The organism is Allobosea sp. NPDC055332 (assembly GCF_053645455.1).
On sequence record NZ_JBSHMO010000002.1, the window covers coordinates 381,216 to 434,948 of the forward strand.

At 66.8% G+C, this 53,733-nt stretch carries 59 protein-coding genes (2 of these 59 running past the window's edge); 22 read left to right on the forward strand and 37 right to left on the reverse strand.

All coding sequences use genetic code 11. The features are described from left to right. The 3 genes in view from ACWIGM_RS10435 to ACWIGM_RS10445 are tightly spaced (each overlapping or abutting the next) and all read left to right on the forward strand, a layout consistent with a single transcriptional unit that may run on beyond the window. Window positions 1-90: the end of an NAD(P)/FAD-dependent oxidoreductase gene (locus ACWIGM_RS10435; RefSeq protein ID WP_454025874.1), read on the forward strand. Its footprint begins 1,188 nt before the window's first position; only the last 90 of its 1,278 coding nucleotides appear in the window; its start codon lies off the left edge, out of view; its stop codon occupies window positions 88-90. After that, window positions 87-1,055, forward strand: a complete 969-nt coding sequence (locus ACWIGM_RS10440) for an ornithine cyclodeaminase family protein (protein WP_454025875.1) — start codon at window positions 87-89, stop codon at window positions 1,053-1,055. The genes ACWIGM_RS10435 and ACWIGM_RS10440 overlap by 4 nt, the downstream gene beginning before the upstream one ends. Continuing rightward, complete coding sequence (locus tag ACWIGM_RS10445) at window positions 1,052-2,221, forward strand: alpha-hydroxy acid oxidase (RefSeq protein WP_454025876.1); 1,170 nt, start codon at window positions 1,052-1,054, stop codon at window positions 2,219-2,221. Before ACWIGM_RS10440 ends, ACWIGM_RS10445 begins: the two co-directional genes overlap by 4 nt. Window positions 2,222-2,257: 36 nt before the next feature. Here the strand turns inward: ACWIGM_RS10445 and ACWIGM_RS10450 are convergent, their stop codons facing one another. The 4 genes from ACWIGM_RS10450 to ACWIGM_RS10465 form a co-directional block, all read right to left on the reverse strand. Beyond that, window positions 2,258-3,412: an NAD(P)/FAD-dependent oxidoreductase gene (locus ACWIGM_RS10450; protein ID WP_454025877.1), complete on the reverse strand. Its 1,155-nt coding sequence runs from the start codon at window positions 3,410-3,412 to the stop codon at window positions 2,258-2,260. Continuing rightward, a complete protein-coding gene (locus tag ACWIGM_RS10455; RefSeq protein ID WP_454025878.1) occupies window positions 3,409-4,773 on the reverse strand; it encodes an FAD/NAD(P)-dependent oxidoreductase in 1,365 nt (454 codons plus the stop codon). The genes ACWIGM_RS10450 and ACWIGM_RS10455 overlap by 4 nt, the downstream gene beginning before the upstream one ends. Then, window positions 4,766-5,080 (reverse strand): (2Fe-2S)-binding protein, encoded by a 315-nt coding sequence (locus ACWIGM_RS10460; RefSeq protein WP_454025879.1) that lies wholly within the window; start codon window positions 5,078-5,080, stop codon window positions 4,766-4,768. Before ACWIGM_RS10460 ends, ACWIGM_RS10455 begins: the two co-directional genes overlap by 8 nt. Before the next feature lie 90 nt (window positions 5,081-5,170). Beyond that, a complete protein-coding gene (locus tag ACWIGM_RS10465; protein ID WP_454025880.1) occupies window positions 5,171-5,995 on the reverse strand; it encodes an IclR family transcriptional regulator in 825 nt (274 codons plus the stop codon). Between the two features lie 121 nt (window positions 5,996-6,116). Between ACWIGM_RS10465 and ACWIGM_RS10470 the strand changes: the two genes are divergently transcribed. The 6 genes from ACWIGM_RS10470 (at window position 6,117) to ACWIGM_RS10495 (ending at window position 13,495) form a co-directional block, all read left to right on the forward strand. Next, window positions 6,117-6,890 (forward strand): enoyl-CoA hydratase/isomerase family protein, encoded by a 774-nt coding sequence (locus ACWIGM_RS10470; RefSeq protein ID WP_454025881.1) that lies wholly within the window; start codon window positions 6,117-6,119, stop codon window positions 6,888-6,890. Window positions 6,891-6,963: 73 nt separating this feature from the next. Further along, complete coding sequence (locus ACWIGM_RS10475) at window positions 6,964-8,031, forward strand: ABC transporter substrate-binding protein (RefSeq protein WP_454025882.1); 1,068 nt, start codon at window positions 6,964-6,966, stop codon at window positions 8,029-8,031. A 22-nt stretch (window positions 8,032-8,053) separates the two neighbouring features. After that, complete coding sequence (locus ACWIGM_RS10480; protein ID WP_454025883.1) at window positions 8,054-9,112, forward strand: ABC transporter ATP-binding protein; 1,059 nt, start codon at window positions 8,054-8,056, stop codon at window positions 9,110-9,112. Continuing rightward, entirely contained in the window at window positions 9,109-10,863 is a 1,755-nt protein-coding gene (locus ACWIGM_RS10485) for an ABC transporter permease subunit (protein ID WP_454025884.1), read from the forward strand. The genes ACWIGM_RS10480 and ACWIGM_RS10485 overlap by 4 nt, the downstream gene beginning before the upstream one ends. Before the next feature lie 12 nt (window positions 10,864-10,875). Then, window positions 10,876-12,411, forward strand: a complete 1,536-nt coding sequence (locus ACWIGM_RS10490) for a class I adenylate-forming enzyme family protein (RefSeq protein WP_454025885.1) — start codon at window positions 10,876-10,878, stop codon at window positions 12,409-12,411. A gap of 1 nt (window position 12,412) precedes the next feature. Then, entirely contained in the window at window positions 12,413-13,495 is a 1,083-nt protein-coding gene (locus ACWIGM_RS10495; protein WP_454025886.1) for a hypothetical protein, read from the forward strand. Window positions 13,496-13,605: 110 nt separating this feature from the next. Here the strand turns inward: ACWIGM_RS10495 and ACWIGM_RS10500 are convergent, their stop codons facing one another. Continuing rightward, window positions 13,606-14,622, reverse strand: a complete 1,017-nt coding sequence (locus ACWIGM_RS10500) for a cupin domain-containing protein (RefSeq protein ID WP_454025887.1) — start codon at window positions 14,620-14,622, stop codon at window positions 13,606-13,608. 199 nt (window positions 14,623-14,821) lie between these two features. Between ACWIGM_RS10500 and ACWIGM_RS10505 the strand changes: the two genes are divergently transcribed. The 3 genes from ACWIGM_RS10505 to ACWIGM_RS10515 all read left to right on the forward strand — a co-directional run bounded on the left by ACWIGM_RS10505 (window position 14,822) and on the right by ACWIGM_RS10515 (window position 17,765). Then, entirely contained in the window at window positions 14,822-17,188 is a 2,367-nt protein-coding gene (locus ACWIGM_RS10505; protein ID WP_454026970.1) for a xanthine dehydrogenase family protein molybdopterin-binding subunit, read from the forward strand. Window positions 17,189-17,272: 84 nt separating this feature from the next. After that, on the forward strand, window positions 17,273-17,482 hold the full coding sequence (locus tag ACWIGM_RS10510) for a hypothetical protein (protein ID WP_454025888.1): 210 nt from the start codon (window positions 17,273-17,275) through the stop codon (window positions 17,480-17,482). 151 nt (window positions 17,483-17,633) lie between these two features. Then, complete coding sequence (locus ACWIGM_RS10515; RefSeq protein WP_454025889.1) at window positions 17,634-17,765, forward strand: hypothetical protein; 132 nt, start codon at window positions 17,634-17,636, stop codon at window positions 17,763-17,765. A gap of 114 nt (window positions 17,766-17,879) precedes the next feature. Here the strand turns inward: ACWIGM_RS10515 and ACWIGM_RS10520 are convergent, their stop codons facing one another. After that, on the reverse strand, window positions 17,880-18,335 hold the full coding sequence (locus ACWIGM_RS10520) for a hypothetical protein (protein WP_454025890.1): 456 nt from the start codon (window positions 18,333-18,335) through the stop codon (window positions 17,880-17,882). 48 nt (window positions 18,336-18,383) lie between these two features. Here ACWIGM_RS10520 and ACWIGM_RS10525 point away from each other — a divergent pair, with 48 nt between their 5' ends. Beyond that, entirely contained in the window at window positions 18,384-18,848 is a 465-nt protein-coding gene (locus ACWIGM_RS10525) for a MarR family winged helix-turn-helix transcriptional regulator (RefSeq protein WP_454025891.1), read from the forward strand. Window positions 18,849-18,878: 30 nt separating this feature from the next. Here ACWIGM_RS10525 and ACWIGM_RS10530 read toward each other — a convergent pair whose 3' ends face one another. Then, complete coding sequence (locus ACWIGM_RS10530; RefSeq protein ID WP_454025892.1) at window positions 18,879-19,271, reverse strand: DoxX family protein; 393 nt, start codon at window positions 19,269-19,271, stop codon at window positions 18,879-18,881. A gap of 223 nt (window positions 19,272-19,494) precedes the next feature. On the opposite strand from ACWIGM_RS10530, the gene ACWIGM_RS10535 reads away from it, so the two are divergent. Beyond that, entirely contained in the window at window positions 19,495-19,884 is a 390-nt protein-coding gene (locus tag ACWIGM_RS10535) for an iron chaperone (RefSeq protein ID WP_454025893.1), read from the forward strand. Window positions 19,885-19,926: 42 nt separating this feature from the next. On the opposite strand, the gene ACWIGM_RS10540 is transcribed toward ACWIGM_RS10535, so the two are convergent. The 6 genes from ACWIGM_RS10540 to ACWIGM_RS10565 form a co-directional block, all read right to left on the reverse strand. After that, entirely contained in the window at window positions 19,927-22,095 is a 2,169-nt protein-coding gene (locus tag ACWIGM_RS10540; RefSeq protein ID WP_454025894.1) for a methyl-accepting chemotaxis protein, read from the reverse strand. Window positions 22,096-22,238: 143 nt separating this feature from the next. Further along, window positions 22,239-23,033, reverse strand: a complete 795-nt coding sequence (locus ACWIGM_RS10545; RefSeq protein WP_454025895.1) for an amino acid ABC transporter ATP-binding protein — start codon at window positions 23,031-23,033, stop codon at window positions 22,239-22,241. Then, window positions 23,030-23,941: an amino acid ABC transporter permease gene (locus ACWIGM_RS10550; protein ID WP_454025896.1), complete on the reverse strand. Its 912-nt coding sequence runs from the start codon at window positions 23,939-23,941 to the stop codon at window positions 23,030-23,032. The genes ACWIGM_RS10545 and ACWIGM_RS10550 overlap by 4 nt, the downstream gene beginning before the upstream one ends. Window positions 23,942-24,105: 164 nt before the next feature. After that, on the reverse strand, window positions 24,106-24,996 hold the full coding sequence (locus ACWIGM_RS10555; RefSeq protein ID WP_454026971.1) for an ABC transporter substrate-binding protein: 891 nt from the start codon (window positions 24,994-24,996) through the stop codon (window positions 24,106-24,108). A gap of 53 nt (window positions 24,997-25,049) precedes the next feature. Continuing rightward, window positions 25,050-25,841, reverse strand: coding sequence for a deaminated glutathione amidase (locus tag ACWIGM_RS10560; RefSeq protein WP_454025897.1), 792 nt, complete (start codon window positions 25,839-25,841; stop codon window positions 25,050-25,052). Then, window positions 25,841-26,803: a substrate-binding domain-containing protein gene (locus ACWIGM_RS10565; protein ID WP_454026972.1), complete on the reverse strand. Its 963-nt coding sequence runs from the start codon at window positions 26,801-26,803 to the stop codon at window positions 25,841-25,843. Before ACWIGM_RS10565 ends, ACWIGM_RS10560 begins: the two co-directional genes overlap by 1 nt. Window positions 26,804-26,915: 112 nt before the next feature. Between ACWIGM_RS10565 and ACWIGM_RS10570 the strand changes: the two genes are divergently transcribed. Next, window positions 26,916-28,253, forward strand: a complete 1,338-nt coding sequence (locus tag ACWIGM_RS10570; RefSeq protein ID WP_454025898.1) for an aminotransferase-like domain-containing protein — start codon at window positions 26,916-26,918, stop codon at window positions 28,251-28,253. On the opposite strand, the gene ACWIGM_RS10575 is transcribed toward ACWIGM_RS10570, so the two are convergent. From ACWIGM_RS10575 to ACWIGM_RS10610, 8 genes are all read right to left on the reverse strand, one after another. After that, window positions 28,244-28,960 carry a GntR family transcriptional regulator gene (locus tag ACWIGM_RS10575; protein ID WP_454025899.1) on the reverse strand — a complete coding sequence of 239 codons (717 nt, stop codon included), beginning with the start codon at window positions 28,958-28,960 and terminating at the stop codon, window positions 28,244-28,246. The genes ACWIGM_RS10570 and ACWIGM_RS10575 overlap by 10 nt on opposite strands. A 68-nt stretch (window positions 28,961-29,028) precedes the next feature. Beyond that, window positions 29,029-29,790 (reverse strand): precorrin-6A synthase (deacetylating), encoded by a 762-nt coding sequence (cobF, locus tag ACWIGM_RS10580; protein ID WP_454025900.1) that lies wholly within the window; start codon window positions 29,788-29,790, stop codon window positions 29,029-29,031. Between the two features lie 53 nt (window positions 29,791-29,843). Continuing rightward, the gene (locus ACWIGM_RS10585; protein WP_454025901.1) at window positions 29,844-30,989 is read right to left on the reverse strand and encodes an amidohydrolase; all 1,146 of its coding nucleotides are present in this window, start codon (window positions 30,987-30,989) and stop codon (window positions 29,844-29,846) included. A 101-nt stretch (window positions 30,990-31,090) separates the two neighbouring features. Further along, the gene (locus tag ACWIGM_RS10590; RefSeq protein ID WP_454025902.1) at window positions 31,091-32,113 is read right to left on the reverse strand and encodes a DNA topoisomerase IB; all 1,023 of its coding nucleotides are present in this window, start codon (window positions 32,111-32,113) and stop codon (window positions 31,091-31,093) included. Window positions 32,114-32,171: 58 nt separating this feature from the next. Beyond that, window positions 32,172-33,002: an ABC transporter permease gene (locus ACWIGM_RS10595; RefSeq protein WP_454025903.1), complete on the reverse strand. Its 831-nt coding sequence runs from the start codon at window positions 33,000-33,002 to the stop codon at window positions 32,172-32,174. Window positions 33,003-33,006: 4 nt separating this feature from the next. Beyond that, window positions 33,007-33,903, reverse strand: a complete 897-nt coding sequence (locus tag ACWIGM_RS10600) for an ABC transporter permease (RefSeq protein WP_454025904.1) — start codon at window positions 33,901-33,903, stop codon at window positions 33,007-33,009. After that, window positions 33,900-34,973 carry an ABC transporter ATP-binding protein gene (locus tag ACWIGM_RS10605; protein ID WP_454025905.1) on the reverse strand — a complete coding sequence of 358 codons (1,074 nt, stop codon included), beginning with the start codon at window positions 34,971-34,973 and terminating at the stop codon, window positions 33,900-33,902. Before ACWIGM_RS10605 ends, ACWIGM_RS10600 begins: the two co-directional genes overlap by 4 nt. A 100-nt stretch (window positions 34,974-35,073) precedes the next feature. After that, window positions 35,074-36,264 (reverse strand): extracellular solute-binding protein, encoded by a 1,191-nt coding sequence (locus ACWIGM_RS10610; protein WP_454025906.1) that lies wholly within the window; start codon window positions 36,262-36,264, stop codon window positions 35,074-35,076. 163 nt (window positions 36,265-36,427) lie between these two features. Here ACWIGM_RS10610 and ACWIGM_RS10615 point away from each other — a divergent pair, with 163 nt between their 5' ends. The 3 genes from ACWIGM_RS10615 to ACWIGM_RS10625 all read left to right on the forward strand — a co-directional run bounded on the left by ACWIGM_RS10615 (window position 36,428) and on the right by ACWIGM_RS10625 (window position 39,101). Continuing rightward, window positions 36,428-37,123, forward strand: a complete 696-nt coding sequence (locus ACWIGM_RS10615) for a GntR family transcriptional regulator (RefSeq protein ID WP_454025907.1) — start codon at window positions 36,428-36,430, stop codon at window positions 37,121-37,123. A gap of 41 nt (window positions 37,124-37,164) precedes the next feature. Further along, window positions 37,165-38,361 (forward strand): mannonate dehydratase, encoded by a 1,197-nt coding sequence (gene uxuA, locus ACWIGM_RS10620; RefSeq protein WP_454025908.1) that lies wholly within the window; start codon window positions 37,165-37,167, stop codon window positions 38,359-38,361. Between the two features lie 101 nt (window positions 38,362-38,462). Beyond that, window positions 38,463-39,101, forward strand: a complete 639-nt coding sequence (locus ACWIGM_RS10625; RefSeq protein WP_454025909.1) for an LbetaH domain-containing protein — start codon at window positions 38,463-38,465, stop codon at window positions 39,099-39,101. On the opposite strand, the gene ACWIGM_RS10630 is transcribed toward ACWIGM_RS10625, so the two are convergent. Beyond that, window positions 39,052-40,299, reverse strand: a complete 1,248-nt coding sequence (locus ACWIGM_RS10630) for an MFS transporter (RefSeq protein ID WP_454025910.1) — start codon at window positions 40,297-40,299, stop codon at window positions 39,052-39,054. The two genes, ACWIGM_RS10625 and ACWIGM_RS10630, sit on opposite strands and share 50 nt — an antisense overlap. A gap of 97 nt (window positions 40,300-40,396) precedes the next feature. Here ACWIGM_RS10630 and ACWIGM_RS10635 point away from each other — a divergent pair, with 97 nt between their 5' ends. Continuing rightward, window positions 40,397-41,248, forward strand: coding sequence for a LysR family transcriptional regulator (locus ACWIGM_RS10635; protein ID WP_454025911.1), 852 nt, complete (start codon window positions 40,397-40,399; stop codon window positions 41,246-41,248). A 19-nt stretch (window positions 41,249-41,267) separates the two neighbouring features. On the opposite strand, the gene ACWIGM_RS10640 is transcribed toward ACWIGM_RS10635, so the two are convergent. From ACWIGM_RS10640 to ACWIGM_RS10660, 5 genes are all read right to left on the reverse strand, one after another. Next, a complete protein-coding gene (locus tag ACWIGM_RS10640) occupies window positions 41,268-41,660 on the reverse strand; it encodes a hypothetical protein (RefSeq protein WP_454025912.1) in 393 nt (130 codons plus the stop codon). A 66-nt stretch (window positions 41,661-41,726) separates the two neighbouring features. Further along, on the reverse strand, window positions 41,727-42,869 hold the full coding sequence (locus ACWIGM_RS10645) for an alpha-D-ribose 1-methylphosphonate 5-triphosphate diphosphatase (protein ID WP_454025913.1): 1,143 nt from the start codon (window positions 42,867-42,869) through the stop codon (window positions 41,727-41,729). 68 nt (window positions 42,870-42,937) lie between these two features. Continuing rightward, window positions 42,938-43,519: a HupE/UreJ family protein gene (locus ACWIGM_RS10650; RefSeq protein ID WP_454025914.1), complete on the reverse strand. Its 582-nt coding sequence runs from the start codon at window positions 43,517-43,519 to the stop codon at window positions 42,938-42,940. 10 nt (window positions 43,520-43,529) lie between these two features. Then, window positions 43,530-44,162, reverse strand: a complete 633-nt coding sequence (ureG, locus tag ACWIGM_RS10655) for an urease accessory protein UreG (protein ID WP_454025915.1) — start codon at window positions 44,160-44,162, stop codon at window positions 43,530-43,532. Between the two features lie 3 nt (window positions 44,163-44,165). Further along, the gene (locus ACWIGM_RS10660) at window positions 44,166-44,603 is read right to left on the reverse strand and encodes a DUF3995 domain-containing protein (protein WP_454025916.1); all 438 of its coding nucleotides are present in this window, start codon (window positions 44,601-44,603) and stop codon (window positions 44,166-44,168) included. Window positions 44,604-44,731: 128 nt separating this feature from the next. Here ACWIGM_RS10660 and ACWIGM_RS10665 point away from each other — a divergent pair, with 128 nt between their 5' ends. Then, window positions 44,732-45,022, forward strand: coding sequence for a hypothetical protein (locus tag ACWIGM_RS10665; protein WP_454025917.1), 291 nt, complete (start codon window positions 44,732-44,734; stop codon window positions 45,020-45,022). After that, on the forward strand, window positions 45,019-45,255 hold the full coding sequence (locus ACWIGM_RS10670; protein ID WP_454025918.1) for a DUF2059 domain-containing protein: 237 nt from the start codon (window positions 45,019-45,021) through the stop codon (window positions 45,253-45,255). The genes ACWIGM_RS10665 and ACWIGM_RS10670 overlap by 4 nt, the downstream gene beginning before the upstream one ends. Window positions 45,256-45,271: 16 nt before the next feature. On the opposite strand, the gene ACWIGM_RS10675 is transcribed toward ACWIGM_RS10670, so the two are convergent. Genes ACWIGM_RS10675 through ACWIGM_RS10685 form a run of 3 tightly spaced genes read right to left on the reverse strand, consistent with a single transcriptional unit; the run spans window position 45,272 to window position 46,977 of the window. Next, window positions 45,272-45,949, reverse strand: a complete 678-nt coding sequence (locus ACWIGM_RS10675) for an urease accessory protein UreF (RefSeq protein ID WP_454025919.1) — start codon at window positions 45,947-45,949, stop codon at window positions 45,272-45,274. Window positions 45,950-45,952: 3 nt separating this feature from the next. Then, on the reverse strand, window positions 45,953-46,645 hold the full coding sequence (locus tag ACWIGM_RS10680) for an urease accessory protein UreE (RefSeq protein ID WP_454025920.1): 693 nt from the start codon (window positions 46,643-46,645) through the stop codon (window positions 45,953-45,955). Window positions 46,646-46,668: 23 nt separating this feature from the next. Beyond that, window positions 46,669-46,977 carry a putative quinol monooxygenase gene (locus tag ACWIGM_RS10685; RefSeq protein ID WP_454025921.1) on the reverse strand — a complete coding sequence of 103 codons (309 nt, stop codon included), beginning with the start codon at window positions 46,975-46,977 and terminating at the stop codon, window positions 46,669-46,671. A 148-nt stretch (window positions 46,978-47,125) separates the two neighbouring features. Between ACWIGM_RS10685 and ACWIGM_RS10690 the strand changes: the two genes are divergently transcribed. Continuing rightward, complete coding sequence (locus ACWIGM_RS10690) at window positions 47,126-48,169, forward strand: amino acid ABC transporter substrate-binding protein (protein ID WP_454025922.1); 1,044 nt, start codon at window positions 47,126-47,128, stop codon at window positions 48,167-48,169. Window positions 48,170-48,241: 72 nt separating this feature from the next. On the opposite strand, the gene ACWIGM_RS10695 is transcribed toward ACWIGM_RS10690, so the two are convergent. The 7 genes from ACWIGM_RS10695 to ACWIGM_RS10725 form a co-directional block, all read right to left on the reverse strand. Then, window positions 48,242-49,276, reverse strand: coding sequence for an ABC transporter substrate-binding protein (locus ACWIGM_RS10695; protein WP_454026973.1), 1,035 nt, complete (start codon window positions 49,274-49,276; stop codon window positions 48,242-48,244). Between the two features lie 86 nt (window positions 49,277-49,362). Further along, window positions 49,363-49,620, reverse strand: coding sequence for a hypothetical protein (locus ACWIGM_RS10700; RefSeq protein ID WP_454025923.1), 258 nt, complete (start codon window positions 49,618-49,620; stop codon window positions 49,363-49,365). Between the two features lie 67 nt (window positions 49,621-49,687). Further along, a complete protein-coding gene (ureC, locus tag ACWIGM_RS10705; RefSeq protein ID WP_454025924.1) occupies window positions 49,688-51,424 on the reverse strand; it encodes an urease subunit alpha in 1,737 nt (578 codons plus the stop codon). 12 nt (window positions 51,425-51,436) lie between these two features. Continuing rightward, window positions 51,437-52,024 (reverse strand): HD domain-containing protein, encoded by a 588-nt coding sequence (locus ACWIGM_RS10710; protein ID WP_454025925.1) that lies wholly within the window; start codon window positions 52,022-52,024, stop codon window positions 51,437-51,439. Next, on the reverse strand, window positions 52,017-52,862 hold the full coding sequence (locus ACWIGM_RS10715) for a DUF1003 domain-containing protein (protein WP_454025926.1): 846 nt from the start codon (window positions 52,860-52,862) through the stop codon (window positions 52,017-52,019). Before ACWIGM_RS10715 ends, ACWIGM_RS10710 begins: the two co-directional genes overlap by 8 nt. Before the next feature lie 119 nt (window positions 52,863-52,981). Further along, a complete protein-coding gene (locus ACWIGM_RS10720) occupies window positions 52,982-53,602 on the reverse strand; it encodes an urease subunit gamma (protein WP_454025927.1) in 621 nt (206 codons plus the stop codon). Next, a protein-coding gene (locus ACWIGM_RS10725) for a hypothetical protein (RefSeq protein ID WP_454025928.1) crosses the window boundary here: on the reverse strand, window positions 53,599-53,733 show its final stretch. 216 nt of this gene lie beyond the right edge of the window; only the last 135 of its 351 coding nucleotides appear in the window; the start codon falls outside the window, past its right edge — the gene reads right to left on this strand; the stop codon is at window positions 53,599-53,601. The genes ACWIGM_RS10720 and ACWIGM_RS10725 overlap by 4 nt, the downstream gene beginning before the upstream one ends.

Below are 53,733 nucleotides of genomic sequence, written 5' to 3' on the forward strand. Positions count from 1 at the left end.
GCGACGGCAAGGCTTGTGGCGGCGCTGATCGACGGGCATGAACCGCCCTTCGATCCTGTTCCCTATTCCGCACGGAGATTCGCCCGATGAGCGAGCACCTGCTCTATCTCTCGCGCAGCGATGTGAAGGCGCTCGCGATCGATCCCGGCCAGGCGCGCGAAGCCGTCCTCCAGGCCTTCCGCGACCATGCCGCAGGCACGAACCGCAGCCTGCCCAAGAGCGCGCTCACGCTTGGCCCCGGCCACGGTTTTCAGGCGATGACCGCAGCCTCGCAATCGGACGGCGTCGCAACCCTGAAATGGGTCTCGATGGCGCCGGTCGCCCCGGACAGCCCGGTTCCGGGCATCAACGCCCTGATCTGCGTCAGCGACTATGAAACCGGCGCGCCCCTTGCCGTACTCGACGGCGACGAGATCACGCTCGTGCGCACCGCTGCCCTTTCGGCGGCGGCCGCCGCGCGCCTGGCGCCACGCGCGCCCACGACCATCGGGTTCGTCGGTTGCGGGCTGCAGGCCTACGCCCATCTTTCCGCCTTCCTCGATCTCTACCCCGGCCTGACCACTGCCCTGGCGCTGAGCCGCAGCCGGTCGTCGGCGGAGCGCTTCGCGCAAGCCACCTCCGAGCGCGGCCTCGCGAGCGAGATCGTGACGGATGCAGCCACCCTGCTCCGCCGCAGCGACATCGTCATCTCGATGGTGCCGGGCGCACCTGGCCTGGAGCCCTTCCTCGACGCCCGTCTGATGCAGCCGAACGCCTTCGCCGCAGCCGTCGACATCGGGCGCAGCTGGATTCCGGCGAGCCTGCCCGCCTTCGACGTGCTGGCGACCGACAGCCTCGCGCAGTCGAAGGCACCCTACGACGTCGATGGCAATCCGGTGACGACCGTCACCTTCGGCCATGACCTTGTCGAACTCGCCGACGCCGCCCATCCCACGGCACACAGAATGCGGTCCTTCTTCTGCTTCCGCGGCTTCGCGCTGGCCGATCTCGCCCTCGCCCATCTCGTCGTCGGCCGTGCCCGCGAACGCGGCATTGGAACCGTGCTGCCACGATGACCGCCAAGCCTGCCTTCGGCCATATCCTGAACGTCGCCGATGCCCGCCGCGCCGCCGCGCGCCGCCTGCCGCGCGGGCTGTTCGAGTATATCGACCGCGGCAGCGAGGACGAGACCGCGATCGCGGCGAACCGCAGGCAGCTCGACGCGATCCGGCTTGCCCCCAAGGTCCTGGTCGATGTGTCGCGGCCATCGACGGAGGCCGAAATCCTCGGCCATGGCTTGCCGCTTCCGCTGGTCGTCGCGCCCACGGCGGTGGCCGGCCTCGTCTGGCATGATGGCGAGATCGCGCTCGCGAAGGCTGCCGCCGGAATCGGCATCCCCTTTTGCGTCGCGACGCAATCGATCACCACGATCGAGCGCATCGCCGGGGAGTCCGGCGCCCGGCTCTGGTTCCAGCTCTATGTCTGGAAGAACCGGCAGCGGATGCTGGGCCTGCTCGAGCGGGCGTGGGCGGCGGGCGCGGAAACCCTCGTGCTCACGGTCGACACCGCCGTCGGCCCCAACCGGGAGTACAACATCCGCAACGGCTTCGGCATTCCGCTCAGGGCATCCTGGCGCGCCGGGGCCGATGTCGCATTGCATCCGCGCTGGGCGGTCGGCGTGATGCTGCGGGCGCTGGCGGCGGGCGGCGTGCCGACCTATGCGCACTACCCCGAGGAATTTCGCACGAAACTCGGCCGGGCTGCGCTGTCCGACGAGGTCGCCCTGGCGGCGGATGTCACCTGGGAGGATGTGAAGCTGCTGCGACGGCATTGGCGCGGCAAGCTCGTGCTCAAGGGCATTCTGCGCGTCGACGATGCGCTGGCGGCAGCTTCGCATGGCTGCGACGCCATCGTCGTGTCGAACCATGGCGCCCGCAATCTCGATTGCGCGCCAGGGCCGACCGAGGTGCTGCCGGCCATCGCCGCTGCGGTCGGCGAGCGCATCGAGATCCTGGCGGACAGCGGGGTGCGCCGTGGCGCGGACATCGCGCGCTTTCTCGCGCTGGGAGCGAAAGGCGTCATGGTGGGGCGGGCTCCACTCTTCGGCCTCGCGATCGGTGGGGCTGACGGCGCGAAGCGTATTGTCGACCTCCTCGCCACAGAACTTCGAACTACGATGGGTTTCCTGGGCACGCCGCGGTTAGCGGACCTGCCAGCCACCATTCCAAGACCCGATCAATAGCAGACGGACGCTCTGCATCGGCAAGAAGCCGGACCGTCAGTCGAACTCTCTGCGGAATTTTTCGCTGACTGTCGCAGCTGTGCGGAAGCGAGCGATTGAAAAGGGCTCCAGTGGCGTCTGTGTCGCTCCGTCGACGATCATTTCGCTGAGGCAGAGCCCGACGCCGGGGCCGATCTGGAAGCCGTGGCCGCAGAAGCCGAAGGCATGGAACAGATTGGGCGTCGTCCCGCTCGGGCCGATCACCGGGATCATGTCGGGCAGATAGGCCTCGATGCCGGACCAGACGCGGATGACATGGCATTGCGCGAGCATGGGCACGACGCGCGCCAGCGCCCGCATCGCCGCGAGCGTCTTCGCGGGAGGCACCGGCGCCCGGTTGTTCACGGGATCCGCCGCAGTGCGTGGATAGCCGGCCAGGATGATGTTGCCGCGGGGGATCTGCCGGAAGATCACCGAGCCGTCGATCGCCTGGACGGAAGGTCCGATCAGATAGGGAAACGGCTCGGTCACGAACTGAGGCGGTCCGGCGGGGAAGACCGGCGCCGTTTCGCCAAATGTCTCAGCGATCTCCAGTGCCCAGGCGCCAGCGCTGTTGACGAGAGCGCCGCAGCTCAATCGTTCGCCATTGGCCAGCGTCAACATGAAGCCATCGCCAGCACGATCGACTGCGCTGACGCGCGTATTCTCGCGGATGACGGCCCCGTGCCTTGCGGCGGCGCGCGTCACCGCGGGCGTGGCCAGGCGCGGATTGGCGGTGGCGTCGCGGCCCGAGAAGGTTGCCGCGATCGCGCCTTCACCGAGCCAGGGCCAGCGCCGCTTGAGCTCGGCGGGTCCGATGCGCTCGATGGCAAGCCCGTAGGATTCGGAGACCTGCGCATAGCCTTCGAGTCTGGCCTGCTCCTCGTCGTCATAGGCGAGATAGAGATGGCCGGTCTGCTCGAACTCGCAATCCTCGCCGATCAGCGCAGCGAAATCCTCCCAGAGCGCCTGGGAGCGCAGGGAGAGCGGATACTGGCCGGGAAAGCGTCCCTGCAGGCGCAGGTTTCCAAAATTGACACCGCTCGACTGGGCGCCGATGACGCCTTTCTCGAGCAAGATGACACGCTGCCCCCGCCGAGCAAGGAAGAAGGCAGTCCATGCGCCGATCAGTCCGCCGCCGATGATCGCGACATCCGTCGTGCGCTCGCTCATGCCAGATCACCGGCTGCGGCGAGCGCGATCGGCTTGACCGGAGCCTGGCCGCGCAAGCGTCCTGCAGCAGCGCCATCACCGCCGATCTTCGCCGCCACGATCTCCTGCAAGGCCGGACCGCAGACGCGGCCCTGGCACCGGCCCATGCCACAGCGCGTCATCGCCTTGACCCGGTTGACCTCGAGCGGGCCGAGCTCCGTGCTCATTGCAATTCGAACCTCGCCGACCGTCACGTTCTCGCAACGGCACAGCGTGACGGAATCGGGCAAGGCGGCGATCTGCGCCACCGGCCAGGCAAAGGCGCGCGCCAGGCCGCGCTGGAAAGCACGCAGGCGCTCGACCTTGCGAGCCAGCCGCCTCGCAGCGTCGATATCCTGCGGCTGGCCGAGATCGGCGAGGATCGCGTGGGCGGCGAGCGCGCCACTCGCTTCGGCTGCGTCGGCACCGCCGATCCTCACCCCGTCGCCAGCGAGATAGAGATCGGGGCCCGCCCGGCCCATGCCATCGATCTTCGGCAGGAACAGCCTGTAGTCCGGGTCAAAGGCGAACTCAGCCCCGGCGAGATCGGCGAGCTGTATTTCCGGCTTCAGGCCATAGCCGAGCGCGACCGCGTCGCAGGCGAAGCGCCGCTCGCGGCCTTGCGCGTCGCGCAGCAGCACAGCCTCGACACGGCCCTCCCCCTCGATGGCGATGGGTGTCACGCCATGCAGCATCTGCGTCCCGGCGCGCAGCGATGCGCCCATATACCAGAGGCCGCGAGCCAGGGTGCGCGGGGCGCGCAGCAGCTCCGGCAAGGCAGCCAGCTTGGCCAAGAGCGGCGTCGTATCGGCGATCACGGCGATGTCCGCGCCCATCTCGCGATATTGCTTGGCGGCCAGTGCCAGCAGCGGCGATGAGCCCAGGAAGGCGACGCGGCTGCCGATCAGGCAGCCCTGATCCTTCAGCGCCACCTGCGCCCCACCGAGCGTGAACACGCCGGGCAAGGTCCAGCCGGGCAGCGGCGCCGCCCGGTCCATCGCCCCGCTGGCGATCAGCAGCTTGTCGAAAGCGAGCATCTCGGCCCGCCCCTCCTGCAGCAGGTGCAGGGTGTTGCCGTCGACGGCCCAGACCAGCGTCCGGGGCCGATAGTCGATCCCTGGCTGCAAGGCGGCGAAGCGGCGATGCAGTGCGGCGTACTTGCCGGCCTCCGAACCCATCAGCCGGTCCATGTCGAGCGCCAGGCCCTCGGCTGGCCGGCGATAGCCTTGCCCTCCGGCTCGCGCTCCCTCGTCGATCAGGACCGGCCTAAACCCTTTCGCGGAGAGCGTTTCGGCCGCGCTGATGCCGGCCGGGCCAGCTCCGACGATGACGATGTCAGCCATGAAGCCCGGCCATTGGCTGCGGCTCGGCGAACAGGGTCATGCCGTCGGCGACCTCGGTGGTGCAGGCCCTGAGCCGGCCACCTTCCGCGCTCCAGACCCAGCAATCCTGGCAGGCACCCATCAGGCAGAAGCCGGCCCGTGGTTCACCACCGAACTCCAACCGCCGGATCAGGGCGCCGCTCTCCAGCAGTGCCGCCAAGACGCTGTCGCCGGTCGTCGCCCGGATGGCCGCGCCTTCGAAGCTGAGTGTCACCTGTCGTCCCGCGCGGGCCGCGACACGGCGGAACTGGGCCTTGGAAGCGTCCATCCCGATCCAGTAGTTTTATCTCAATGCGATAATAGTTCTCGAATATTGATAACTGACTCGGCTGCCTGTCAAGCGCCGGGTCCGCTCGGCTCAGACGCGGGAGATGGCGTGCGCGGTGGCGATGACGAGCGAGGAAAAGCGCGCGATGACCTCGGCATGGCTGAAGCGCGAGGTCGACGTGGCGATGTTCACGGCCCCTTCCGGGCGGCCGTGATGATCGACAACGACCGCAGCGATCGAGGCATCGCCGAGATAGACCTCCTCGAAGGCGGTGGCGTAGCCCTGCGCCGCGGACTGGCGCAGCTTCTCGCGCAGCGCATCGCGCCGCCAGGTCGTCGAGGGTGTGTGCGCCTTGAGGTCGGAGGCGTCGATGATCGCCATCGCCTCCTCTTCGGGCAGCCGCGACAGCATGGCGATGCCGGGCGCGGTGCAATAGGCCGGCATCCGCGTGCCGATGATGACGTCGGTGTTCAGCACATGGCGGCTGAGGAAGCGTGAGACGAAGATGATCTCCGGCCCCTCGCGCACGGTGAGATTGACCGTCTCCTCGGTCTCCTTGCTGAGATGCATGAGATAGGGCATCGCCCGGTCGAGCAGGCGGCTGCTGCGGACGAAGTGGTAGCCGAGATCGAGCGTCTTCGCCGTCAGCTCGAAGCGCTTGGTCTGCGCGTCCTTGCGCAGATAGCCGAGCCTGGTGAGCGTGTGGGTGAAGCGCTGCGCGGCGCTGACGTCCATCCCCGTCTCGGACGCGACCTGCGACAGGTTGAGCGTCTGATGCTGGCGGCCGAAGGCCGAGAGCACCCGGAACGCCTTCTCGACCGAATTGACCATCAGCGCGTCGTCCTTGCGCACGGCCTCTTCGCCTGCCGCGGCTGCTCGCTTGCGGCCATTCTGTCTCGGTTCGAGCGTCGTCATCGGGGCCTGTTCTCCTGCCGCGATCAATGGCTGTGACCAGCAGCCTTGACAAGGTGAGCCTTTCGCGCAGAATATTCAATAGAAGTTATTACATTGTAATAAATACTCATCGGAGGGCGGTATGAAGGATTCTGTTCTGGTCGAGGTTCGTGGCGCGGTCGGCATTCTGACCCTCAACCGCCCGCAGATCCTCAACGCCTGGAACGCGCCGATGCGGTCCCGCCTCGTCGAGGGCCTCGACGAGCTCGAGGCGAACGATGCCGTGCGCGCCATCATTCTCACCGGCGCCGGCGACCGCGCCTTCGGCGCCGGCCAGGACCTCAACGAGACCAAGACCTTCGATCCCGACCGTGCCGAATTGTGGATGGGCGAATGGGAACGCCTCTATGACCGTATCCGCTCGCTCTCGAAGCCGATCATCGCGGCGCTGAATGGCGTCGCCGCCGGCTCGGCCTTTCAGGTCGCGCTGCTCTGCGACCTGCGCATCGGCCATGACGGCGTCACCATGGGCCAGCCCGAGATCAACTCCGGCATCGCCTCCGTGACCGGCCCCTGGATCATGCGCGAGATGATCGGGATCGCCCGCACCATCGACCTGACCCTGACCGGGCGGATGATGGACGCCGACGAGTGCTACCGGATCGGCCTGATCAACCGGGTCGTGCCGAAGCAGAAGGTGATGGAGGCGGCTCTTGCACTGGCAGAGGAACTCGCCGGAAAGCCGCCCGTCGCCATGCGCCTCAACAAGGCCCGCTTCCGCGAGGTCACGGAGCAGAGCTTCCGCGAATGCCTCACCGCCGGCATCCGCAATCAGCGCGAAGCCTACGGCACCGGCGAGCCGGCGCGGATGATGGAGCAGTTCCTCGCCGTTCGCGCCGCGCGCAAGAGCGCCTGACGAGACGACGCAGCTGACGATCTGATCACCCACGGGGAAATGCGGAAAACCGCTCAAAAAAGGGGAGAAGACCATGACGAAACGACCAACGGAGCCGACCCGCCGTACCATGCTGCAGCTCGCCGGTGGGGCCGCCGCCGGTGCGATCGCCGCGCCGCATCTGATCGGCAGCGCACGGGCCGCGACCCAGATCACGGTCGCCGATCCCGGTGGTCCCTTCGGCCCGGCCTTCCGCAAGGCCTTCTACGATCCCTTCGAGAAGGCGACCGGCAACAAGGTCGTCAACGTCGCCCGCGAAGCGGAGCCGACCGCGCAGTTCAAGGCGATGGTCGAGACCAAGTCTTATACCTGGGACGTCTGCACGCTGACGCTCTCGGCCCGCGACATCCTGAAGGCGCAGGGCCTGCTCGATCCGATCGGCTTCGCGCATGCCGATGTGCCCAAGCTGATGCCGCAGGCGATCTCGCCGGAATTCATGGGCACGGACGTCTACTCGACGATCTTCGCCTACCGCACCGACCGGGTGAAGAACGCTCCGGCGAGCTGGGCCGATTTCTTCAACGTCGAGAAGTTCCCCGGGCGGCGCGCCCTGCGCAAGAACCCGATCGACACGATCGAGCAGGCGCTGCTCGCCGACGGCGTGCCGCTCGACAAGCTCTATCCGCTCGATATCGACCGCGCCTTCAAGGTGCTCGACAAGATCAAGCCGCATGTCGCGGTCTGGTGGACCGGCGGCGCGCAGTCGACCCAGCTGCTGCAGAGCGGCGAAGTCGACATGCTGCCGGGCTGGAATGCGCGCCTGCAGGCCGCGATCGACGGCGGCACGCCGGCCAAGATCGTCTGGAACCAGGGACTCTACTCGATCGAGGGCTGGGGACTGCCGAAGGGTGGGCCGAAGGCCGATGTCGCCCGCCAGTTCATCCGCTTCTGCTCGGATCCGAAGGCGCAGGCCGCCTTCACCGACGCCCTCGCCTATGGGCCCACCAATCTCGACGCCTACCAGACGATCGGCGCCGAACGCGCCAAGGTGCTGCCGACCTCGCCCGAGAACCTGAAGCAGATGGCGATCGCCAATGAGGATTGGTGGAGCGCCAACCGCGCCAAGGTCACCGAGCGCTTCAACGCCTGGCTCCTGACCTGACGCCATGGCGACGAGCGCAGAGGTGCCAGCGACCGAACCGACGACGGGCAAGCTCGTCATCGAGGGCCTGTGCAAGCGCTATGGCGCGACCACGGCCCTCGAGCCGAGCTCGCTCAGCGTTCCCGAAGGCGAGTTCCTGACCTTGCTGGGCCCCTCGGGCTCCGGCAAGACGACCCTGCTGCAGCTGATCTGCGGACTGGTCGAGGCGAGCGAAGGGCGCGTCGTGATCGACGGACGCGACCAGTCGAACACGCCGGTCCATCAGCGCGACATCGGCCTCGTCTTCCAGCATTACGCGCTGTTTCCGCATCTGACGGTGGCGGAGAACATCGCCTTTCCGCTCAAGATGCGGGGGCGCCCGAGCTCTGAGGTTGCCAAGCGCGTCGCGGCGACGCTGGAGATGGTCCATCTCGGCCACCTCGCCGGGCGCTTCCCACGCGAATTGTCCGGCGGTCAGCAGCAGCGCGTCGCGCTGGCGCGCTGCTTCGTCTACCAGCCCTCGATCATCCTGATGGACGAGCCGCTCGGCGCCCTCGACAAGAAACTGCGCGAGCACATGCAGATCGAGATCAAGCGCCTGCACCGCGAGAGCGGCGCGACGATCGTCTACGTCACGCATGATCAGGAAGAGGCGCTCGCCATGTCCGACCGCATCTGCCTGATGAATCACGCCAGGATCGAGCAGCTCGGCACGCCGCGCGAGATCTACGAGCGGCCGCGCACCGCCTTCGCCGCCGATTTCATCGGCATCTCCAACATCTTCCGCGGCCGCTGGGACGGCAATGGCGCGATCGACACTGCCCATGGCCGTTTCGCCCTGCCGAGCGGTGCGCGCTGCCAGAGCAAGGAGGCGGCCCTCGTCATCCGGCCGGAGAACCTGCGCCTCGGTGCGCGGGACGGCAACGCCGTGAACGGGCGTGTCTGCGAAGTCGTCTATGCCGGCTCGGAGACGCGCGTCATCGCCGCGCTCGACGACGGCAGCCAGCTCGTGCTGCGGCTGGGACCGGACGATGCCGTGCCCGCAATCGACGAGGCCATCATCGCCGGCTGGTCGCGCGACAAGGCGGTGCTGGTCGCATGAGCGCGGTGCCCCTCAGCGGCGCGCCGGCGCGCTCGGCCAGGCTGCGTTTCGGCGCGCTCTGGCTGGCGGTGCCCGGCCTGCTCTTCCTGGCCGTGTTCTTCGTCTATCCGGTGGCGCAGCTCCTCGGCCTGAGCGTCGTCGATCCCGAGAGCAAGGCGTTCTCGACCGGCGCTTACGAGCGCATCGCCGCGACCGACGTCTATCTGCGCGTGCTCGGCATCACCTTCCGCATCGCTGGCTGGACGGCGGTCTGGTCGCTGCTGATCGGCTATCCGCTCGCCTACTGGCTGGCGCGCCTGCCCGACATGTTCCGCGGGCGCATGCTGCTCTTCGTCATGGTGCCGTTCTGGACGAGTTATCTCGTCAAGACCTTCGCCTGGATGATCGTGCTCGGGCGCAGCGGCATCATCAATTCCCTGGCGACCGGCTCCGGCCTCGTCGACCAGCCCTTGCCGCTGCTGCACAACGAGTTCGGCGTCATGGTCGGCATGGTCCATGCCATGGTTCCGCTGGCGGTGATGACCATGCTGCCGGTGATGACCGGCATCGACCGCCGCCTCGTCCAGGCAGCGCAGACGCTCGGCGCTGCGCCGGCACGCGCCTTCTGGCTGGTCTATTTCAAGCTCTCGCTGCCGGGCGTCGCAGCAGCCGGCCTGCTCGTCTTCATCTCCTCGCTCGGCTTCTTCATCGTGCCGGCCTTCCTCGGCGGTCGCCAGCAGACGATGCTGGCGCAGCTGATCATCACGCAGGTGCAGGAGCTGCTGAACTGGTCCTTCGCCGGCGCGCTGTCCGCATTGATGCTCGCCGCCGCCCTCGTCTCCTGCGTGATCTACGACAGGCTGTTCGGGCTCTCGACGATCGCCGGCGGCTCCGCGCAGGTCGGCACCGGGCGCATCCGCGACCTCGGCCTGGCGATCCTCGGCACTGTCGCTGCCACGGCAGCCAGGCTGGGCGCACTCGCCCAGGCGCTGCTCGGCAAGCGCATTTGCGCGATGCTGCTGCCCGGTTTCTGCTGGCTGGTCATCGCCTTCCTGGTGCTGCCGACGCTGCTGGTCATCCCGCTCGCCTTTACCTCCTCGCAATTCCTGGAGTTCCCGCCGCCGGGCTATGGGCTGAGCTGGTTTCAGACCTATTTCAGCTCGCCGCTCTGGATCCAGGCGACGATCCGCTCCTTCGCCGTCGCCTTCGTCACGGCCATCGCCGCAACCGCGATCGGCGGCTTTGCCGCGCTGGCGCTGGCCAATAGCCGGACGCGCTGGGCGGGACTGATCTTTGCCTTCTTCCTCGCGCCGATGATCGTGCCGCGCATCGTCATCGCGGTCGGGCTGTTCTATCTCTTCGCGCGGCTCGGCCTGATCGCCACCGATCTCGGCCTCGTCATCGGCCATACCGTGCTGGCGATCCCGTTCACGCTGGTCACCATCGCCGCCGTGCTCAAGACCTATGACCAGCGCCTCGACCAGGCCGCGGCGACGCTCGGCGCCAACCGGGTGCGGACGCTGACCGGCGTCACCATCCCGCTGGTGAAGGGCGGCCTCGTCGCCGCCTTCCTCTTCGCCTTCATCACCTCCTTCGACGAGCTGACCATCGCGATCTTCGTCTCGGGCGGCATCAAGACGACGCTGCCTAAGCAGATGTGGGACGACATGATCCTGCAGCTCAACCCGACGCTGGCGGCGGTCTCCGTCGTCGTCTTCGTCGTGGTGACGGCAATGCTGCTCATCGCGGAACGCTTCCGCTCTTCCTCCTGACCGACAGCGACCATGACGATCCCTGACGACGACGGCTTCGTGAGCCTTCTGACAGTGCGTGCCGCAGAGGAGCCGGGGCGCGTCTATGCGCGCTTCTGCGGCGAGCCGCTGACCTATGCCGGGCTCGAGCGGCGCTCGGCCGCCTTCGCCGCGCATCTGAGAACGCGCGGGATCGTCGCTGGCGACAGGGTCGCCGTGATGATGCGCAACTCCATCGCCACGATCGCGGTGGTCTTTGGCCTTGCGCGTGCCGGTGTCGCGTGGGTGCCGGTCAATGCGCAGCAGCGCGGCGAAGGGCTTCGCTACCTGCTGACGCACTCGCGGCCGCTCCTCGTCGTCGCCGATGCGGATCTGGTGCCGCAGATCGAGGACGTGATGGCGCCTGAGGCAAAGCTGCCGCTCCTCGCCCATGCGCCCGGCGGAGAGCTCGACGCTATCCTCGATGGCGCCGGACGCTTCGAGGAGTCCTCCCCGCCCGCCGATGCGGTCTTCGCGATCATGTACACCTCCGGCACCACCGGGCGGCCGAAGGGCGTGATCGTCTCGCATCGCATGCTCCGGCTCGCCGCGGAGAGCGTGGTGAGGCTATCCGATGCGCGGCCAGCAGACGTCTTCTTCGTCTGGGAGCCGCTCTATCATATCGGCGGCGCTCAGCTGCTGCCGCTGCCGATGATCCGCGGCGTCACGCTCGCCATGGTCGAGCGCTTCAGCGCCAGCCGCTTCTGGGACCAGGTCCGGGAGGAAGGCACGACCCATATCCACTATCTCGGCGGCATCCTGCAGATCCTGCTCAAGCAAGCGCCATCGCCGCGCGATCGCGAGCATGGCGTGCGCATCGCCTGGGGCGGAGGTTGCCCGCCCGACATCTGGCCGCAGTTCGCCGACCGCTTCGGCATCGACATTCGCGAATGCTACGGCATGACGGAGGCCTCCAGCCTGACGACCTGCAATGTGACCGGAGTGCCGGGCTCCGTCGGCCGGCCGCTGCCCTGGTTCACGGTGAAGCTGCTCGATACCGACGGCCGGCTGGTGCCTCCCGGCGAGCGCGGCGAGATCGTGATCGAGACCAGCATCCAGGGCGCGATCTTCCCCGGCTATCTCGACAACCCCGAGGCGACCGCGAAGACTCTGCGCCAGGACGGTTTCTATACCGGCGATCTCGGTTCCTTCGATGCCGACGGCAATCTCTACTTCCATGGGCGAATGACCGACAGCGTGCGCTGCCGGGGCGAGAACGTCTCGGCCTGGGAGGTCGAACACGTCGCGGCAGAGCATGAAGCGGTCGAGGATTGCGCGATGATCGGCGTCGCCGCGGATGTCGGCGAGCAGGACATCAAGCTCTTCGTCAAGCCGCGCGGCGACGCCATCATCGATCCGCAGGCGCTTTCCGGCTGGCTCGGACAGCGTCTCGCTCCCTACCAGAACCCGCGCTACATCGCCGTCGTCGTCGAGTTCGAGCGCACGGCGAGCCAGCGCATCATGAAGCACAAGCTCTCGCCCCGGCTCGACGATTGCTGGGACCGGGCCGCCATCGCGACGAGGGTCTGACATGGCCGGCTGCGACATCCTGATCTCGGGCACCGGCGGCTTTGCCGCGCGCATTGCCTTCGACATCGCCGCGACGGCCGAGGATTCCGTAGAGATCGTCATCGCCGGGCGCAATCGCGAGTGGCTGAACTGGCTGCGCACCGCGGCGAACGCCCGCGCGGTGCTATTCGGCAAGAAGGCGCGCTTCAGGACGCACGCGATCGACCTGCTGGCGCCCGATGCGTCCGATGACCTGCTGACGGCGACCGACCCGCGCATCGTCGTGCAGGCGGCCTCGATCCAGACTTCGCAGGTGATCGCCCAGAGCGGCAATGCCTGGACGCGGCTCGTGGCCGAAGGCGGCCTCAGCGCCACGGCGGTCTTCCAGGCCCTGATCAGCTCGCGCGTCGCGGCCGCGATCAGCCGCAGCGGCAAACCCGTGACGCTGGTCAATTGCAGCTTCCCGGATGTCGTCAACGGCATCATCACGGCGCTCGGCCATGAGGTCGCCTGCGGCATGGGCAATGTCGCGATCCTCTCCAACGTCTTTGCCGGCTCCGCCGCCACCCCGCCGGGAGCCGAGGTCAAGGTTCTCGCCCATTACCAGAACCTCGCCGCCTGGCGCCGCCTCCCCAAGGAGCGTGGCGGGCGGGCGCCGCGCGTCTGGCTGGATGGCGCGGAGGCCGAAGATGTCTATGGGCGTTTCGCCGATATCCAGCTCACACCCGAACCGGTCATCGAGATCTCGGGCGCAAGCGGTGTACCGATGCTGCTCGCCATGGTGGCCAGCCGCCCCTGGCGCGGGCACGCCCCTGGCCCGAACGGCCTGCCGGGCGGCTATCCGGTCAGGCTGGCCGGAACGGCGATCGAACTCGAGCTCCCCGTCGGATTGACGCAGGCTGAAGCGGTCGCCTGGAATGCCTCCTTCGAGGAGCAGAATGGCCTGATCGTCTCCTCCGACGGTTGGATCACGTTCACAGGCATTCTGGGCACCAGGCTCTGCGAACATGTTCCCAGCCTTCGCATGGGGTTTGCGGCACGGGAGCTGGAATCGATCTGCGACGAACTGCTCGAGCTACGCGCTGCGCTGATGCGCGCGGCCTAGGCAAAGCTCGCATCCACGCGGGCACCATGTTCGATGGCCGCGAGCGCCTGCGTCCGGGTCACCGCAAAGGCCACGTCTGCGGAGGGTGCTCCAAGGCAATTTCCAGTTGCCTATCGTGGCGTTGCTGTTGTCGTGCCGATCTCGAGCACGACAACCTCGCAGACCTCCTCGAGCGCGGTCGGACAACGCTCGACGCCGTGCGGCACGACGATGAACTCGCCTTCCTCGATGACCTCGTCGCGGTCGCGGAACTGCATCAGCAACCGGCCCTTGTGAACGAAGAAGACCTCGTCCTCGCGGCTGTTGAAATGCCAGCCGGCCTCGCCCTCGAATTTGGCGAGCTTGATCTGCAGATTGTTGACGGATGCGGCAAGCCGAGGCGGCCAGCTGTCGGAAAACTGCCCGAAAGCGCTCTCCAGATTCTCCTTGCGAAACGGCGAGATGTGCCGGTTGAGCATCGCGACGTCACGGATGATCGTCTTCAGCTGGCTTGGCACATCGCTGCCATCGGCCGGATATTTTCCGTCGAGTGCGGCCGTGCCGATGGTGAAGCCTGCCGCCCCGGCCTGCTTCAAGGCTTCGATGCGGCCCGGAGTGTCGATCGATCCGGCCACATAGACCGGCTTCGATACCGCCGAGCAGACGGCTTCGATCAGCGCCGGGACATTCTCATGCGAGCGATAGGCCAGGAGATCGAGGCCGTGCACGCCCTCGCGTGCGGCCATAGCCTGCGCGCTGGCGACGATTTCGTCGATGCTGCCCTCCAGCACGCTCGGATGTCCGGAGATCGTGCCCGGGAACGGGCAGTACTGGATCGTCGTGCCGGCGATGATCGGCAGCACGTCGTCGACCCTCGTCCCGCCGAGGAGAATGTCGATGCCGATCTCGACCGCAGCCTTTGCCGACGCGATCTCGCTGTCGCGATCGAGTGAAACGACCTCGAGATAGGACGTCGCGCCGCCAGCCCTGATGGCCGTGTTGAGCGCTTTCAGCGTGTCGAGCGGCAGGCCGATGTCCTTGAAGCCGATATGCCGGACGCCAAGAGCCAGAGCCGTCCGAAGCTGCTCCATCGCATCGCTGACCGTCCGGTCGTTGCGGGTGAGCATAAAGATGAAGCGAAGGCCCATCAGGACACCTGTTCCGTTCTTTCGGACTGCGCGGCAACGCGCCGCGATGCGTTGGCAATTATGCTGGCTCAATCAGCGAGTTTCGCAACCGCTGGACGCTGGGCGGGGCTGCAGTCGGCGCTCTTTCAGCGGATCGAACAGCCGCCCTATCAAGGAAATCCTGATTTCCTTGTTTCGTTTCACCCACGGCCGGTCCTCGATGAACTCCAGCGCTTCCCGTGACAGCGATCTCATGGCCTCGGTCGGGATCGGTCAACCTGTGCCACGCAGAGAGGACGCGATCCTCGTGCAGGGGCACGGGCGCTACACGGACGATCTGAACGTCGAGCGGCAGCTCTTCGCGGCCTTCGTCCGCAGCCCACATGCCCATGGCCATCTGCGCACTGTCGATACGGCAGAGGCTCGCGCAATGAAGGGTGTCGTCGCGATCTACACCGCAGCGGACCTCGACGGCCACGGTTACAATGCGATCGTGACGCCGATCGCTGTGCCAGGCCGCGATGGTGCGCCGATGAGGAGGCCTCAGCGCGCGGCGCTCGCGGCCGACAAGGTCCGCTTCGTCGGCGACCCCGTCGCAATGGTGGTCGCTCGCACCGCCGATCAGGCCCGCAACGCTGCCGAAGCGATCACGCTCGACATCGACGTCCTGCCTGCCGTCACCGATGCCGAGCAGGCGCTGAAGGCCGGCGCACCGCAGCTTTATGACGATGTCGCCGGCAACCTGATCGTCGATTTCCAGTCCGGCGACGGCGAGAAGGTCGCTGCGGCCTTCGCCGAAGCTGCGCACATCGCCCGGGTGCGGATCGTCAACAACCGCGTCGTGGTCAACCCGATCGAGCCGCGCAGCGCCATTGCGAGCTTCGATGGCAAGTCGAAGCGCTACACGCTGCAGGCGCCGAGCCAGGGTGCCTTCGGCATGCGCAACAACCTGGCCGCGGCCATGGGGGTGAAGCCAGCCGAGATGCACTTGATGACAGGTCATGTCGGCGGCTCGTTCGGCATGAAGGCCTCGGTGTTTCCCGAATACGTCACTCTCCTCCACGCAGCCCGCATGTTGAAGCGGCCGGTCAAATGGACCGATCAACGATCGGAGAGCTTCGTCTCGGATCATCATGGGCGCGACATGGTTTTCGAGGCCGAGCTGGCTCTCGACGCTCGCGGTCGCTTCCTGGCGACGCGTTTCACCGGCGTCGCCAACATGGGCGCCTATCTCACTCCGGTCGGCGCCATGATGCCGACGGCGAATATCGGGAAGAACTCCGTCGGCATGTACCGGACGCCGCTCGTCGAGGTCCGGACGCGTTGCGCGGTGACGAACACCCCGCCGATCGGCGCCTATCGCGGCGCGGGTCGCCCGGAGGGCAATTATTTCATGGAGCGCCTGATCGACACGGCCGCCCGCGATATGGGCATCGACAGCGCAAGCCTGCGGCGGCGCAACCTGATCCCGCCTGCCAGGCTGCCCTGGGCCACGCCGGTCGGGACGGTCTACGACAGCGGCGATTTCCCGGCGCTGTTCGAGCGGGCCCTCGAGGCGTCGGACTGGAAGGGATATGCCGGGCGACTGCGGGCAAGCCGGAAGGCGGGCTTGCTGCGCGGGCGTGGTATCGGCTGCTATCTCGAGGTGACCGCGCCACCGACGAACGAAATGGGCGGGATCCATTTCGAGCCGGACAGCAGCGTCAGCATCGTCACCGGTACGCTCGATTACGGCCAGGGACATTGGACACCCTTCGCCCAGCTCCTCACCAGCCAACTCGGCGTTCCCTTCGAGGCAATCAAGCTCGTCCAGGGTGACAGCGATCGGCTGATTGCCGGTGGAGGCACGGGCGGCTCGAAGTCGCTGATGGCGAGCGGCTCGGCGATCATCGAGGCGAGCGAGCTGGTCATCGAAAAGGGCAAGCTGCTCGCCGGTCATTTCCTCGAGGCCAATACCGCTGACATCGAGTTCGCGAACGGCCGCTTCACCGTCATCGGTACCGACCGCTCGATCGCGATCATGGACATCGCGGCGAGGCTGCGTGGCGGCACCGCGGTCCCATCCGACCTGCCCCAATCGCTCGACGTGGATCATGTCTTCAAGGCGGCACCTTCGGCCTATCCCAATGGCTGTCACATCGCCGAGGTCGAGATCGATCCCGAGACCGGGCATGTCGAGGTCGCGCGCTATGTCATGATCAACGACTTCGGCACCGTGGTGAACCCGATGATCGTGGAGGGGCAGCTCCATGGCGGCGTTGTCCAGGGCATCGGCCAGGCGTTGTTCGAGCGGACGGTCTATGACGAGAGCGGCCAGCTCCTCACCGGATCCTACATGGACTACGCATTGCCCCGGGCAGCGGATGTCCCGTTCTTCTCGTTCGTGAGCCGGGGGATGCCGACCCTCAACAATCGGGTCGGAGCCAAGGGTTGCGGGGAAGCGGGGTGCGCCGGCTCCCTGCCTTCGGTCATGAACGCTGTCGTCGATGCCCTGGCGCCGTATGGCATCAGGCATCTGGACATGCCCGCGACGCCTCAGGCGGTCTGGCGGGCGGTTCAGTTCGGGCGGATCGGATCGCTGGCTTAAGCCAGCGGGCGGTTGCTCCTGAAGGGCTGATCGAATTACCGCCAAGAATGGCTGCTCGACTCGGCCTCCCACAGGAGGACCGACATGCGCTTCACGCTGATCATCATCGCCCTGGCTCTTTCCGGCTGCAGCGGCTCCGACCAACCCAATGGAGCCGCCCGGAACCTGACCTTGGGAACGGCTCAATGCTCCAAGTTCTCCTGGGGAACGTCTCAGATGGCCGAGTGCCTTGATCGGGCCGCAGCCAGCCAATCGGCGACGATCGGTGGCGCGAAGGGGGGCGACAGCGGCTGATACCGCACGAGATCGGACCTCTGATCCCGTAGTCCCATCACAAGTCGGCGAGATCGCGCCACACCCGCTCACGCGCCTTGTGCACTGCAACAATTGTTCATATGTAACACGTGCCTCAAGCAACCTCCCCAACATTCGAAAGGAGCGATCCATGCTGGAAAGGCACGATTGTGAGTGCGCGCTCGAGACCGAGCACGACCACGAAGAGAACCACGAAGCGCAGCAGCAGGACGACACCGAAGCGTTCTCGCCGCGCGACCACCAGGCGGGCTTCTGGAGCTAGAAGCCGAGACGAGTGCGGAGGGCTTTGGTGCCCTCCGCCGACTACGGCGGGCAGAACGAGGCCGCCGGCGCGATGCCGGCCTGAACGAGCCCGAGCTGCGCCTCTCTCCCTACATCACGCCACCTTCAAGCCGCAGGCCGCAGCGAAAGCCGCCAGCGCGGCGAGGCTGGTGAGCAACGCCAGCGGAAACCGCATCAGGCTGCGCCTCGTCCAGTCGCGCGCAGCGATTTCATCGACCGTCTCGGCCTTCTCGAAGGCGATCGCCTTCGGGATCATGTCGAAGGCCGACCAGAGCCGCAGGGTCACGTGTGCGGCAAGAGCCAGCAGCAACGCCTTGCGGGCGCCCTCATTGGCCCAAGCGAGATAGAGCGTGACGAGCAGGACGAGCTCGAAAGCGGTATGGGCCGGAATCCAGAACCCGGCACGCCAGATCCCGCCCTTGCGGGGTTGGACGATCTCCGGCTTGCCTGGCCAGGCCCGGTCGACAACGCCATGCTCGAAAATGCCGCCACCCAATCCGATATTGGCCAGAAGCGCCGTCAGCGCCGTGGACAGCACGACCGCATCCATGGGATTATCTCTTCAGCTAATTATCTTCCTAACTAAGATATTTGACGAATGGCCCCTCCAAGTCAAGACCAGGCGATCGCACGCCTGACGACGGTCCTGCGTCGCATGGGCGCCGCCAGCGCCCTGCACAGCCAGGCGGTCGCCAAGCGAGTCGGTCTCGCCTCGGTCGATCTCGAATGCCTGGACCTGATCCTGCTGGCCGGCCCCGTGACCGCCGGGCAGATCATGGAGCATACCAAACTGACCAGCGGCGCCGTGACCGGCCTGATCGATCGGCTCGCCAGGAAGGGCTATGTCGAACGGGCTGCCGATCCGCAGGACCGGCGCAAGGTCCTGGTCCAGATCGTGCCGGAGGCGGTCAGGCCGATCGAGGCTCTCTTCGTCCCGATGGCGAAGCGATCGGCGGCGATCATGGCGCAGTACAGCGTCGAGGAACTCGACCTGATCGCCGGCTTCGTCGAGAAGGGCACCGCTCTCGCGCTGGAACGCGCCAAGGAGCTGGACGGCGGCTGACAACGAGCCGCCCAGCCCATCTTGCGATGGTCACTCCCTCCGGCCGACAGGGAACAGAGCCCGCAGCCGGCGGTCACGGAGCCAGAGGCCGCCCCACATGAACAGCCCGAGATAGAGGCTGAACAGCACATGGCTGAAGAGCGGGCTTCCGGCCCGGATTTGCGTCGCCATCGCGCCGCCCAGCAGGCCCATCATCAGGATCGCACCCAGCAGGGCCGTACGCGGAACCAGATAGAGCACGAGGCACGCCAGCTCGATCAGGCCGATCATGAAGGCATAGCCGGCCGGCCAGCCGAGCTGCGCCATCGTCTCCTCGGCAATCGGCAGGCGCAGCAGCTTGGGCGAGATGGATGCGCCCAGCATGAAGAGGGCAAAGAGGCCCGTCAGGACGCGGCCCGTCCAAAGCGCGGCGTTGGTGTTCATGTGCGTTTCCCTTGTTGCGGGCGCCAGCAAACCTCACCGCTCGCCATTGCATGACAGGAACGATTTTCGGGCCTGACCTCGCCAGGCATGGGTTTCTTGCTGACGCGCGGCGGATCCGGTCGTGCGAAGCTCGATCAGATCGTGACCACCGGCATGCGCTGCCGGCCGAAATCAGCGGCACACCCATACCGCAAGGTGAGCACATTCAACCGAGGAGGAAGCGATGGCCCTGACCGACTTCAAGACGATCGACGACTACCTCGCCAGCCTAAGCGAGGAGAACAAGGCTGGCGTGCGAGCCATATGCGACGCGATCAGACGGGCCGTCCCGGAGGCCGAAGGCGTCATCAGCTACCAGATCCCTGCCTTTCGTCATAATGGCGGCTGGATCTTCTATGTCTCGGCCCATAAGGACCACTACTCGCTCTCCTGCCCGCCACCGATCCCGTCCTTCGAGACGTTCAAGGACGTGCTCGCGCGCTACGCCAAGACGAAGTCGGCCCTGAAGCTGCCGAAGAAGGAGCCGCTCCCGATCGCGCTCATCGAAAAAATGGCGGCCCTCCACGCGAGCTACAATCTCGAACAGGCTGGCAAGAAGCGCGGGAAGGCATGACGTTTTCAGCCGCGCCCCTGCCCTTCGCTCCCCGACTGCTTGTCAGGCCGCGCGGCGCCCCGCGCTCGACGAGGCTTGCTCCCGTGACGGCTCAGGCGCTTCAAGGCTGAAATAGGAGACCAGCGCGGCGAGCCTGTCGGCCTCCTGGGCCAGGGCTTGGGAGGCGGCGGTCGACTGCTCGGCCATGGCGGCGTTCTGTTGCGTCGCCTGGTCCATCTCGTTGACCGCGGTGTTGACCTCCTGCAGCCCGGTCGCCTGCTCCTGCGCCGCCGAGGCGATCTCGGCGACCAGCGAGGTGGCACGGGTGATCTCGCCCGACATCCGCTCCAGCGCCGTTCCGGTCTGGCCGACCAGCGCGACACCCTTCTCGACCTCGACGCTGGAGGCAGTGATCAGCCCCTTGATCTCCTTGGCCGCATCCGCCGAGCGCTGCGCCAGCGCGCGGACCTCGGAGGCGACGACCGCAAAGCCCTTGCCGGCATCGCCGGCGCGGGCCGCCTCGACCGAGGCGTTGAGGGCCAGCAGATTGGTCTGGAAGGCGATCTCGTCGATGACGCCGACGATCTGCGAGATCTCGTCGGACGATTTCTCGATGCCGCTCATGGCGGCGACGGCCTCACGCACGATCTGGCCGGACTGCTCGGCCTCGCCCTTGACCTGGGTGGTGGCGTGGCTCGCCTGACGCGCGCCCTCGGCGGTCTGGCGCACCGTCGCGGTCAGCTGATCGAGCGCGGTCGCGGTCTCCTCGACCGACGAAGCCTGCTGCTCGGTGCGGCTGGCGAGATCGTCCGCCGCCTGGCTGATCTCGCCCGCGCCAGCCTTCATGCTCTGCGTGTTCGTCGCGATCTGACGCATGGTGTCGCGCAGCTTCCCGATCGCCGCGTTGAAGTCGTCCTTCAGCTTGGCATAGGCGGCTGCGACAGGCTGATCGATGCGATAGCCGAGATTGCCATTGGCGAGATGCTCCAGGCCGGTCCCCAGCACCGAGACCACCACCGCCAGCTGTTTCGTGGCGTCCTGCCGCTCGGCCTCGTTACGTGACCGCTCGGCATCGGCGGCATGGCGCTGGGCCTCGACCTCCTGCTCTGCATGCTGCTTCTCGGCGGCGATAGCCTCCTTCTCGATGGCGGCGCGCTTGAAGACATCGACCGCCTGCGCCATCTCGCCGATCTCGTCACGGCGCAACAGTGAGGGAACCAGCACGTCGCGATCACCCTGCGCCAGTGCCGTCATCGTGCTGGTCATGCCGCGAACCGGAGCCGCGATCCAGCGGTTCAGCATCCAGGCACAGGCGATCGCCGAGATCAGGCTGACGAGCGCGACCAGGGCCGAGGCCGAGAGCGCGGCATCCATGATCGAGCTGAGGGCGGAGATGTCGGAGACGAGTGCGTAGGCGCCGATCACGTCGCCGCGGTAATCCCTGACCGGCGCATAGACCATGGCGCTGTCGCGCCCGCCAATCGCGAGACGCTGGACCTCCGTCGTCCCAGCGAGGCCCTGACGCAACATCTCCTGCGAGAGCAGACTGTCATCGGCAAGCGTCGAGGCGAAGCGCTTGAGCTCGCCATTGGCCAGGACGAAGAAAGCGATGTCGTTCCCGGACATCTTCTTGAACGCATCGAAGAAGGCCTGGCCGAAATTGAGCCCGACCTCGACGGTCCCGACGGCCTTCCCTTCGAAGCGAACCGGCATCACGCCGCGCACGCCAAGGCCCTCGACGCCATTCTCGAGGCCGAAAACCGGCTTGCCCGCCTTGTTGGCCTCGACGACCGTGAAGCGGAAGGAGGAGAGATCGTCGCCGAACTTCTCCGGGCGATGCGCGCGCAGGAACGAGGTCGCCGGCGCAACGTGGAACTGAAGCTGGACGACGCCGTCATTTGCCTTCAGCGCGGCGAAGCCGGGGACAGTCGCCGCGGCCAGGGCTTCTCGATCGCCAGCGGCGAAACGCGCCTGGATCTGGGCATTGCTCGCGATGACATGCGCCATGGAGACGGCACGCTTGATTTCGCTGTCGAGGCTGGTGCGCAGGGTTTCCTGCGCGCTCGTCATTTCGCGCGCGACGGTCTCGGTCAGGATCCGGTTGCCGAGCCTCTGGGTCGAAAAGGCGCCGGCCGCGGCGACGAGTGCGACAGCGGCCGTCAGGGCCATGCCGATGACTGCGCCGACACCTGTCAGGCGAAAGCGCTGCCGCGGCGATTGCGGACGGCCCATGCTCAGTCTCCCCGGTCTTCGCACCTCTTTCCATCAAGATATTCGGATATCTGATAATGATCGTTTAACGTTAACCGTGGCACCTGCCTGGCCGCCACGGCAGCCGGCGCTTGCGCCAGGAGATAACTCTGAGGGGGCGATCCTCAGGCCGCTTCGCGGATGAAGCGGCTGAGGAAGAGGCGGGTGCGCGGATGGCTCGGATTGGCCAGCACCTCTTCCGGCCTCCCCTGCTCGACGACGAGGCCGCCATCCATGAAGACGACGCGATCGGCCGCCTCGCGGGCGAAGCCGATCTCATGGGTGACGACGATCATGGTCAGGCCCTGGCCGGCGAGATCACGCATCGTCGAGAGCACCTCGCCGACGAGCTCGGGATCGAGTGCCGAGGTCGGCTCGTCGAACAGCATCAGCTTCGGGCGGATCGCCAGCGCGCGGGCGATGGCGACGCGCTGCTGCTGGCCGCCAGAGAGCTGGCGCGGATAGGCGTTGGCCTTCTCGGTCAGCCCGATGCGGGCGAGCAGCTCCATGGCATAGCCGGTCGCTTCCTTGCGGGAGTGGCCGTGGACGCCGACCGGCGCCTCGATGATATTCTCCAGCGCCGTCATGTGCGGGTAGAGATTGAACTGCTGGAAGACCATGCCGATCTGGCGGCGCTGCGCCGCGATCGCCCGGGGCGACAGCCTGACCAGCCGCTCGCCATTGAGGCGGTAGCCGATCTGTTCGCCGGCGACCATGATCGAGCCGCGGTCGATCGCCTCGAGATGGTTGATGCAGCGCAGGAAGGTCGACTTGCCGGAGCCGGACGGGCCGAGCACGACGACAACCTCGCCCGGCATGACGTCGAGATCAATGCCCTTCAGCACCTCGTTATGGCCAAAGGATTTGTGGACGTTGCGGGCGCTGACCAGCGGCGCACCCTCCTTCGCGATCCGGCTCATGGCGTCGCCTCCGCAATGACGGGCATACGCTCCGTCGCGCCGCGCTCGCCGCGGGCGTAGTAGCGCTCAATGAAGCCTTGGCCGATGTTCAGGACGGTGGTGATGACGAGATACCAGATCACCGCGACCATCAGCATCGGGACGACCTCGAAGGTGCGGTTGTAGACCGCCTGGACCGAATAGAGCAGATCGGCCATGGCGATGACGCTGACCAGCGAGGTCGCCTTGATCATGCTGATCAGCTGGTTGCCGGTCGGCGGCACGATCGAGCGCATCGCCTGCGGAATGATGACCCGCCACAGCGCCCTCGCCCGGGTCATGCCGAAGGCATCGCTCGCCTCGGTCTGGCCCTTGTCGACCGATAGCAGGCCGCCGCGGATGATCTCGGCCATATAGGCGGCCTCGTTGAGCGAGAGGCCGGCGATCGCCGCCGTCATCGGCGTAATCAGGTCGTTGGTGTGCCAGCTGATCAGCGTCGGCCCGAACGGGATCGATATCGAGATCTCAGGGAACAGCGTCGAGAGATTGTACCAGAAGATCAGCTGGACCAGCAGCGGCGTGCCGCGGAAAAACCAGATGAAGAGACCGGCAAAGCCGCTGAACAGCCGGTCGTCGGAAAGCCGGGCGATCGCCAGCAAGAGGCCGATGATGACGCCGATCACCATCGCCACCACGGTGAGCCCGAGCGTGACGTAAAGGCCGCGCAGGATCGACTCGGCGGTGAACCATTGCGCCACGACCGGCCAGCCGAAATTCGGGTTCCAGGCGACGATCCAGGCGAAATTGGCGGCGACCGCGAGCACGAAGGCCCAGAGCAGCCAGCGCCCCCATTCGACCGGGCGGTGGGCATTGGCGACGTCGCGCAACGTCGCCTGCCGGTCATGTGTCAATTGTACGGCGCTGTTCATGGTACGGCCGGCCCCTTCCCTACCGCCCTCATCCTGAGGAGCCATTCCGGCAGGAATGGCATCTCGAAGGATGCTTCAGGAGGCTCTGGTGACATCTGGACCATCCTTCGAGACGCCGCTGCACGGCTCCTCAGGATGAGGGCTCCTATGAAAAGCCTGCCCGCTCAGTTCTTCGAGAGATTGATGCCGGGCTCGCCGATCATGTTGTTCTCGAGCCCCCATTTCTTGAAGATCGCCTCATAGGTACCGTTCGCCTTGAGCACCTTGATGGCCGAAACGAGCAACTCGCCCAGCGGCGAGCCCTTCGGCACCACCGCGCCCTGGAACAGGTCCTGGAAGCCATTGGCCTTGCCGACCGCGGCGAGTTCGAGATCGCCCTTGGCCTGCTGGACGAAATAGGTCAGCGGCGCCTGCGAGGAGAAGAAGCCGTCGGAGCGCCTGGAGCGGACCGAGAGGATCGAGGTCGGCTGGTCGGTGAAGGACATCACCTCAAGCGTGGGCTTGCCCTCGGCCACGCATTTCTCGGCCTGCGCCTTGATCACCTTCTCGGCCGAGCCGGCCGACATCACCGCAATCTTCTTGCCGCAGGTGTCGTCGAGGCTGGCGATCGCCTTCGGATTGCCCTTCTGTACCGCGAAGATCACGTATTCGCGGACATAGTCGACGAAGTCGTTGGCCTCTTGGCGCGACTTGAAGTCGCCGATCGGCCCCATGGCGAACTGGAAGCGGCCGGCGGCGATGCCGCTCAGCGCCGCGGCGAGCCCGCTCACCGTCGCATGCTCGATCTTGACGCCGAGCAATTGGCCGATGGCGTCGGAAAGCTCGGCGCTGGCGCCGGTCATGGTCTTGGCGTCGGTGACGATCTCGTAGGGCGGGAAGGAGCCGTTGTTGACCGAGATCATCTTGCCGGCGGTGCGGATCGCCTCCGGCAGCTTGGCGCGCAGGGCCTCATCGACCTTCTGCTCGGGGATCTTGATGCTGGCGTCCTGGGCGAAGGCCGGAGCCTGCAGGAGTACCGCGGCCAGCGCGGCAGCTCCGGCGAATTTCACGATCATGTTCATGGCGACGTTCCCTTTTTTATCGTTTTCAGTGGATCGGCGGCCCGCTCTTAGGCGGCGAGCTCGGGGCCGGCGAAGCGGCGATTGGCAAGGACCGGCAGTGCGGCGCGCGCCGCGGCGATACGGGCCGGATCGATCTCGGCGTAGATCAGCGCCGGGGCCTCGCCGGCGCGGGCGATGGCGACGCCGAGCGGATCGACCACCATGCTGGCGCCGATATTGCGCGGGCCGCATTCGCCGGTGGCGACGACGTAGCAGGTGTTCTCCAGCGCGCGGGCAGTGACCATCACCTCCCAATGCGCCTCCTTGCCGAGGCCGCGCACCCAGGCGGCCGGCAGCAGCAGGACATCGGCACCGTCAAGCGCGAGGCGACGGGCGAGTTCGGGGAAGCGGACATCGTAGCAGGTCATCAGCCCGCATTTCAGGCCGGCAATCTCGAGCAGCGGCGGCACCTCGGTGCCAGGCTCGACATTGGTCGATTCCAGCGCCGAGAAGGCATCGTAGAGATGGAGCTTGCGATAGGCGGCGACGATCGCGCCATCGCGGACCGCGACATGGACGTTGAAGACGCGGCCCTTGCCGTTCGGCACATGGATGCAGAACAGGGTCGTCAGGGCCGAGCCCTTGCTCGCCTCGAGCACGCCCTGCATGAACGGGCCGTCGAGCGGCTGCGCCGTCTTCAGCACGATGTCGGGGTCGGTGATGTCGCGCGCCAGGATGCCTTCCGGCAGCAGCAAGAGGTCGGCGCCGGCCGCCTTCGCCTCGCCCATCAGGCGGATGGAGGTGGCAAGGTTCTCCTGCCATTCGCGGCTGACGGCGAATTGTCCGAGCGCGGCTTTCATCAGTGGGCTCCTTCCAGCGCGGATGCGGCCGGGAACAGGGTCTCCGGCGTCAGGTCGGTATCGGCGAGGTCCTGGATGCGCAGCTGCTCGATGAACGCGGTGATCATCGTCCGGTTCGCGGCAAGCCCGCTCTCGTTCCAGCTCTCGGGCAGATCATGCCCGCTGCGCACCAGCTCGTCGATCAGCCAGGGCGTCGTGTCGGCATAGCGGCGGCGCTTCTCGAGCCAGATGCGCTGGCTCTCGTCGAGCAGCTCGCTCAGCGCCTGCGCCAGCCAGGGCTCGCGGGCGGCAATCTCGGGCTTGAGGCCGATGATGTGCATGCCGGGCACGTAGCCGACCTTGGCGAAGTAGTCGCGCTCGGCGGCGCGGACATCCGGCAGCAGCGCCCGGAAGCGCGAGCCCTTGGAGAAAAAGCCCTGCGGCATGAACGGCATAAGCACCGCCGCGATCTCGCCAGCGGCGAGCATGTCGAGCAAGGGTGGCTGGCCGCGCAGTGCCTCGATCCGGCCGGGGCGGGCATAGCGCCCGACACGATCGGTGATCGGGTGGTCGGCGGCGAGACGGCTCACCGCCCAGAAGGCATCGTCGATGCCAAGGCCGCCCTCGGCCATGGCAGCGCGCGTCCAGGTGTTGCCGGAATCCTGCCAGCCGGCGATGCCGATGCGCTTGCCGCGCAATTCGTCAAAGCGGGTCAGCTTGCTGTCGGCAGCGGTGACGACGCAGCGATGCCGGAAACCGCGCATGATGAAGTTTGGAATGCCGACGACGCCGGTCTCGCCGCGGGCGCGGCCGGTGGTGTAGCGGCTGAACGAAACCTCGCTGGCGTCGAAGCGCGGATCGCTGGCGAAGTCATCGGGAAGCGCAGCAAGGCGCTCGATCTTCAGCTCGAAGCGGTCGGAAACGAGGTCGCCGAGCAAGAGCGGCGTGATGAAGTCCCAGTCGCGCAGGGCCAGCCGGATCACAGGTTTCAAACGACAGCCTCGCTATGCGGAAAACCTTGGACAGCGGCGAGATTAAATGTTCATTTATTCTGATCAATCGCTATTATGTTCCTGAACATTCATTTTTGAGTCGATGAACGACGAACCCGACGCCTCCTGGCTGGCAAGCCGCCTGACGCAGCGCACCGCGCGCGGCCTCGCGCTCGATCTGAGCCAGATGATCCGCTCCGGCCTGCTGCCGGTCGGCACGAAGCTGCCGACGGTGCGCGATCTCGCCTACCGGCTCGGCGTCAGTCCCGGCACGGTCTCGGAGGCCTGGAGCGAACTGAAACGGCAGAAGATCGTCTCGGGGCGCGGTCGTGGCGGTGCCTGGGTCAGCGGCGACAATGCGACGCCGCGGCCGACACGGATGGCGAGCGTCGCCGATTTCGGGCCGGATGCGCTCGACCTCTCGCTGGCAGTTCCGGACGCCGCGCTGATGCCGCCCTTGGCCGAGGCCTTGGCGCAGGCGGCAACGGCGGAAAACCTCAACAGCTATGAGCGCACGCCGATCCTGCCGGCGCTGCGCGATGCGGTGGCGCCGCATTGGCCCTACCGACCGGACGCCTTCCTCGCCACCAATGGCGGCTACAACGCGGTCTATTCGGTGCTGCACGCGACTGTGCTACCCGGCTCCTGCGTCGCGATCGAGGATCCGACGGCGATGCGGTTGCTCGACATCATCGAGGATCTCGGCGCCGAGATCCTGCCCGTCGCCCGCGATGCGCAAGGCCCCGTGCCCTCCGAGCTCGCGGCCGCGCTGGAGCGGCGGCCATCGGCCTTCATCTTCCAGCCGCGTACCCATTCGGTCACCGGCCAGAACGTCAGCGCCTCGCGGCTGGCCGAGCTCGGCCGCGTGCTCGCCGGCAGCGACACGCTGGTGATCGAGGATGACGGCCTCGGCGATGTCTCGATCCACCCGCCGATTACCCTGGGCACGACGATGCCGGAGCGGGTCGTGCATATCCGCTCCTTCTCGAAATCGCTCGGGCCGGACCTGCGGATCGCCGTGCTGTCGGCGCCTGCGATGGTGATCCGGCAGATCCAGTCCTATCGCAGCTTCTCCTCGGGCTGGACCAGCCGATTGCTTCAGGCCGCGACCGCCTGGCTCCTCACCGATGCCGAGACGGGCAAAAAGGTCGCGCAGGCGCGCGCCATCTATGCCGAGCGCCGGCAGGCGCTGGTCACCTGCCTGGGCGAGCGAGGTCTCGCCATGCCCGAAAGTGACGGGTTGTGCATCTGGGTGCCGGTCGAGTCCGAGCAATTCGCACTGGTGACGCTGGCGGCACATGGCATCGCGGTGCTGCCCGGCAGCAAATGCGCGGCGAGACCGACCGAGCATGTCCGGGTCGCGACGGCGATCCTGGCGGAAGGTTATGAGCGCGTCGCCGATGCCCTGATCAAGGCGGCGCAGCTGGGCGATCAGCGCTGACGCGGCGCCCTGGTATGGGCCGGCAGCTCCTCGTCCTCGAACAGGTCCGGATGCTCGGCGGCAATGCGTGGCAGCGCGTTCAGGATCTCGCGCAGATGGATGCGCATCGCGGTCGCGGCCGTGTCGGCATCGCCGGTCTCGATCGCGTCGACGATGGCGTTGTGCTGGGTGATCAGCAGCGGGATCGGCGAGGTCCCGGGCAGCGAGAGATAGCGCACCCGGTCGGTCTGGGCGCGGGCGCTCTCGACCACCTTGCCGGCATAGTCGCAATCGACGATCTCGGCGATGGCCTGATGGAAGGCCTCGTCCAACACGGTGAAGCCGGAATAGTCGTCGCGCCCGGCGGCAGCGGCCTGCTCGGCGATCAGGCGACGCAGGCGGGCGACGCCAGCAGGATCGATCAGCCGGCTAGCAGCCCGCGCCAGCGCGCATTCCACCGCCTCGCGCACGAAGCGGGCATTGGCGACCTCGCGCATCGAGATCTTCATGACGAAGGTGCCGCGGCTCGGCAGGATCTGCACCAGCCCGGCTTCGGAGAGCTTGATGAAGGCCTCGCGCACCGGCTGGCGGCTGACGCCGAAGCGACCGGCGATCTCCTTCTCCGACAGCGCCTCTCCAGGGCGAAGTTCGCTGGCGATGATGGCCTGGCGCAGGGCCGCGACGAGCTGCGGCGCGATCGGATCGCGAAGGCGAAGCGAGACGTCCATGAACGAAACTCCTCGGCCAGCCGTGCCAATATTATACCGGTATGGTGGCCTAACGGCAAACGCGCCGGTCAGCTCTCGCGCTTGCGGAGCAGATAGGTGTCCATGATCCAGCCGTTCTCGGAGCGGGCAGCCTCGCGGGTACGGACGATCTCGTCAGAGATTTCGGCGAGCGGCCCGGAGGCGAGGGTCTCCTGCGGCGCGCCGAGATAGGCGCCCCACCAGATGTCGAGGTTGGCGGGGTCGATCTTCGCGAAAGCCTGCTCGCCGTCGAGCATGATGACAGTGCTGCCGGCCTCGTCGCGGAAGCCGGCCTCGGCGAGCTTGCGGCCGGTGGTGATGGTGACGGGCTCGCCGATCCGGTTCAGTACCAGCCGATGCGCCGCCGCCAGCGCCTGGACGCTGGTGATGCCGGGAATGACGTCGTAGTCGAACGCCAGTCCGCGGGCGCGCACGGCTTTGATGATGCGCAGCGTGCTGTCGTAGAGCGAGGGATCGCCCCAAACCAGCAGCGCGCCGGCCTGATCCTCGCCGAGTCCCTCGCGGAACAGGCGCTCATAGCTTTCCGCCAGCGCCGCATGCCAATCGTCGACGCTGCCGCGGTAGTCGTCGCCAGCGGCGGCCCGCTTGGGCACGGTGAGCGGCACGGAGCGCCAGTTGTCGTGCTCGATATAGCGCCGGCAGATCTCCTCGCGCAGCTCGCGCAACGCGCCCTTCTCGGCGCCCTTGTCCGGCACGAAGACGACGTCGACCGTGTTGAGCGCCTTGATCGCCTGGATCGTGACGTGCTCGGGATTGCCGGCGCCGATGCCGATGATCCTGATCCTGCGCATGGGCACCTCTTTTGTGTTCGAGGCGCCGCATAGCACGCAGGAGCAGGCGACGGCTAACCCAAGAGATTGCGGAGCGTGCGCATGAAGACGCGGGCGCCGGGGGCGATCAGGTCATCGGGGAAGTCGTAATCGGGATTGTGCAGCGGCGGGGTATCCTCGCCGGAGCCGAGCAGGAACATCGCCGATTTCGAGGAGCGGCCGAACAGGCCGAAGTCCTCGGAGCCGCGCTGCGGCGGCGTCTCGCCACGCGCGATGCCCTCCTCGTCACAGGCCTGGCGCAGATGCGCCACCGCTTCCGGATGGTTTTCGCAGTGATGGAAGACGTCGTGATAGTCCATCGTCACGGAGAGCCCGCCAGCGGACGCCGCCTCGCGCACCAGCGCCTCGGCCTCGGCGCAGAGCGAGCCCATCAGGGAATCGTTCAGCGTGCGCAAGGTCGCCCAGAGCTCGGCGCGGCCGGGGGTGATGCCGAAGGCCGGCTCGCCCATGCTGGCATGGGTGATGGTGACGAGGCGGTAATTGCCCTCCAGCGCGCCGCCTTGGCCGAGCGCGGTCAGCTCCGGCATCAACCGGGCGAGCGCCTTCATTGGCGAGACTGCGTGCTCAGGCGTCGCGGCATGCGAGGTGTGGCCGGTCAGCACGATCTTGAGCCCGCGCGAGGCGCAATTGGCCGGCCCCTCCGAAATCCGGACGGAGCCCAACGGCAGGCCGGGCTTGTTGTGCAGCGAGAAGGCGAAATCCGGCGCGATCTCCGGAAATTTCGGATCGGCGATCACTGCGGCGGCGCCGGCACCGGTCTCCTCCGCCGGCTGGAAGAGGAGGATTGCACGCCCGCGCTGCGGCCGCTGCCGGCCGAGCCCGCGCGACAGCGCCGCGACCGTGGTCATGTGGCCGTCATGGCCGCAGAGATGGCCCTTGCCCGGCACCTGCGACGAATGCGGCACGCCAGAGAGGTCCTCGATCGGCAGCGCGTCGAGCTCGCAGCGGATCAGCACGGTCGGGCCGGGCTCGGCGCCGTCATAGATCGCAGCGACGCCATGGCCGCCGAGATCGGTGACGACGCGGTCGGGCGCGCTCGGCGCGAGGAAGCCGACGATCGCCTTCGCCGTCTCGCGCTCCTCGCCGGAGATCTCCGGCGCGCGGTGGAGGGCATGACGCAGCTCGATCAGCTCGACCATGTCGGAATTGGTGAGAAACATGCCTGGCGCTTCCTCGGATGATTTGCTCCGAGCATCACCAGCGCGGCGGCGGGTTCAACCCCTGCTGCCACCCGGCCCGGGCAGGCGGCCATGCATCCCGCTCACGCCGCCAGCAATCCCAGCGCCCGCTCGATGCGCGAGCAACCGCCGCGGCCGCGCGCCTTGCGATAGGCACGGCTGAGGCGGCCGCTGGCATAGGCGTCGACGACGATGGCGTGGACATAGCTCTTGCGGACCACGGCCGGGGTGTTGACCAGCCGCTCGGCGATGGCGCGCATGATGTCGGCGAGCTGGCGCTTGCGGCCGCGCTCGCTGGCGGCGATGTCGGTCGAGAGCAGCAATTCGGCGGCCGCGGCATTGGCGGCGAGCATGCGCAGATCCTTGCTCGAAACCGGCAGGCCAGACGCCTCCTTCAGATAGGTGTTGATGTCGGCGGCGTTGATGGCGGTGACCGAACCATCCTCGGCGCGGTACTGGAACAGGCGTTTGCCCGGGATGGTCTTCAGCCGGGCCAGGGCGCGGGCAAGCGATGCGTCGTCGCGGCCGCAGACGATGTCCTTGCCGCCCTTGCCGCGGAAAGCGAGCGTGACGTGTTTGCCGCTGATGTCGGCATGGCGCTTCAGCAAGGTGGAGGCGCCATGGCTGCCATTGGTGCGGGCATAGACCTCGTTGCCGACGCGGATATGGCAGCGGTCGATGATCGCAGCGGCGCAGGCGAGCGCCTTCCTGCGCGACAGCGTGCGATCCTTCAGATCGTTGGTGATGCGCTCGCGCAGCTTCGGCAGGGCATCGATCAGCCGGCCGAGGCGCTTGAGCTTGCGGCGCTCGCGCACCTTCTCCCAATCGGGATGGTAGCGATGCTGGATGCGCCCGGCATCGTCGCGGCCTGCAGCCTGGAGATGGGCACGCGGATCGGCGGCGATCAGCACGTCCTCATAGGCCGGCGGGATCGCCAGCGAGCGGATGCGCGCCAGCGTCTCCTCGTCGGTGATCTTGCCGCCGTCGGCGTCGCGATAACCGAAATTGCGGCCGACCCGGACGCGGCGGATGGTGAGATCGTCGATGCTGGCTCGGCGCAGGCGGCCCTTATTCGCCGCGGCGCCTTCCTTGCCCTTGGTGACCATTCAGCGCCTCCGCAGCTCGACCGGCTGCGGAGGAATGCGGGATGGGCTGCGAAGTTCCCTACCGCTTCGCCCGCGCCACGATCTGCGTCGGGTTGACGAAGCGCAGCGCGATGATGAGCCAGATCAGCGTCGTCACCATGTAGATCACCGCCATGGCGTCGATCGACTGCACGGCGCGAACGCCGGCGGCGAAGACCGCGTAGTAGAGCGCGACCACCAGTGTCTGGCTGGTCGGACCTGCCGTGAGGAAGGTCAGCTCGAACATCGCAATCGTGCGCACCAGCACGAGCAAGAGCGCAGCCAGGATGCCGGGCATCAGCAGCGGCAGCAGGACATGGATGAAGAGCTTGAAGGTGTTGGCACCGAAGACGCGCGCCGCCGCCTCGATCTTGGTGTCGATCTGCTCGATGAACGGGATCATCACCAGGATGACGAAGGGCACGGTCGGCACGAGGTTGGCGAGCACCACGCCCGACATCGAACCGGCGAGGCCGGTGCGGTACAGCACTGTCGCCAGCGGGATGCCGAAGGTGATCGGCGGCACCAGCAGCGGCAGCAGGAAGAGCAGCATCACCAGCTTCTTGCCGGGAAAATCGCGCCGCGCCAGCGCATAGGCGGCCGGCACGCCGATCAGCCCAGAGAGGAAGACGACGAGGAAGACGATCTGGAAGGTGACCGTCAGCACGTCGCCGAGCTGGAACTCGCTCCAGGCGGCGCCGTACCAGCGCGTCGTCCAGCCATCGGGCAGCCAGGAGCGCAGCCAGCGCGTCGAGAACGAGCTCGTCACCACCGCGGCGATCATGCCGAACAGGTTGACGATGAAGAAGCCGATCAGCGCCCAGTTTGCCGCGGCCCAGAGCTTGGTGGAGAGGCGGGTGTCCTTGACCATCGGATCAGCCCTTTCCGCCGCCGGCCGGGCCGCGATAAAGCATGCCGCGCAGGCCGAGCACCGCGACGACGATGGCGAGCTGGACCATGCCCATGATCATCGCGACCGCCGAGGCCATCGAGTAATCGTATTCCTCGAAGGCGGCCTGGTAGGCGGCGATCGAGATCACCCGCGTCGGACCAGCCGGCGCGCCGAGCAGCACCGCCGAGGGGAAGACCGAGAAGGCCTGGACGAACGAGAGGCAGAAGGTGATCGCGAGGCCTGGCAGCAGCAATGGGAAGAGGATGTGCTTGAAGCGCTCCCAGGGCCCGGCGCCGAGCGTCGCGCCGGCCTGCTCCAGCGCCGGATCGACGCCGGTGAGATAGGACAGCGTCAGCAGGAAAGTGAAGGGAAAGCCGGTGATGACCAGCGAGAGCATCACGCCCCAATAGTTATGGAGCAGCTTCACCGGCGAGGAGATGATGCCGAACGTCATCAGCGTCCGGTTGAACCAGCCCTGCGGGCCGAGATAGTTCAAGAGCCCTTCCGCGACGAGCACGGTGCCAAGCGTGATCGGGATCACCAGGATGGTGGTGAGCAGACGCTGGTTCTTCATCAACCGGACGCGGAAGGCGATCGGGATCGCCAGCAGCAGCGTCACGATCGTCACCGGCAAAGCGAGCCAGAGCGTGGTCGCGATCGTGTCGTAGAGGAACGCGTCGGAGAAGAAGCGCTGATAGTTGGCCAGCGCCCCGCCCGCCTTCGGCGTGAAGGAGAGGAAGAGCCCGTAGAGGAACGGGTAGATGAACAGCGCCAGCAGGAAGAACACGGCCGGCAGGACGAGCAGGGTCAGCCCGTCGAGCCCGCGTGCCGCAAGGCGCTGCTTGAGCGGAATCTCGGCAGTCGTGCTTGACGCGCTCATGCGCCCCCTCCGAACACGAGGACGCGATCGGGAGCTGCGGCAAGGCGGATCTCGGTGCCCGGCGCGATCCGGCTTTCGGCGAGGAAGGTCAGCGGCGTGTCGTCCGCCATGCGGGCGAAGCCGACGAATTCGCGGCCGTGGAATTCGGTCGAGACGACCTTGGCGGCGAGCCCCGGTGTACCATCCGCAACCGGGTGCAGATCCTCGGGGCGGATCGAGATATGAGCGCCCTGCCCGGCCGCGACCTGCGACCTGACGCGCCCGGCGACACCGACCTCACCGACGGTAACCGTCGCCTGCTCGCCAGCGACGGAAGCGACGCGGCCTGCGACCTTGTTGCGGAAGCCCATGAACTCGGCAACGTCGAGATGGTCCGGCCGCGAGAACAGGTCCTCCGGCCCGCCGACCTGACGGATCTCGCCATCGCGCATCACCACGATGCGGTCGGCGAGCGAGAGCGCCTCCTCCTGGTCGTGGGTGACATAGATCGTGGTGGCGCCGAGCGTGTTGTGGATGCGCCTGATCTCGGCGCGCATCTCGAGGCGCAGCTTGGCGTCGAGATTGGAAAGCGGCTCGTCCATCAGCACCAGCGGCGGCTGCACCGCGATGGCGCGGGCGATGGCGACACGCTGCTGCTGGCCGCCGGAGAGCTGGCCGGGAAGCTTCGCCTCCTGCCCTTGCAGGCGGACCAGCGCCACGGCTTCGGCGACGCGCTGCTCGCTCTCGGCCTTGGGCATACCGCGCATCTTCAGCCCGAAGCCGATGTTCTTGCGCACGGTCATGTGCGGGAAGAGCGCATAGCTCTGGAAGACCATGCCGAAGCCGCGCTCCTCCGGGCGAAGCGGGTCGATGCGCTTCTCGTCGAGCCAGATGCCGCCGCCGGTCGCGGGCAGCAGACCGGCGATCAGGTTCAGCGTCGTCGACTTGCCGCAGCCGGACGGGCCGAGCAATGCGATGAACTCGCCCTGCTTGATCGTCAGCGAGACGTCCTTGACGGCATTGTGCGTCCCGAAGTCGCGGCAGAGCCGATCGAGCCTGAGTTCGCGGAAGTTCGCGGCGTGTATCGACATGAAGGACCATCGGGTTTGAACGGATGGGCAGCTGCCGACAGGCAGCAGCAAGGCGGCAGGCCGGTCAAGGACCGGCCTGCCTGGAGATCCTGCAGCGGGCTTACTTGCGCTTGGCGCCGCCGACTTGCTCGTCCCAGATGCGGAAGGCGACGACCATCTTCTCGGGGTCGAGCGGGGTTTCCATCGGGTTCTCGGCGATCAGCTTGTCGTATTCCGGCCGCCCAAACTCGGCGATGGCCTTCTGGCTGGAGGCCGGCGCCATCGAAAGCGGCACGTCCTTCACCGCCGGACCCGGATAGAAATAGCCCTCGTCATAGGTATAGGCCTGCTGCTGAGGGGTCAGCATGTGGCGGATCAGGTCGAGCAGCACGGCGAGCTTCTCGTCCGAGACGCCCTTGGGGATCATCATGTACTGGGCGTCCGTGACCCAGTGGAAGCCCTTAAGCGCCTGGATCTTCGCCTCCTTCGGCACGACGCCGAGGACGCGCGGGTTGATGTCCCAGCCCGTCGTCGAGACGATGATGTCGCGCGAGCCGTCGCCGAGCTCCTTCATCGTCGCGCCGGTGCCGCCGGGATAGTACTCAATGTTCTCGCCCAAGGCCTTCAGATAGGCCCAGGTCTTGTCCCAGCCCTTGGCCGGATCCTTGGGATCGCTGTCGCCGAGAATATAAGGCAGTCCCATGATCCAGGTGCGGCCGGGGCCGGAATTGGCCGGGCGGGCATAGAGGAAGCGGTTCTTGTTCTGCTTGGTCCAGTCGAGCAGCTCCTGCGCCGTGGTCGGCGGGGTCTTGACCTTGTCGGGCATATATTCGAGCAGCGGGCCCGACGGATAATAGACCATCGCCATGGCCTGGCCGCGCCCGAGATTGTGCATGGCGAGCGCGGGCTTCAGGTAGATGTCATCAGGCTTGGGCAGATCGGCGGCGAAGCGCGGCAGCAACTCGACCCAGAGCTTCTGGTCGATGCCGGCTGAGAGCACGTCGAGGCCACCGATGACGAAATCGATGTCGAGGCGGCCAGCGTCCTGCTGCGCCTTCAGCTTGGCCGGCAGCTCAGGCGCGGGCGCCTTGGTGAAGACCATCCGCGAGACGGCTTTGGGATTTGCCTTGGGGTAGTTCTCCAGCGGCGTCTGGACTAGAGCGAGCGCCCCGCCGACGTCGATGACGCTGATCGTGAGCGGGGACGCCGGCAGCTTGAGCGTTTGAGCGAAGGCTCCGGGCGCAGCCGCGATACCGGCCATGCCAGCGACGCCGCCGAGGAATGTGCGGCGATGGATCGTATCCTGGACCATGTTTTCCCCTCCCGGCGGCTTCACCGCCTGCTGTTTCCCCAGCCCGTGAAAAGCGCGCTCTTGCAGCACTTTTAGCACCGGCGCTTACTGAATTCGCGGCTTTCGGAGTTGACGCCTCCGTTTGGGCCGGTATCCTAGTATACTAGTGAACAAGAGCTTGGCAATGGGCATCGCCGCGGCGAGACAGAGCACCGACCAGATCTACCGGGCGCTGCGCGGCGACATCCTGAACGCGGTGCTGCGTCCAGGCGAGTCGATCTCGGAAGCACGCATGGCGCTCCAGTTCGGCGTCAGCCGCACGCCGGTGCGCGAATCGTTCAAGCGGCTGGTCGAGGACGGCTTCCTCGTCGTCGTGCCGCAGGTCGGCACCTTCGTCGCGCCGATCGACCTCGCCGCCGTCTATGACAGCCAGTTCGTGCGCGAGACGCTGGAATGCCGCACGGTCGCGCTGGCGGCGAAGAACATCGACGAGGACGGGCGAACGGCCCTCGCCGCTCTGATCCGGACGCAGGAGCAGGCGCTGGCCGATGGCGACCGGGCGGGCTTCTTCCGCAGCGACGAAGCCTTCCATGCCGAACTCTCCCGGCTCTCGGGCCACCCTTCGGTCTGGAGCCTGATCGAGAGCGTCAAGGCACAGCTCGACCGTGTCCGCTGCCTGTCGCTGGAGACGAGCGGCTGGTCCGACATGATCCTGCGGGAGCACCGCGAGATCGCCGCAGCGGTCGCGTCCGGCGACGAGGCGAAGGCCGAGCGCACCATGCGTGCGCATCTGCGCACCGTCTTCGATGCGATCGAGGCGATCGCTCGCGACCATGTCGAAGCCTTCGCCGCGAGCGGCGGGCTCAGCAAACCCACCTGACGAAGCCGCGACAGACGGCAGCCCAAAAAGGACAGACGACGATGGAACAGACCTGGCGCTGGTTCGGCCCGGACGATGTGGTGACGCTCGCCCAGGCCCGGCAGGCGGGCGCGCGCGGCATCGTCAACGCGCTCCATCAGATCCCCTATGGCGTGGTCTGGACCGTCGAGGAGATCGAGAAGCGGAAAGCGATCATCGAGGCCGACAAGAGCCTCGGCCTGCGCTGGGCCGTGGTCGAGAGCCTGCCGATCCACGAGAACGTCAAGATCGGCGAAGGCGACCTCGAGACCATCTTCGCCAATTATCGCGAGTCGCTGCGCAACCTCGCCGCCTGCGGCATCGAGGTGGTCTGCTACAACTTCATGCCAGTACTGGACTGGACCCGCACGGACCTCGCCCAGCCCCTGCCCGGCGGCGGCACGGCGTTGCGCTTCAACCTCCACGAATATGTCGTCGTCGACCATTTCATGCTGCAGCGGCCGGGCGCCGACGAAGGCCATTCAGCCGAGGTGATGGACAAGGCCAAAGCCTGGTTCGAGCGCTCCTCCGAGGCCGACCGGGCCAAGCTGATGGCCAACATCATGGCCGGCCTGCCCGGCGCCTATGACCGCTACGACGTGCCCGGCCTGAAGCGCATCCTCGCGCGCTATGCCGAGATGAGCCATGACGGCCTGCGCGCCAATCTCAGGCGCTTCCTCGAGGCGGTGATCCCAACCGCCGAAGAGGTCGGCATCCGCATGTGCATCCATCCGGACGACCCGCCGCGGCCGCTCTTCGGCCTGCCGCGCATCTGCTCGAACGAGGACGACATCGCCTTCATCCTCGGCGCGGTCGACTCGCCCTCGAACGGGCTCACCCTCTGCTCCGGCTCGCTCGGCGCCAATCCGAAGAACGACGTGCCGGCCATCGCGCGCCGCTTCGCCGACCGGATCTGGTTCGCGCATCTGCGCAATGTCGCTAAGGATCCGGACGGCTCCTTCATGGAGGCCGAACACCTCGGCGGCGACACCGACATGGTCGCCCTGGTCGACGCGCTGATGGCGGAGCAGACCCGCCGCAAGGCCGCCGGCTGGCGGCATTGGCGCATCCCGATGCGGCCCGACCATGGCCATGAGTTGCTCGATGACGCCAAGAAGGGCTCGTTCCCCGGCTATCCGGCGGTCGGCCGCCTGCGCGGCCTGGCGGAGCTGCGCGGCGTGATGACGGCGCTGTCGAGCGTCAAGGGGTATGCCAGCTGAAACAGACCCGCGCGACAAGCCGCTCCGTCGAACGAAGCGGCTGTGATGTTGCCCACGATCGATAAGCTGGTCACCATGACCGGCCCCGAACGAGGTCGTGCATGCAATTCGTCAGCGAGCATATCGCCGGGTTCGATTCCTCGATTCTGGCGAGCCTGGGCTTCGCTACGCCTTGGGAGCTCACCGAGCGTACGCAACTCATCGTGGAAGAGCTTTTGCCCCGGCTCGACGCGAACTATCGCGTGAGCGACGGCGTCGCAATCCACATTTCAGCGTCGGTCGAGGCCGGCGCCACCATCAAGGGGCCAGCCATCATTGGCCCGCGCTGCTTCGTAGCGGCTCATTCTCTGATCCGCGGCGGCGGCTGGCTGGACGCTGAATGCGTTCTTGGGCCCGGTGTCGAGCTCAAGTCCAGCTTCCTGTTCCGCGGGTCGAAGCTCGCTCACTTCAACTTCGTCGGCGAGAGCATCCTCGGCAGCGACGTCAATCTGGAAGCGGGATCGATCATCGCAAACCACCGCAATGAACGGCCGAACCAGACGATAGCGTTCCTCTACAACGGCAGGCGTATCGATACCGGCAAGGCCAAGTTCGGAGCCGTGGTCGGGGACGGCGCGAGGATCGGCGCCAATGCCGTCATTGCTCCCGGCGCCATTCTGGCCGCGGGCGCGGTGGTGGAACGCCTCTCTCTCATCGACCAGGCTCCGGCAATCGCTTCCTCAGCAACGGCAGCGCCGTGACCACGACCGGGGCGATCAGGAGCACCCAGGCCCAGCCATAGCCCAACCAGCCGGCGATCAAGCCGAAAATCCACGGCCCCAGAGCCATGACGATCAGGCACAGTGTCGAAGCGAAGCTGACGGTCGAGGCAATCGAACTCCGCGGCGCCATCTCGGCGATCCCCAGCAGATAGAGCGGGAACCAGCCGATCCCGAAGATGCCGAAGACGGCGAGGACCACCGCCGCCAGCGGCTCCGGGACGCCGGCCGGCAGCGCAGCGAGCACCGCGGCAGCACCAGCCCCGAGGAGCGCGGTCACGGCGAAGGACTGGGAGCGTCGCCCCGGCCTGAACCTGTCGCTGAGCCAGGGCAGCAGCACGCGCCCGGGAATGCCCGCGAGCTGCGCCAGCGCGAACAGGCTCGCCGCGCCGAGCATGCCGAGCGCCATGGCATCGGCCATATAGCCGATCGCATGGGCCGTGAAGGTGAACTGGAAGGCCGACATGGCGATACCGAGGCGGAGCACCGGCCAGAATTGCGGGTTTTCACCGACGGTCCGGATCAGTTCGCGCAAAGGCAGCGGCATCTCGCGCTTGGCCCCCACCGCCCCGCCCTCCTTGTAGAAGAGCAGGAACAGAAGCCCGCCGAGCAGCGACACCGCCGCACTGGACCAGGCGGCCGCATGCAAGCCGAAACGCACCGCAAGCAGGGGCAGTACGGCAGCTGCGATCATCGTACCCAGGGGCACCGCCGCCTGGCGGAAGCCGGTGGCGAGGCCACGATGCCGCGGCGGGAACCAGCGCATGATCGCCCGCGTCCCGCCCGGCTGCACCGCGGCATAGGTGCCGCCGAGGAAGGCCATGCAGATCAACAACCCGGTCAGTTCGTCGACAAAGGCAGCCGCGGCCATGGCGAGCGCCATGCCGAGCATCGCCAGCCCGACCACGATCCGCTCGCCATGGCGATCGATCGCGCGGCCGAGCGAATACATCGTCACGATCTGCGTGCCGTTCATCGCGGTGACCGCGAGCGCCGCCGAGGCGAGCGAGACGCCGAACGCATCCCGCCAGAACGGGACGAGGATGTAGACACCCTGCGAGACGAACGAGCCCGCCGTCTGCGTCGCGACCGCCACCGTCAGCACGGTCCAGATATAGGGGTCAGTCTCGGCATGGCTCGCGACCGCTTCGGGAGCGAGGTTCGGACCTGTCTTCGACATCGGCAGCTGGACTCTGGCTAGGGGCTGCCGTGACAAAACACCGATCCAGGAGCGATCGAAACTGTCGTATTTCCAGTTTCAATGATATCACTTTGTTATGGAAACGCGCCTCACGCTCGACCCGGAAGCCGTCGAGACCTTCGTCCTCGTAGCGGAGCATCGCTCCTTCACGCGCGCCGCCGGCCTGCTCAACACGACCCAGGCTGCCGCCTCGCTGCGCTTGCGCCGCCTGGAGGAGCGGCTGGGCCAGCGCCTGCTCGAACGGACGCCGCGACGCGTCACCCTCACCTCCGCCGGCGAGCGCTTCCTTGCCCCCGCGCGCGAGTTCCTGGCGGCGCACCGCCGGGCGACCGATGCGCTTTCCTCCGACAGCGTTCGCCTCTCGGTCGGCATCACGCACCATCTGGTCGGCCCGGACCTCGCCCGCTTGCTGCAGGCTGCGGGCAAGCGCGACGGCGGCGTGACCTTGAACTTGCGGATCAGCTCGACGCGCGCGCTGCTCCAGCGCTACGACGCGGGCGATCTCGATGCGGTCATTGCCCTGCGATACGACGAGAGCCGCCGCGACGGCGAACTGCTGACGGACGCGCAATTCGGCTGGTTCAGCGCTCCGGACGTCCCGATAGCCAGAGATGAACCACTGCCCCTGGCGGCCCAGCCGGAGCCGTGCAAGCTGCGCCTGATGGCGGTCGAGGCACTGGAAGCCGCCGGCATCCCATGGCGCGAAGCGTTCACCGGCGAAGGTGCCGCCGCAGTCGGCGCTGCCGCTATCGCGGGCCTTGGCGTCGCCCTGCTTGCTCGACAGGCCGCGCCGACCGGCCTCAGCGAGATCGGAGCCCACCTCGCGCTCCCTGCCGTGCCGACCCGACCGATCGTCCTGCACTCAAGCGTCAGCCAGCCGCGCGCGGCGGCAACACTCACGGCGATCGCAGCTGCGTTTCGGTCCTGAAGCGCCGCGGAGAGTTCGGCTATCTCAGAACGTACCCCGCCTCGGTCAGCGGCGTGTATTCGTAGCGGCAGTTCCATTCGTAGAGGCCGCCGGGACCGATCGTCATGCGGTTCATCAGCAGGGCCTCGCGCAGAGCCGCCCCGCCGGGCCTGCTGACCTTCATCACGTGGAACCAGAGGCGGTGATAGTTGATCTCGACCAGCTCGCGGATGAAGCGGTTGTGCGAGGAGCGACCGAATTCGCGACCATAGGTGCGGATGCGCTGGTAGAGCGTCACCGGCGCCTTGCCGATATATTTCGGGTAGAAGGTGCCGCGCTGGAGATAGCCGATCTCGTAGACGCCCGGCGCCTGGAGATAGGCGGCATATTCCAGGTAATCCGAGAGCTTCATCGCATCCGACCAACGCGCCATCGTCGTCCTCCTACCTGCGAGCTGAAATCCTAGGTTGTGGCGATCTCGACGGCAACGCGATCGCCTTCAAACCAGGATGCGCTGATCGGCCAGATGGACCAGCCGGCCGCCGGCGATGGTCGCGACGATGCGCGGCTGCGGCCCCGGCGCGATGAGGACTAGGTCGGCGCGCTTGCCGGGCGCGATGACGCCACGGTCTGAGAGGCCGAGCGCCTCGGCAGGCCCCTGCGAAACCAGCCGCCAGGCGGCGGCGAAGCTGGCCGCGCCCTTGTGCGCCAGGATGAAGGGCGCGAGCGGCAGGGCCGGATAATAATAGTCCGAAGCCAGGATGGTGCAGAGCCCCTCGCGCACCATCGCCTCGGCCGCCGGGCAATCGATATGCGAGCCGCCGCGCACCACGTTCGGCGCGCCGAAGACGATCGCCTCGCCATGGGCTGCGGCCTCGCGGGTCGTCGCCTCGTTGATCGGGAATTCGGTGACGGTGACGCCGAGGCCGCGATACCAGCGCCGCATCTCCGGCGTCATGTCGTCATGCGACATCGCCGGGACGCCGGCCGCGCGCGCCGCCGCAGCCAGCCGCTCGATCGAGCCCGGCACCTCGTCCCGGCGATTCCAGACGTTCTCGGCCAGCGCCATGAAATCCTCATGGCTCAGCCCAGTGCGCTCGACCATCTTGGCGATCTTGCCCGGCCGGCTGCGCGATTTCAGGATGCCGCCGGTATGATCGTTGAAGGCGAGCACGCCGACGCGGCCAGAGCCGAGCCAGTCGATGATCTCGGCCTCGGCAGCGAGGTTGAAGGTCTCGTGGCGCAGATGGAAACGCGTATCGGCGCCAAGCTCGGTCCTGAGCGCCGCGATCCGCTCGACCAGCCCGCGCGCGTTCCCGGCGCCGCGCAGGCCGGGTTCCCAGGACCAGGTGACGCCATGGAAGGCTGTGGTGATGCCGCTCGCCAGCATGGCGCGGTCGGCATCGCGCAGCGCCAGGTCGATGTCGAAGGCGACGCCGGGCCGCGGCATAATATGGCGCTCGAAAGCGTCGCCATGGCAATCGACGATGCCGGGCAGGACATAGAGGCCGGTCGCATCGAGGCGCAGCGCCCCGGCAGGAGCGGCGCCGTCCAGCGCTGCGATGCTCTCCCCTTCCGTGACGAGGTCGGCGTGGACAAGCGTTTCGGTCAGCACCTCGCCGCCGGTGATATGCAGACTCATGCCCCGCCTCCGTCACTGAAAGGACGGCGCGCTTGGCCTCCCTTCATGACGTGGCGATGACGATGGGCTCAGCCGGCGAGGAGCGCGACGCCTGCAAGCACCAGCCCGCCACCGGCGACGCGGGCGAACAGAGACGCGCGGACAGCAAGCGCCCCCGCCAGCAGGATGCCGACCAAATGGAGCGCGGCCGTCGCGATGACGAAACCGGCCGCATAGCCGAAGCCGCTGGCGTTCTCCGGCAGCTCGGCGCCATGGGCGAAACCATGGAAGATGGCGAGGATGCCGCAGGCGAGCGCCCCCGCAGCGAGCGGCGGCGAGGCCCTGAGCGCGACCGCCGCCCCGAGGATGATCACCGAGAAGGCGATGCCGATCTCGACGCCGGGCAGAGAACCGCCGGACATGCCCCAGGCGCCGGCCAGCGCCATCGTGGCGACGAAGGCCACGGGATAGGCGATGCGCGCCTTGCCGCCGACCAACCCGGCCCAGAGGCCGACCGCGACCATGGCCAGCATATGGTCGAGCCCGGTCAGCGGGTGCATCAGGCCGTGGACGAAGCCGTCGACCGGGCCGGCGCCGGTATGGGCGAAGGCCGGAGCCGAGGCGAGGGTCAGCAGCATGGCAAGGAGTCCGGTCGCGCGCATCGTCATCATAAGGCCATCCTCAGCTCAGGACCGGCGCCTTCAGGCCGCCGGCGGTCTCGATGAAATCGACGACCAGATCGACGCCCTCCCCCGCCCGCGTATTGGTGAAGGCATAGGGGCGCTTGCCGCGCATGGTCTTCGAGTCCCGGTCCATCACAGCAAGATCCGCGCCGACATGCGGGGCAAGATCGGTCTTGTTGATGACCAGCAGGTCGGAGCGGGTGATGCCCGGCCCGCCCTTGCGCGGGATCTTCTCGCCGGCCGCGACGTCGATGACGTAGATCGTCAGGTCGGCGAGCTCGGGCGAGAAGGTCGCGGCGAGGTTGTCGCCGCCGGATTCGATCAGGATCAGGTCGAGCGAGGGAAACTTGCCGCGCATCTCCGCCACCGCCGCGAGGTTGATCGAGCAGTCCTCGCGGATCGCGGTATGCGGGCAGCCGCCGGTCTCGACGCCCATGATCCGCTCCTCCGGCAGGGCGCCGGAGACCGTGAGGATGCGGGCGTCCTCCTTGGTGTAGATGTCGTTGGTGATGGCGCAGATCTCGTAGCGGTCGCGCATGCGCTTGCAGAGCGCTTCCATCAGCGCGGTCTTGCCGGAACCGACCGGGCCGCCGATGCCGACACGCAAGGGGCCGTGGGGAGAACTGGTCATCGATCAGGGTCCTTGCAGGAGCAGAACCGCATAGCCCGCGGCGATCAGCAGGCAAAGCGGCGAGTAATAGCGGCGGTCATAACCAGCGAAAGGCTCGCGCGGATGCAGCCGCCGCCAGGCCGGCAGGTAGCCGGCGATTCCGCGAAGCAAGAACACCGCCATGATCGCGAAGCCGCCGAATTGGAGCAGCGGGCGCAGGGTCGCCGTTCCGGATACCTGTGCAAGGAGCAGCGGCCAGATGGCCGTCACGGCGATAGCCAGCGCGACCAGCAGGCAGAGCCCCGGTGAGGGCATGCGCTTTGCCCTGGCATTGCCGATGACGGTGGCGATCAGCTCGTCCTCACTCGCCGCCGGCCAGAGGCCGCCCCGACCCCAATAGGCATGCAGCGCGGCGATGGCAGCCAGGAGGAGCGCCAGCCCAAGTGTGACCGCAGAGGTCATCAGCGAGTTCGCGTCTGGATTGTCATTTGCACGCGCCACACGTAGCGTTGCCGGAACGGCCAAAGTCGTAGCGCGAAACGCTCGCGACAGTCACGACTGATGGCGCATCCGGGAGGCGAAGGAAGATGATGCGTCTTTTCGGCAACTCGACCCATCATATGCGCGCCATCGCAGCAGCCGTAGCATTCATCGCAAGCGGCATGCTGGCGAGCGAGACCGTTGCCCAGACGAACCCGACTGACGAGAAGCGGGCGCTGGCGGTCGAGATCACTCAGGCCGGGCTCGAAAGCGTCAACCTTGATCAGCTCTCGGTCGCTGCCCTTGACCAGTTCGCTCGCAATTCTCCCAACAAATCCGAGGAGTTTCGACAGGTCTGCTCTCGATCGCGCCGATCGTGCGTGGCGAGGTGGAACCCATGATGGGCGATACCGTGAAGATCGTCTCGCGCTTCTATGAGGAACGCTTCGAGATCGAAGAGCTCAAACAGCTCCGAACCTTCATCCTCAGTCCGGTCGGCAAGAAGCAAGCACGTTTGGGATCCGAGTTCTCGGCACGTTTTACTGTCACCTTGCAGCAATCGATGGCGGCTCGCGCCCCGGCCATCGAAGCCAAGATCAAGGCCGAACTGGGCAAGCGAGGCTACAAGCTCTGAGCCTGTGGGCGGCCGCTCACGAGCGGAACAATCGCGAATATTGCGTCTCGTGCTTCAGTGACGCGAGGTCGGAGCGGAATACGCAGCCGCCGAGATCGTCGAGCGCCATCGCCTCCGCCCGGACCGCGGCCTCGCGCAAGGCCGGCGCCAGCCGGGCGATGACCTTCTGACCGTCGGTCTGGCCGACGATGCCGAGCCGGACGGCCGCCGAGACGAGATTGGCGATGAAGGCGAGCGCGAAGGCTTCGAGCGAAGCCGCCAGCGGCAGGCCATGGCCGCTGGCAGCGACACCGACCGCGATGGGATAGGCGACATCGCCCGGCCAGGCGGTGCGCAGCGCGTCGATCGAGGCGCTGGGCCAGGAGGCGGCAATCGCCGAGACGAAGGCGTTGCCCTGCGTCACCGTCTCGAGCCGGCGCTCAGCCGAGTTCGCCAGCGCGAGCGCCAGTTCGGCGACCTCCCGCAGCGCCTTGGCATCGCTCTCGCCGCTCGCACGCCAGGCGGCGGCGAAGAGGATGAGGTCATTGCGCAGCGCGCCGTGCTCGATGAGGGCATCGAGCCAATCGGCAAGGCTCTCGGCCTCGGTGAGGTCGCCGGTCTCGAAAGCCCATTCCAGCCCGTGCGAATAGGCGAAGCCGCCGACCGGGAAGGCCGGCGAGAGCCAGACCATCAGGGGCAGGAGCGCGCCCTGCATGGCTCAGTGGTCGTGTTTGTGGCCCTTGTGGCCGTGCTCATGGCCGTGATGGCCATGGTCGTGCTTGTGGCCGTGGTCGTCATGATGGTGGTGGTCATGGCCGCAGCCGCAGGCCGCGCCATGGGCGTGCTCGTGGCCATGATGGTGCTCGTGGCCATGATCATCGCTGTGGCCGGCATGGGAATGGCCATGGTCGTGGCCGTGCTCATGAGCATGATCGTGATGATGGTGGCCGTGGTGGTCGTGGCCGCAATCGGCGTGGTCATGGTCGTAGGCGCCGCGTTCGGGCTGGAACGGCCGCTCGACATCGGCCATCGCGCAGCCCTGGCCGCGGACCATCTCGGCCAGCACATGGTCGTGCTCGATGTAGATCGCGTTCGCGGTGATCTCGGCCGGGGTGTGGCGGTTGCCGATATGCCAGGCGACCCGTGCCAGCCGCAGCGGGTTCTCGGCGGTGATCTCGATCAGCTTCTGCGCCGCCGCCTTGATCAGCACGAGCGAGCCGTCCTCGAGCTTGACGGCGTCGCCGTCGTTCAGCGCGGTCGGCTTGTCGAGGTCGAGCAGGATGTCCTGCCCGCCATCACCTTTCAGCGCGACGCGGCGGCGGTTGCGGTCCTCATGGTCGAGGGTCAGCGTCTCGACGACCCGGTCCTGCTTGACCGCGGCCTTGCGGACGACGGAGATGGCGCGCTGCATGACGAAACCCGTGGCGTAATGGATCAGAGGCGATCGACCGATCGCGGTTCCACCACTTCGATCACCGGAGCGGCGCTGACGCAAGTCCCGGCGATGGCGAGGAAGGCCTGGAGATGGGCCTGCTGCATGTGCCGGTCGACATCGGCGCGCTTCTCCCAGCTCTCGACACTGAGAAAAAAGCCGGGATCGGAGAGGCTTTCACAGATGTCATAGCCGAGGCAGCCCTGCTCGCGACGCGTTGCCGCAATGCAGTCGCGCGCCGCCGCGACGAAGCGCTCGCGCTCTGCGGAAAGGACCCTGGCGCGGGCGATGACGAGGACGGGATCGGACATGCCGGACGGAGCTCCAGAGTTACAGGCCCATCCATTACGCGGCAGAGGCAAGTTCAGATGCAGCACCTAGTCGATTAGCCGAGTAAATAATTCTGGCTCGCTCGGCGCAGGCGCGGTTAGATGGCCGGCCAATAATCAGGGGATACTCATGCTCAGAATTTCAGCACGCCGCGCCCGTAATTTCGGCAGCGCTCTGGCGGCCCTCTGCCTCGCAGCGGCGCTTCCGATCGCCGCCCAGGCCCAGACGACACTGGAGCGGATCAAGCAGCGCGGGCACCTGGTCTGCGGCACCAGCCAGGGCGTCGCCGGCTTCTCGCTGCCGGATGCGCAAGGGCAATGGCGCGGCTTCGACACCGATCTCTGCCGGGCCCTGGCGGCGGCGATCCTCAACGACCAGGAGAAGGCGAAGTACATCTCGCTCGCCTCGAAGGACCGGCTGACGGCCCTGCAGAGCGGCGAGATCGACGTGCTGTCGCGCACCACGACCTGGACGCTCGGCCGCGACGCCGGCTTCGGTCTCAACTTCACCGCGATCAATTATTTCGACGGCCAGGGCTTCCTTGTCCGCAAGAGCACCGGCGTGAAGGACATCAAGGCACTGAACGGCGCCTCAATCTGCGTCGCGCAGGGCACCACCACCGAGCTCAACCTCGCAGACTATTTCCGCAATCACGGCATGAAATACGAGGTGATCGCCTATGCCGGGCTCGACGAGACGATCCAGGCCTATGAGGCCGGCCGCTGCGACGCCTACACCACCGATCTGTCGCAGCTGGCGGCGAACCGGATGAAGCTCAAGGTCCCGGCCGAGCACGACCTGCTGCCCGAGATGATCTCGAAGGAGCCGCTCGGCCCCTGGGTCCGTCAGGGCGACGACGCCTGGTTCGATATCGTGCGCTGGACGGTCTACGCCATGCTGAACGCCGAGGAGTTCGGCATCACCCAGGCCAATGTCGACGAGATGGTGAAATCGACCAATCCCGAGATCAAGCGCCTGCTCGGCGCCGAGGGCAAGTTCGGCGAGGGCCTCGGCCTCACCAACGACTGGGTGGTGCGCATCGTCAAGGCGGTCGGCAATTACGGCGAGAGCTTCGACCGCCATCTCGGCGCCAAATCACCGCTCAACCTGCCGCGCGGCATGAACCGGCTGTGGACGCAGGGCGGCCTGCAATACGCGCCGCCGGTGCGGTGATCTCCAGCCCCCAGCAGGGACAGCGATTTAGTAGCACTGGCTCAGGTCAGTGCTACTAAATCAACATCACCCTCAGCGCGGCAGCGCCTTCACCTCGTCATCGAATTTCTTGAGCAGGCGCGAGCGCTCGGCCGGGCTGCCCCAGCGCGGGGTGTCGTAGTCGATCAGCTTGATCTCCTCGAATTTCGGCGCGTCGGGCGAAAGCTTGGAATTCCGGTTCGAGGGGATCGAGTTGATCTTGAGCTTGGCGTTAATGTCCTGCGCCTCCGGCGAGAGCGTGAAGTCGACGAATTTGCGCGCCGCTTCGGGGTTCTTGCCGCCCTTGATCACCGAGACCGAGCCGGTCTCGTAGCCGGTGCCCTCGCAGGGGGCGACGATGCCGATCGGCGCGCCCTGCAGCTTCTGCGTCAGCATGTCGTGCATGAAGGCGATGCCGACCGCCGTCTCGCCGAGCGCCGTCGCCTTGACCGGGGCGATGCCGGATTTGGTGTACTGGCTGATGTTCTTGTGCAGGCTCTTCAGGAACTCGAAGCCCTTCTCCTCGCCGAGACGCTGGACGGTCGTCGCCAGGAAGACATAGGCCGTGCCGGAGGAGCTGGGATCGGCGACCTGGACCTCGTCCTTGAATTTCGGATCGAGCAGGTCAGCCCAGCATTTCGGCTCGGCCAGCTTCTTGCTCTTCAGGGTCTCGAGATTGTAGCCGATGCCGAGCGCACCGAGATAGATCCCGGAGGTACGGAATTTCGACTGCTCGGCATGGCGTCTGGCCCAGTCATGCAGCTCCGCCAGCCTCGGTGACTGGTACTCGTCGAGCAGGCCCTCGTCGGCGGCCTGCAGATGCGGCTCGCCCGGCCCGCCCCACCAGACGTCGCCGCGCGGATTGGTGGCCTCGGCCTTGACCTGGGCATAGACCTCGCCCGTGCTTTTCCGCACCATCTGGACCTTGATGCCGGTCGCCTTCTCGAAGATCGAGGCACCCTCGCGGCACTGTTCCTCGAGGATCGAGCAGTAGACGGTGACCTGGCCCTGGGCGGCGGCAGGCGTCGCAAGAGCGGCGAAAGCGACGCCGGCGAGTGCGACAGCGTGAGACGAACGGAGCAAGGCAATCTCCCTGGGCGGCTGATTTTCTTTAGCCGTCTACAAGAAGGAGAGGCTCACCAGGTGTCAATGTCGAAGGCCAAGCAAGCCCGAACTCAATGCCGGCGGGTCCGGTCCGGCAGCTTGTCGATGGCCTCGGCCGCGCCCTGATCCTTGCCGAGAACGCCTTCGCGCAGGACCTTCGTCGCTGCATCCTGTTTCTTTTCAGGGGAGGTCTTCAGCGGCTTCGTCGTCCTGGTGGCTTCGAGACCGATCTCCTTCGGCTTCTTACCGTCATTGCGAGCGCTGGCGGCAAAGGTCGCGAGCGCCTCGGGCTGCTGGCCCTTGGGGCCGGCGGTCTTGGTCTTGGCCATGGTTCCCTCCCTGATCCGATGGGAGGGAACGTGGAGGTGGCCGGCGATGTTCCGCTACCTTCGCCGCTCAGAACAGGAAATAGCGCTGCGCCAGCGGCAATTCCTTCGCCGGTTCGCAGACTAGCAGCTCGCCATCCGCCACCACCGCATAGGTCTCCGGATCGATCTGGATATCGGGCGTAGCGTCGTTGTGGATCATGCTCTTCTTCGAGATGCCGCCGCGGGTGTTCTCGACCGCGACCATCTCCTTGTCGGTACCGAGCCTGTCCTTCAACCCGCTCGCCATCGCGGCCTGCGAGACGAAGACCAGCGAGGTCGACGTCACCGCCTTGCCGAAAGCGCCGAACATCGGCCGGTAGTGCACCGGCTGCGGCGTCGGGATCGAGGCGTTGGGGTCGCCCATCGGAGCTGCGGCGATCGAGCCGCCCTTGACGACGAGATCGGGCTTGGCGCCGAAGAAGGCCGGCGACCAGACAACGAGGTCGGCGAGCTTTCCGACCTCGACCGAACCGATATGGCGCGAGATGCCGTGGGCGATCGCCGGATTGATCGTGTATTTCGCGACATAGCGCTTGGCGCGGAAATTGTCGGCACCGGTGCCGGCATCCTCCGGCAGGGGGCCGCGCTGGACCTTCATCTTGTGCGCGGTCTGCCAGGTGCGGGTGATGACCTCGCCGATACGGCCCATGGCCTGTGAGTCCGAGGACATCATCGAGAGCGCGCCGAGATCGTGCAGGATGTCCTCGGCAGCGATCGTCTCCTTGCGGATGCGGCTCTCGGCGAAGGCGAGGTCCTCCGGGATCGACGGTGACAAATGATGGCAGACCATCAGCATGTCCAGGTGCTCGTCGAGCGTGTTGACGGTGAAGGGCCGCGTCGGATTGGTCGAAGAGGGCAGCACGTTCGGCAGGCCGGCGACCTTCATGATGTCCGGCGCATGGCCGCCGCCCGCCCCTTCGGTGTGGAAGGCGTGGATGGTGCGGCCCTTGAAGGCAGCGACCGTGTCCTCGACGAAACCCGACTCGTTCAGCGTGTCGGTGTGGATCATCACCTGGATGTCGTATTCGTCGGCGACCGAGAGGCAGTTGTCGATCGCGCCCGGCGTCGTGCCCCAGTCCTCGTGCAGCTTGAGCGCGCAGGCGCCGGCCTCGATCATCTCGGTCAGCGCGCCGGGCAATGCGGCATTACCCTTGCCGGCGAAGGCGAGGTTCATCGGGAAGGCGTCGGCCGCCTTGATCATCTGGCCGAGATGCCAGGGGCCGGGCGTGCAGGTCGTCGCCAGCGTGCCATGGGCCGGCCCGGTGCCGCCGCCGAGCATGGTGGTCAGCCCGCTCATCAGCGCATCCTCGATCTGCTGCGGGCAGATGTAGTGGATATGGCTGTCGAAGCCGCCGGCGGTGACGATCTTGCCCTCGCCGGCGATGACCTCGGTGCCGGGGCCGACGATAATCGTCTCCGACGGGTTGAAATTGCCGAAGCCGGCCTGGATATCGGGATTACCGGCCTTGCCGATGGCGCAGATGCGCCCTGCCCGGATGCCGATATCGGCCTTCACAATCCCCCAATGGTCGAGGATCAGCGCATTGGTGATCACGGTGTCGACGGCGCCGTCGGCGTTCCTGACCTGGCTTTGGCCCATGCCGTCGCGGATGACCTTGCCGCCGCCGAACTTCACCTCCTCGCCATAGGTGGTGAAATCCTTCTCGACCTTGATCACCAGCTCGGTGTCGCCGAGGCGGACGGTATCGCCGGTGGTCGGGCCGAACATCGCGGCATAGGCATTGCGCGGAAAGGCGAAGGGCATGGGCTATCCTCGTCAACCAGCCGGCTGAGCCGGCATCTCGTCAATGCTTCTGGCGGCCGCCGCGGCGGCCTGCTCGAACAACAGGTCGAGCGCGCCATTGAGACCGCGGCAACCAGCCGCGACGTCGGTTGCGAACTGCAGCCAGTCGCGACGGCGCGCCATGTCCCAGCCGGCAGGCGGATCCTCGGCCAGCTCGCGCAGGCCGCTGATCTTGTCGGCGAGCCGCAGCAGGCGGGCGGCCTCAGTCTTCTCGCCGATCGTCTCGATCTGCATCCTGTGCCGCTCCGCCTCCGGCAGGCTCTTGTCGTCGCTCACTTCGGCGACGAGAGATGCAACTCGCGGGCCGAAGAGGCCCTCGATCTCCTCGCTCGTGATCCTCGTCTTCTCGACGGCGTCATGCAGCCAGGCCGCGGCGACGAGCTCGGCATCGGGCTCCTCCAGCGCCTTGGCCAGGAGATCGGCAACCTCGGCGAGATGCAGGACAAAGGCTGGGCCGCTCCCGCCCTTGCGGGTCTGGCCGGCATGGACGCGCGCGGCAAAGCCCGCCGCATGCGTCACCAGCGCGATCTGGTCGCGCAAGATATGATCGTCTTCAGGCATCGGAGCGCCCTCCCGAAGGCTCGCCCCCCTCAGCCCCTGTATCTGCCGCAACCGCAGCCACCTTCTTCTTCGCCACCGGCTTCTTGCGCCGTTTCGGCTTGCGCCTGGGCAACTGCGCCTCCTGCAGCATTTCGAGCTGGACCTGCTGGATCTCGGCGAGGCGCTGCCATTGCCGGGTGATGAGATGGTCGATCTTCTCGTGCAAATGCCGGACCTCGAGCTCGGCCTTGAGATTGACCTGGTAGTCGTTGAAGGAGCGCAGCCGGTCCTTCGCCTCCTGCCGCTTCTGGCTCATCATGATGATCGGCGCCTGGATGGCGGCGATGCAGGACAGGACGAGGTTGAGCAGGATGAAGGGGTAAGGATCGAAGGCGCTGGCCGCCATCGCGATATTCAGGGCCATCCAGCCGAACAGCACCACACCGAAGCTGATCAGGAAGGCCCAGGAGCCGCCGAAGCTGGCGAGCCCGTCCGAGAGGCGCTCGCCGAGGGTGCGATGCTCTTCGAAATCGTCCTCGACATTCTCGGCGATGGTCTCCTGCCGGGCAATGCTCTCGGCAACCTCGCGGTCGAGATCGGTGTACTCGCCGTGCTCCTCGCGCAGGATCTCCTCGACATAGCGGGTGCGATAGCGCGCCAGCTCCTTGAGACTGATCAGGCTGTGATCGTCGAGATCGGGAAAGTCACGCCGAATATGCTCGACCAGCGAGGGCCGCAGCGTCCCGAGCGCGATCAGGCTCTTGCGACTGAGCTCGGCGCCGCTGATGGCGCAGACACCGCGCTTGGCCTTGCCGGTTTCGAGCGTCGGGAGAGACGGGAGAACAGCGTCGTCTTGCATCGCGGCCTGACCTGAGGAGCGTTCGAGCATGGCAGGTGCCGCCGTGTGGCGGAAGCCGACGACGCCATGTCACAACGCTGAAGCGGAATCTCGTCGCAAATACGGTCTCGGGCGCAGTCTCAGAGCTTGCCCATGACCTCCTGGCGGAAGCCATAGACCTCGCGCTTGCCGGCGAGCGCGACAAGCCTGACCTCGCGGGTCTGGCCGGGCTCGAAGCGCACGGCGGTGCCGGCGGGAATGTCGAGCCTGAACCCTCTGGCCCTCTCGCGCTCGAAGGCTAGCGCGGGGTTGGCCTCGAAGAAATGGTAGTGCGAACCAACCTGGATCGGCCGGTCGCCGGTATTGGAGACGGTAAGCGTCAGGCTCTCGCGGCCTTCGTTGAGGATGAGATCGCCTGGCAGCGTCGTCACCTCGCCCGGTTTCAGCCTGCCCCTGGAGCCGCGGATCGGCTCGTGGACGGTGACGAGCTTGGTGCCATCGGGAAAGGTCGCCTCGACCTGAACGTCGTGCAGCATCTCGGCGATGCCGTCCATGACCTGGTCGGCCGAGAGGACATGGGCGCCGGCTTCCATCAATTCGGCGACGGACTTGCCGTCGCGCGCACCCTCGACCACGAAGTCGGTGATCAGCGCGACGGCTTCGGGATGGTTGAGCTTGACGCCGCGCTCGAGCCTTCGCCTCGCCACCATGGCAGCCATGGCGATGATGAGCTTGTCCTTCTCGCGCGGCGTCAGATTCATGCCTTGACCTTCTCGTCCTCGTCCTCGGCGACTTCGTCTTCGTCGTCTTCAGCGACTTCGGCGTCCTCGTCTTCTTCCTCGTCCGCCTCGTCGTCCGCCTCGTCCTCATCCTCGTCTTCGTCGTCGAGGGT

Bases quoted from the DNA above. Each gene is read 5' to 3' on its own strand.
- ACWIGM_RS10440 (WP_454025875.1), top strand. From the start codon at position 87: ATGAGCGAGCACCTGCTCTATCTCTCGCGCAGCGATGTGAAGGCGCTC.
- ACWIGM_RS10445 (WP_454025876.1), top strand. From the start codon at position 1,052: ATGACCGCCAAGCCTGCCTTCGGCCATATCCTGAACGTCGCCGATGCC.
- ACWIGM_RS10450 (WP_454025877.1), bottom strand. From the start codon at position 3,412: ATGAGCGAGCGCACGACGGATGTCGCGATCATCGGCGGCGGACTGATC.
- ACWIGM_RS10455 (WP_454025878.1), bottom strand. From the start codon at position 4,773: ATGGCTGACATCGTCATCGTCGGAGCTGGCCCGGCCGGCATCAGCGCG.
- ACWIGM_RS10460 (WP_454025879.1), bottom strand. From the start codon at position 5,080: ATGGACGCTTCCAAGGCCCAGTTCCGCCGTGTCGCGGCCCGCGCGGGA.
- ACWIGM_RS10465 (WP_454025880.1), bottom strand. From the start codon at position 5,995: ATGACGACGCTCGAACCGAGACAGAATGGCCGCAAGCGAGCAGCCGCG.
- ACWIGM_RS10470 (WP_454025881.1), top strand. From the start codon at position 6,117: ATGAAGGATTCTGTTCTGGTCGAGGTTCGTGGCGCGGTCGGCATTCTG.
- ACWIGM_RS10475 (WP_454025882.1), top strand. From the start codon at position 6,964: ATGACGAAACGACCAACGGAGCCGACCCGCCGTACCATGCTGCAGCTC.
- ACWIGM_RS10485 (WP_454025884.1), top strand. From the start codon at position 9,109: ATGAGCGCGGTGCCCCTCAGCGGCGCGCCGGCGCGCTCGGCCAGGCTG.
- ACWIGM_RS10490 (WP_454025885.1), top strand. From the start codon at position 10,876: ATGACGATCCCTGACGACGACGGCTTCGTGAGCCTTCTGACAGTGCGT.
- ACWIGM_RS10495 (WP_454025886.1), top strand. From the start codon at position 12,413: ATGGCCGGCTGCGACATCCTGATCTCGGGCACCGGCGGCTTTGCCGCG.
- ACWIGM_RS10500 (WP_454025887.1), bottom strand. From the start codon at position 14,622: ATGGGCCTTCGCTTCATCTTTATGCTCACCCGCAACGACCGGACGGTC.
- ACWIGM_RS10505 (WP_454026970.1), top strand. From the start codon at position 14,822: ATGAACTCCAGCGCTTCCCGTGACAGCGATCTCATGGCCTCGGTCGGG.
- ACWIGM_RS10510 (WP_454025888.1), top strand. From the start codon at position 17,273: ATGCGCTTCACGCTGATCATCATCGCCCTGGCTCTTTCCGGCTGCAGC.
- ACWIGM_RS10515 (WP_454025889.1), top strand. From the start codon at position 17,634: ATGCTGGAAAGGCACGATTGTGAGTGCGCGCTCGAGACCGAGCACGAC.
- ACWIGM_RS10520 (WP_454025890.1), bottom strand. From the start codon at position 18,335: ATGGATGCGGTCGTGCTGTCCACGGCGCTGACGGCGCTTCTGGCCAAT.
- ACWIGM_RS10525 (WP_454025891.1), top strand. From the start codon at position 18,384: ATGGCCCCTCCAAGTCAAGACCAGGCGATCGCACGCCTGACGACGGTC.
- ACWIGM_RS10530 (WP_454025892.1), bottom strand. From the start codon at position 19,271: ATGAACACCAACGCCGCGCTTTGGACGGGCCGCGTCCTGACGGGCCTC.
- ACWIGM_RS10535 (WP_454025893.1), top strand. From the start codon at position 19,495: ATGGCCCTGACCGACTTCAAGACGATCGACGACTACCTCGCCAGCCTA.
- ACWIGM_RS10540 (WP_454025894.1), bottom strand. From the start codon at position 22,095: ATGGGCCGTCCGCAATCGCCGCGGCAGCGCTTTCGCCTGACAGGTGTC.
- ACWIGM_RS10545 (WP_454025895.1), bottom strand. From the start codon at position 23,033: ATGAGCCGGATCGCGAAGGAGGGTGCGCCGCTGGTCAGCGCCCGCAAC.
- ACWIGM_RS10550 (WP_454025896.1), bottom strand. From the start codon at position 23,941: ATGAACAGCGCCGTACAATTGACACATGACCGGCAGGCGACGTTGCGC.
- ACWIGM_RS10555 (WP_454026971.1), bottom strand. From the start codon at position 24,996: ATGATCGTGAAATTCGCCGGAGCTGCCGCGCTGGCCGCGGTACTCCTG.
- ACWIGM_RS10560 (WP_454025897.1), bottom strand. From the start codon at position 25,841: ATGAAAGCCGCGCTCGGACAATTCGCCGTCAGCCGCGAATGGCAGGAG.
- ACWIGM_RS10570 (WP_454025898.1), top strand. From the start codon at position 26,916: ATGAACGACGAACCCGACGCCTCCTGGCTGGCAAGCCGCCTGACGCAG.
- ACWIGM_RS10575 (WP_454025899.1), bottom strand. From the start codon at position 28,960: ATGGACGTCTCGCTTCGCCTTCGCGATCCGATCGCGCCGCAGCTCGTC.
- cobF (WP_454025900.1), bottom strand. From the start codon at position 29,790: ATGCGCAGGATCAGGATCATCGGCATCGGCGCCGGCAATCCCGAGCAC.
- ACWIGM_RS10585 (WP_454025901.1), bottom strand. From the start codon at position 30,989: ATGTTTCTCACCAATTCCGACATGGTCGAGCTGATCGAGCTGCGTCAT.
- ACWIGM_RS10590 (WP_454025902.1), bottom strand. From the start codon at position 32,113: ATGGTCACCAAGGGCAAGGAAGGCGCCGCGGCGAATAAGGGCCGCCTG.
- ACWIGM_RS10595 (WP_454025903.1), bottom strand. From the start codon at position 33,002: ATGGTCAAGGACACCCGCCTCTCCACCAAGCTCTGGGCCGCGGCAAAC.
- ACWIGM_RS10600 (WP_454025904.1), bottom strand. From the start codon at position 33,903: ATGAGCGCGTCAAGCACGACTGCCGAGATTCCGCTCAAGCAGCGCCTT.
- ACWIGM_RS10605 (WP_454025905.1), bottom strand. From the start codon at position 34,973: ATGTCGATACACGCCGCGAACTTCCGCGAACTCAGGCTCGATCGGCTC.
- ACWIGM_RS10610 (WP_454025906.1), bottom strand. From the start codon at position 36,264: ATGGTCCAGGATACGATCCATCGCCGCACATTCCTCGGCGGCGTCGCT.
- ACWIGM_RS10615 (WP_454025907.1), top strand. From the start codon at position 36,428: ATGGGCATCGCCGCGGCGAGACAGAGCACCGACCAGATCTACCGGGCG.
- uxuA (WP_454025908.1), top strand. From the start codon at position 37,165: ATGGAACAGACCTGGCGCTGGTTCGGCCCGGACGATGTGGTGACGCTC.
- ACWIGM_RS10625 (WP_454025909.1), top strand. From the start codon at position 38,463: ATGCAATTCGTCAGCGAGCATATCGCCGGGTTCGATTCCTCGATTCTG.
- ACWIGM_RS10630 (WP_454025910.1), bottom strand. From the start codon at position 40,299: ATGTCGAAGACAGGTCCGAACCTCGCTCCCGAAGCGGTCGCGAGCCAT.
- ACWIGM_RS10635 (WP_454025911.1), top strand. From the start codon at position 40,397: ATGGAAACGCGCCTCACGCTCGACCCGGAAGCCGTCGAGACCTTCGTC.
- ACWIGM_RS10640 (WP_454025912.1), bottom strand. From the start codon at position 41,660: ATGGCGCGTTGGTCGGATGCGATGAAGCTCTCGGATTACCTGGAATAT.
- ACWIGM_RS10645 (WP_454025913.1), bottom strand. From the start codon at position 42,869: ATGAGTCTGCATATCACCGGCGGCGAGGTGCTGACCGAAACGCTTGTC.
- ACWIGM_RS10650 (WP_454025914.1), bottom strand. From the start codon at position 43,519: ATGATGACGATGCGCGCGACCGGACTCCTTGCCATGCTGCTGACCCTC.
- ureG (WP_454025915.1), bottom strand. From the start codon at position 44,162: ATGACCAGTTCTCCCCACGGCCCCTTGCGTGTCGGCATCGGCGGCCCG.
- ACWIGM_RS10660 (WP_454025916.1), bottom strand. From the start codon at position 44,603: ATGACCTCTGCGGTCACACTTGGGCTGGCGCTCCTCCTGGCTGCCATC.
- ACWIGM_RS10665 (WP_454025917.1), top strand. From the start codon at position 44,732: ATGCGTCTTTTCGGCAACTCGACCCATCATATGCGCGCCATCGCAGCA.
- ACWIGM_RS10670 (WP_454025918.1), top strand. From the start codon at position 45,019: ATGATGGGCGATACCGTGAAGATCGTCTCGCGCTTCTATGAGGAACGC.
- ACWIGM_RS10675 (WP_454025919.1), bottom strand. From the start codon at position 45,949: ATGCAGGGCGCGCTCCTGCCCCTGATGGTCTGGCTCTCGCCGGCCTTC.
- ACWIGM_RS10680 (WP_454025920.1), bottom strand. From the start codon at position 46,645: ATGCAGCGCGCCATCTCCGTCGTCCGCAAGGCCGCGGTCAAGCAGGAC.
- ACWIGM_RS10685 (WP_454025921.1), bottom strand. From the start codon at position 46,977: ATGTCCGATCCCGTCCTCGTCATCGCCCGCGCCAGGGTCCTTTCCGCA.
- ACWIGM_RS10690 (WP_454025922.1), top strand. From the start codon at position 47,126: ATGCTCAGAATTTCAGCACGCCGCGCCCGTAATTTCGGCAGCGCTCTG.
- ACWIGM_RS10700 (WP_454025923.1), bottom strand. From the start codon at position 49,620: ATGGCCAAGACCAAGACCGCCGGCCCCAAGGGCCAGCAGCCCGAGGCG.
- ureC (WP_454025924.1), bottom strand. From the start codon at position 51,424: ATGCCCTTCGCCTTTCCGCGCAATGCCTATGCCGCGATGTTCGGCCCG.
- ACWIGM_RS10710 (WP_454025925.1), bottom strand. From the start codon at position 52,024: ATGCCTGAAGACGATCATATCTTGCGCGACCAGATCGCGCTGGTGACG.
- ACWIGM_RS10715 (WP_454025926.1), bottom strand. From the start codon at position 52,862: ATGCAAGACGACGCTGTTCTCCCGTCTCTCCCGACGCTCGAAACCGGC.
- ACWIGM_RS10720 (WP_454025927.1), bottom strand. From the start codon at position 53,602: ATGAATCTGACGCCGCGCGAGAAGGACAAGCTCATCATCGCCATGGCT.